Origin of the sequence: Halochromatium glycolicum (genome assembly GCF_016584085.1) — a bacterium.
GTDB lineage: Bacteria > Pseudomonadota > Gammaproteobacteria > Chromatiales > Chromatiaceae > Lamprobacter > Lamprobacter glycolicus.
The window spans coordinates 1-57,671 of sequence record NZ_NRSJ01000019.1 but is presented as its reverse complement, the minus strand read 5'-3'; the positions used below and the strand labels follow the sequence as shown (position 1 = coordinate 57,671).

45 protein-coding genes (1 of these 45 running past the window's edge) are annotated in these 57,671 nt (G+C 65.8%); 30 read left to right on the top strand and 15 right to left on the bottom strand.

Annotation, left to right across the window (positions count from 1 at the left end):
* The 4 genes from CKO40_RS11790 to CKO40_RS11775 all read left to right on the top strand — a co-directional run.
* On the top strand, positions 1-599 hold the 3' portion of the coding sequence (locus CKO40_RS11790; RefSeq protein ID WP_200346411.1) for a sodium:calcium antiporter. Its footprint begins 415 nt before the window's first position; only the last 599 of its 1,014 coding nucleotides appear in the window; the start codon falls outside the window, past its left edge; the stop codon is at positions 597-599.
* A 159-nt stretch (positions 600-758) separates the two neighbouring features.
* Entirely contained in the window at positions 759-1,109 is a 351-nt protein-coding gene (locus CKO40_RS11785; RefSeq protein ID WP_200346410.1) for a hypothetical protein, read from the top strand.
* Between the two features lie 228 nt (positions 1,110-1,337).
* A complete protein-coding gene (locus CKO40_RS11780) occupies positions 1,338-2,003 on the top strand; it encodes an FAD-binding oxidoreductase (protein WP_200346409.1) in 666 nt (221 codons plus the stop codon).
* 12 nt (positions 2,004-2,015) lie between these two features.
* On the top strand, positions 2,016-2,885 hold the full coding sequence (locus CKO40_RS11775; protein ID WP_200346408.1) for a hypothetical protein: 870 nt from the start codon (positions 2,016-2,018) through the stop codon (positions 2,883-2,885).
* 49 nt (positions 2,886-2,934) lie between these two features.
* On the opposite strand, the gene pstB is transcribed toward CKO40_RS11775, so the two are convergent.
* From pstB to CKO40_RS11760, 3 genes are all read right to left on the bottom strand, one after another.
* The gene (pstB, locus tag CKO40_RS11770; protein ID WP_242476994.1) at positions 2,935-3,723 is read right to left on the bottom strand and encodes a phosphate ABC transporter ATP-binding protein PstB; all 789 of its coding nucleotides are present in this window, start codon (positions 3,721-3,723) and stop codon (positions 2,935-2,937) included.
* 96 nt (positions 3,724-3,819) lie between these two features.
* Positions 3,820-4,878, bottom strand: a complete 1,059-nt coding sequence (locus CKO40_RS11765) for an AI-2E family transporter (RefSeq protein ID WP_200346407.1) — start codon at positions 4,876-4,878, stop codon at positions 3,820-3,822.
* 177 nt (positions 4,879-5,055) lie between these two features.
* Positions 5,056-5,244: a CsbD family protein gene (locus CKO40_RS11760; RefSeq protein WP_200346406.1), complete on the bottom strand. Its 189-nt coding sequence runs from the start codon at positions 5,242-5,244 to the stop codon at positions 5,056-5,058.
* Positions 5,245-5,659: 415 nt separating this feature from the next.
* On the opposite strand from CKO40_RS11760, the gene CKO40_RS11755 reads away from it, so the two are divergent.
* From CKO40_RS11755 to CKO40_RS11745, 3 genes are all read left to right on the top strand, one after another.
* Positions 5,660-5,824, top strand: coding sequence for a DUF1328 domain-containing protein (locus CKO40_RS11755; protein ID WP_200346428.1), 165 nt, complete (start codon positions 5,660-5,662; stop codon positions 5,822-5,824).
* A gap of 88 nt (positions 5,825-5,912) precedes the next feature.
* Complete coding sequence (locus CKO40_RS11750) at positions 5,913-6,299, top strand: DUF1523 family protein (protein WP_200346405.1); 387 nt, start codon at positions 5,913-5,915, stop codon at positions 6,297-6,299.
* 85 nt (positions 6,300-6,384) lie between these two features.
* Complete coding sequence (locus tag CKO40_RS11745; RefSeq protein WP_200346404.1) at positions 6,385-6,675, top strand: phospholipase D-like domain-containing protein; 291 nt, start codon at positions 6,385-6,387, stop codon at positions 6,673-6,675.
* A 49-nt stretch (positions 6,676-6,724) separates the two neighbouring features.
* Here the strand turns inward: CKO40_RS11745 and pstA are convergent, their stop codons facing one another.
* Together pstA and pstC are read right to left on the bottom strand one after the other, a co-directional pair.
* Positions 6,725-8,029: a phosphate ABC transporter permease PstA gene (gene pstA / locus CKO40_RS11740; RefSeq protein WP_200346403.1), complete on the bottom strand. Its 1,305-nt coding sequence runs from the start codon at positions 8,027-8,029 to the stop codon at positions 6,725-6,727.
* On the bottom strand, positions 8,022-9,395 hold the full coding sequence (gene pstC, locus CKO40_RS11735) for a phosphate ABC transporter permease subunit PstC (RefSeq protein WP_200346402.1): 1,374 nt from the start codon (positions 9,393-9,395) through the stop codon (positions 8,022-8,024). The genes pstA and pstC overlap by 8 nt, the downstream gene beginning before the upstream one ends.
* A 702-nt stretch (positions 9,396-10,097) precedes the next feature.
* On the opposite strand from pstC, the gene CKO40_RS11730 reads away from it, so the two are divergent.
* The 5 genes from CKO40_RS11730 (at position 10,098) to CKO40_RS11710 (ending at position 18,360) form a co-directional block, all read left to right on the top strand.
* Positions 10,098-13,586 (top strand): sensor domain-containing protein, encoded by a 3,489-nt coding sequence (locus CKO40_RS11730; RefSeq protein ID WP_200346401.1) that lies wholly within the window; start codon positions 10,098-10,100, stop codon positions 13,584-13,586.
* A 526-nt stretch (positions 13,587-14,112) separates the two neighbouring features.
* Positions 14,113-14,250 carry a DUF3096 domain-containing protein gene (locus tag CKO40_RS11725; RefSeq protein WP_200346400.1) on the top strand — a complete coding sequence of 46 codons (138 nt, stop codon included), beginning with the start codon at positions 14,113-14,115 and terminating at the stop codon, positions 14,248-14,250.
* A 194-nt stretch (positions 14,251-14,444) separates the two neighbouring features.
* Positions 14,445-14,882, top strand: coding sequence for a DUF1523 family protein (locus CKO40_RS11720; protein ID WP_200346399.1), 438 nt, complete (start codon positions 14,445-14,447; stop codon positions 14,880-14,882).
* 284 nt (positions 14,883-15,166) lie between these two features.
* A complete protein-coding gene (locus CKO40_RS11715) occupies positions 15,167-16,198 on the top strand; it encodes a YihY/virulence factor BrkB family protein (RefSeq protein WP_200346398.1) in 1,032 nt (343 codons plus the stop codon).
* Positions 16,199-16,446: 248 nt separating this feature from the next.
* On the top strand, positions 16,447-18,360 hold the full coding sequence (locus CKO40_RS11710) for a glycoside hydrolase family 15 protein (RefSeq protein ID WP_200346397.1): 1,914 nt from the start codon (positions 16,447-16,449) through the stop codon (positions 18,358-18,360).
* A gap of 149 nt (positions 18,361-18,509) precedes the next feature.
* On the opposite strand, the gene CKO40_RS11705 is transcribed toward CKO40_RS11710, so the two are convergent.
* Both CKO40_RS11705 and CKO40_RS11700 read right to left on the bottom strand, forming a co-directional pair.
* Positions 18,510-19,940 carry a sigma-54-dependent transcriptional regulator gene (locus tag CKO40_RS11705; RefSeq protein WP_200346396.1) on the bottom strand — a complete coding sequence of 477 codons (1,431 nt, stop codon included), beginning with the start codon at positions 19,938-19,940 and terminating at the stop codon, positions 18,510-18,512.
* A gap of 27 nt (positions 19,941-19,967) precedes the next feature.
* Positions 19,968-20,381: a CBS domain-containing protein gene (locus tag CKO40_RS11700; RefSeq protein ID WP_200346395.1), complete on the bottom strand. Its 414-nt coding sequence runs from the start codon at positions 20,379-20,381 to the stop codon at positions 19,968-19,970.
* A 398-nt stretch (positions 20,382-20,779) separates the two neighbouring features.
* On the opposite strand from CKO40_RS11700, the gene CKO40_RS11695 reads away from it, so the two are divergent.
* The 3 genes from CKO40_RS11695 (at position 20,780) to CKO40_RS11685 (ending at position 26,913) form a co-directional block, all read left to right on the top strand.
* Complete coding sequence (locus CKO40_RS11695) at positions 20,780-22,240, top strand: efflux RND transporter periplasmic adaptor subunit (RefSeq protein ID WP_200346394.1); 1,461 nt, start codon at positions 20,780-20,782, stop codon at positions 22,238-22,240.
* On the top strand, positions 22,237-25,356 hold the full coding sequence (locus CKO40_RS11690) for an efflux RND transporter permease subunit (protein WP_200346393.1): 3,120 nt from the start codon (positions 22,237-22,239) through the stop codon (positions 25,354-25,356). Before CKO40_RS11695 ends, CKO40_RS11690 begins: the two co-directional genes overlap by 4 nt.
* A gap of 717 nt (positions 25,357-26,073) precedes the next feature.
* Complete coding sequence (locus CKO40_RS11685) at positions 26,074-26,913, top strand: BON domain-containing protein (protein ID WP_200346392.1); 840 nt, start codon at positions 26,074-26,076, stop codon at positions 26,911-26,913.
* Positions 26,914-27,288: 375 nt separating this feature from the next.
* Here CKO40_RS11685 and CKO40_RS11680 read toward each other — a convergent pair whose 3' ends face one another.
* Positions 27,289-28,011: a HAMP domain-containing histidine kinase gene (locus CKO40_RS11680; protein WP_200346391.1), complete on the bottom strand. Its 723-nt coding sequence runs from the start codon at positions 28,009-28,011 to the stop codon at positions 27,289-27,291.
* A 433-nt stretch (positions 28,012-28,444) separates the two neighbouring features.
* Here CKO40_RS11680 and CKO40_RS11675 point away from each other — a divergent pair, with 433 nt between their 5' ends.
* The 4 genes from CKO40_RS11675 to CKO40_RS11660 all read left to right on the top strand — a co-directional run bounded on the left by CKO40_RS11675 (position 28,445) and on the right by CKO40_RS11660 (position 34,681).
* Positions 28,445-29,917 (top strand): TrkH family potassium uptake protein, encoded by a 1,473-nt coding sequence (locus CKO40_RS11675; RefSeq protein ID WP_200346390.1) that lies wholly within the window; start codon positions 28,445-28,447, stop codon positions 29,915-29,917.
* A 98-nt stretch (positions 29,918-30,015) separates the two neighbouring features.
* The gene (locus tag CKO40_RS11670) at positions 30,016-30,690 is read left to right on the top strand and encodes a potassium channel family protein (protein WP_200346389.1); all 675 of its coding nucleotides are present in this window, start codon (positions 30,016-30,018) and stop codon (positions 30,688-30,690) included.
* A gap of 164 nt (positions 30,691-30,854) precedes the next feature.
* The gene (locus CKO40_RS11665; protein WP_200346388.1) at positions 30,855-31,598 is read left to right on the top strand and encodes an EF-hand domain-containing protein; all 744 of its coding nucleotides are present in this window, start codon (positions 30,855-30,857) and stop codon (positions 31,596-31,598) included.
* 215 nt (positions 31,599-31,813) lie between these two features.
* Positions 31,814-34,681: a glycoside hydrolase family 31 protein gene (locus CKO40_RS11660; protein ID WP_200346387.1), complete on the top strand. Its 2,868-nt coding sequence runs from the start codon at positions 31,814-31,816 to the stop codon at positions 34,679-34,681.
* A 156-nt stretch (positions 34,682-34,837) separates the two neighbouring features.
* On the opposite strand, the gene CKO40_RS11655 is transcribed toward CKO40_RS11660, so the two are convergent.
* Positions 34,838-35,557 (bottom strand): hypothetical protein, encoded by a 720-nt coding sequence (locus CKO40_RS11655; RefSeq protein WP_200346386.1) that lies wholly within the window; start codon positions 35,555-35,557, stop codon positions 34,838-34,840.
* A gap of 292 nt (positions 35,558-35,849) precedes the next feature.
* On the opposite strand from CKO40_RS11655, the gene CKO40_RS11650 reads away from it, so the two are divergent.
* From CKO40_RS11650 to CKO40_RS11625, 6 genes are all read left to right on the top strand, one after another.
* On the top strand, positions 35,850-36,419 hold the full coding sequence (locus tag CKO40_RS11650; RefSeq protein ID WP_200346385.1) for a PAS domain-containing protein: 570 nt from the start codon (positions 35,850-35,852) through the stop codon (positions 36,417-36,419).
* Entirely contained in the window at positions 36,416-36,775 is a 360-nt protein-coding gene (locus CKO40_RS11645; RefSeq protein WP_200346384.1) for a response regulator, read from the top strand. Before CKO40_RS11650 ends, CKO40_RS11645 begins: the two co-directional genes overlap by 4 nt.
* A gap of 290 nt (positions 36,776-37,065) precedes the next feature.
* The gene (locus CKO40_RS11640) at positions 37,066-37,899 is read left to right on the top strand and encodes a TetR/AcrR family transcriptional regulator (protein WP_200346383.1); all 834 of its coding nucleotides are present in this window, start codon (positions 37,066-37,068) and stop codon (positions 37,897-37,899) included.
* A 263-nt stretch (positions 37,900-38,162) separates the two neighbouring features.
* Positions 38,163-39,122, top strand: a complete 960-nt coding sequence (locus CKO40_RS11635) for an efflux RND transporter periplasmic adaptor subunit (protein ID WP_200346382.1) — start codon at positions 38,163-38,165, stop codon at positions 39,120-39,122.
* A gap of 7 nt (positions 39,123-39,129) precedes the next feature.
* Positions 39,130-42,318 (top strand): efflux RND transporter permease subunit, encoded by a 3,189-nt coding sequence (locus tag CKO40_RS11630; RefSeq protein ID WP_200346381.1) that lies wholly within the window; start codon positions 39,130-39,132, stop codon positions 42,316-42,318.
* A gap of 370 nt (positions 42,319-42,688) precedes the next feature.
* Positions 42,689-43,393: a hypothetical protein gene (locus CKO40_RS11625; RefSeq protein ID WP_200346380.1), complete on the top strand. Its 705-nt coding sequence runs from the start codon at positions 42,689-42,691 to the stop codon at positions 43,391-43,393.
* Positions 43,394-43,401: 8 nt separating this feature from the next.
* On the opposite strand, the gene CKO40_RS11620 is transcribed toward CKO40_RS11625, so the two are convergent.
* The 6 genes from CKO40_RS11620 to htpG all read right to left on the bottom strand — a co-directional run bounded on the left by CKO40_RS11620 (position 43,402) and on the right by htpG (position 50,170).
* On the bottom strand, positions 43,402-43,923 hold the full coding sequence (locus CKO40_RS11620; RefSeq protein ID WP_200346379.1) for a hypothetical protein: 522 nt from the start codon (positions 43,921-43,923) through the stop codon (positions 43,402-43,404).
* 81 nt (positions 43,924-44,004) lie between these two features.
* Positions 44,005-44,550: a hypothetical protein gene (locus tag CKO40_RS11615; protein ID WP_200346378.1), complete on the bottom strand. Its 546-nt coding sequence runs from the start codon at positions 44,548-44,550 to the stop codon at positions 44,005-44,007.
* Between the two features lie 3 nt (positions 44,551-44,553).
* On the bottom strand, positions 44,554-46,740 hold the full coding sequence (locus tag CKO40_RS11610; RefSeq protein ID WP_200346377.1) for a cache domain-containing protein: 2,187 nt from the start codon (positions 46,738-46,740) through the stop codon (positions 44,554-44,556).
* A gap of 112 nt (positions 46,741-46,852) precedes the next feature.
* Positions 46,853-47,365 (bottom strand): ATP-dependent zinc protease family protein, encoded by a 513-nt coding sequence (locus tag CKO40_RS11605; RefSeq protein ID WP_200346376.1) that lies wholly within the window; start codon positions 47,363-47,365, stop codon positions 46,853-46,855.
* Positions 47,366-47,808: 443 nt separating this feature from the next.
* The gene (locus CKO40_RS11600) at positions 47,809-48,138 is read right to left on the bottom strand and encodes a hypothetical protein (RefSeq protein ID WP_200346375.1); all 330 of its coding nucleotides are present in this window, start codon (positions 48,136-48,138) and stop codon (positions 47,809-47,811) included.
* 67 nt (positions 48,139-48,205) lie between these two features.
* On the bottom strand, positions 48,206-50,170 hold the full coding sequence (gene htpG, locus CKO40_RS11595) for a molecular chaperone HtpG (RefSeq protein ID WP_200346374.1): 1,965 nt from the start codon (positions 50,168-50,170) through the stop codon (positions 48,206-48,208).
* Between the two features lie 178 nt (positions 50,171-50,348).
* On the opposite strand from htpG, the gene CKO40_RS11590 reads away from it, so the two are divergent.
* The 5 genes from CKO40_RS11590 (at position 50,349) to CKO40_RS11570 (ending at position 57,431) form a co-directional block, all read left to right on the top strand.
* Entirely contained in the window at positions 50,349-51,983 is a 1,635-nt protein-coding gene (locus CKO40_RS11590) for an alpha-D-glucose phosphate-specific phosphoglucomutase (protein ID WP_200346373.1), read from the top strand.
* A 357-nt stretch (positions 51,984-52,340) separates the two neighbouring features.
* Positions 52,341-52,499 (top strand): hypothetical protein, encoded by a 159-nt coding sequence (locus CKO40_RS11585; RefSeq protein ID WP_200346372.1) that lies wholly within the window; start codon positions 52,341-52,343, stop codon positions 52,497-52,499.
* A 321-nt stretch (positions 52,500-52,820) separates the two neighbouring features.
* Positions 52,821-53,555, top strand: a complete 735-nt coding sequence (locus CKO40_RS11580) for a glutathione peroxidase (RefSeq protein WP_200346371.1) — start codon at positions 52,821-52,823, stop codon at positions 53,553-53,555.
* A gap of 460 nt (positions 53,556-54,015) precedes the next feature.
* Entirely contained in the window at positions 54,016-55,377 is a 1,362-nt protein-coding gene (gorA, locus tag CKO40_RS11575) for a glutathione-disulfide reductase (protein ID WP_200346370.1), read from the top strand.
* Positions 55,378-55,379: 2 nt separating this feature from the next.
* Entirely contained in the window at positions 55,380-57,431 is a 2,052-nt protein-coding gene (locus CKO40_RS11570; RefSeq protein WP_338074166.1) for an NAD(+) synthase, read from the top strand.
* Positions 57,432-57,671 lie beyond the last annotated feature (240 nt).

Below are 57,671 nucleotides of genomic sequence, written 5' to 3'. Positions count from 1 at the left end.
GCGAGCTCACCCAAGCCATGGCACTGATCCCGATCGCGGTCTATGGGCTGTACCTGTTCCTGATGCAACAGGATGCCGCCGACCACCGGCTGGAACACAATGCGCCGCCGGCGAGCGGGCTCCGGCCGCAACGCGAATGGCTGCGGCTGGCGCTCAGCCTGGTGTTGATCCTCGTGGGCGTCGAGGCATTGGTGCGGGCGGTCATCGGCCTCGGTGACGCCTTCGACACGCCGAGCTTCCTTTGGGGGCTGACCGTGCTCGCCGCCGCGACCAGCATCCCGGACCTCTTCGTCAGCGTGCGCGCTGCACGCAAGTCCGAAGGCACGGTGAGCCTCGCCAACGTGCTCGGCAGCAACATCTTCGACCTGCTGGTCGCGGTCCCGATCGGTGTGCTGATCGCCGGCAGCACGACGATCGACTACGCCGCCGCCGCGCCGATGATGGCGGCGCTGACGCTGGCGACCATCGTGCTATTCGCGATGCTGCGCACTGGGATGACCCTGACCCGCAGCGAATGCTGGCTACTGCTCGCGCTCTACCTCGTCTTCGTGCTCTGGATCGGGCTCGAGACCGCCGGGGTCAGCTCGGCCTTGCATTAGCTCCGTGCTGCATCGAGCCCCCTCAGCGCCGATGCGGCCAGGCACGGAATCTGCTGTACGCTCTTGGCCCCAATGGCTCTAGCGGCCCCAGTGGCCCCAAGACGCGAGACCCAAGCTGTTCAGACCATGGCGCTGCAGGGCGCCGAGGAGAGAGACCGGATGAACTGGTTCCGCACCGCCTGGCTCGGGCGCCTGCCCCTGTGGCTGACCTACTGGGTCCTCGGGGTCGGCGGTAACATGAGCTTCGTTGCGCTCTTGTTGGCGACCTATGCAGTTGCCGGCGCCGGCGCTCAGCCGTTGCTCTGGGGCCTCTATCTGGCCTCGCTGATCTGGTTTGTCTTCATCTTCGGGGCGATCTGGCGCGCAGCGGGGGTCTATCCAGGTCGGCGCATCTGGCCGCTGCTCGCCAGGCTCGGGGTCTTGATCGGCATCGCTCGGATGAGTGCCGAGGCGCTGCTGATCGTGAATCTGCCAGGTATCACCCAGCATCTGGCTGCCCGCTGGGTCTGAGCATCGCGCCCCGCGGCAAACGGCGCCCGCAACGCGCGCAAGGCGGTTCACCGAGCCCCGATCAACAAGCCATTCAATCCAATCGGCTCAACTCCGCCAGTTCAATTCCAATCGGCTCAACTCCAGCCAGTTCAACTCCCAAACGGCTCAACTCCCAAACGGCTCAACTCCAGCCAGCTCAACTCAACCGGCTTCAGTCAGTCTACCCAAACCCCGGAGGAACCACCGATGTCCTACGATGCAACCCTATTGATGCGCGAGTTCGTCACCCATGATGTCCAGCGCCTGATCCTGACGCGCCCCCAGGGGCTCGCCTGGCAGCCCGGCCAGGGGATCGAGGTCGCAATCGACAGTGACGATTGGCGCGACCAAGGCCGCCCGTTCACCCCGACCTCCCGGACCAAGGATCAGGTGCTGGAATTCTCGATCAAGCGTTACGACGAGGATGATGCCGTCACCGTCGCCCTGCATGAACTGGAACCGGGCGCGACGCTCACGCTCAGCGACCCGTTCGGCACCATCACTTACCAAGGCCCCGGCACCTTCATTGGCGCCGGCACCGGGGTGACGCCCTTCCTTGCGATCCTGCGCCAGCTCGCGACCGACAACCGGCTCGACGGTCACCGGCTCCTGCTCAGCAACAAGGGCGAGCAGGACGTCATCTGCGAGAAGGAGCTCAAGCATTATCTCGGCGACGACTGCGTCCTGACCTTCACGCGCGAGCACCAGGCCGCCCAAGAAGGACGCCATATCGACGCCACCTTCCTGCAGGCCGAGATCGGCGACCATTCCGGCTACTTCTACGTCTGTGGGCCGGACGCCTTCGTCGCATCAGTCAACGACCACCTGCTGAGCCTCGGCATCCATCCCGAGCAGCTGGTCTACGAGCGCTGAGGGGTATTGAACATGGAACTACGACAGGTCTCCGGTCTCGCGCGGCCCATCGATCTGGACCATCCAACCAATCGTTGGATCGGCGCGCTCACCCTCGTCATCTTGATCAGCGGCACACTCATCGCTGCCCTCGCCGGCCAGGGCTGGCTGGCGGCAATCGGTTGGTCTGCGCTGGCCGCCCTCGCCTTCTTCCTGGCCTGGGCGCTGGCACGCGAGCTCGATCCGGACGCCGAGCTGGCCGCCTTCGTCGCCGCCGGCTTCACCCTGCCGGCGTTGGCCGCAGCCGGGCTGGGCTGGCTGCCCCTGCCCGATCTCGCGGCGCTGTTCCTGATCCTGCTCGCGCTCAGGGTCGTGAACCGCACGACCGGCCTCGCCGCGACCTTGCCGGACACCGTCGGTGTGCTGGGCCTGGGGCTCTGGCTGGGCTACGAGGCCAACCCGATCTATCTGGCGTTGGCCGTCGCGGCGCTGTTGATCGACGGGCTGCTCGGCCGCCCCGACATCCGCCGTCTGCTGCTCGCAGGCGGCGCTGCGCTGGTCGGTGTCCTGCTGCTGAGCTTCACCGACGCGCCGCTGTCCGACTCGCTCTTGGCGCGCGCGCTGGCGCCGGTCGCCCTGCTCGCGGGCCTCTTGATCGCTGCACTCTTCGCAACGGTCATCCGCGCCGCCGGTCAGATCCAGAGCCATACCGATGACACCGACGAGCCGTTGTCGTCTCGCCGTGTTCGCGCCGGCCAGGGCCTAGCACTGCTGACCGGATTGGGCCTCACCCTCTGGCACGGCTACGCCGGTCTCTTCGGGCTGCTGCCACTCTGGGCCGCGATGGCCGGGACCGGCGCCTCTCGGCTTGTCGCGAAGCGCAAGCCGCCCGCCACGGAATGATCACGGCCTCGCAGGGCTGGAAGCGGCAACCGTATGCGCATCAAGAACCCTAGCCGAACAGGCCGCCCAAGTAGCGCTGGGTGCGCTCCTCTTGAGGATTGTCGAACAGCGCATGGGTCTCGGCGACCTCGACCAGATCGCCGAGGTAGAAGAAGGCGGTGCGGTCGGCGATCCGCTTGGCCTGCTCCATGCTGTGGGTCACCAGCACGATCGCGTAACGCTCGGCAAGCTCGCCGATCAGCTCCTCGATCACCGCCGCGGACTTTGGGTCCAGCGACGAGACCGGCTCGTCCATCAGCAGCACATCGGGCTGGTTGGCGATCGCGCGGGCGATGCAGAGGCGCTGCTGCTGGCCGCCCGACAGGCTGGTGCCGGGCTGGTGCAGCAAGTCCTTGACCTCCTCCCAGAGCCCGGCGCGGCTGAGGCTGCCCTCGACCAGCTCGGTCAGCTCGTCGCGGGAATCGTGCAGCCCGTGCAGGCGCGGGCCGAAGGCGACATTGTCGAAGATCGGCTTCGGAAAGGGGTTGGGCACCTGGGCGACCATCCCGACCCGCGCCCGGATCTGGACCGGATCGATCTCGGGATCGTAGATGTCGCGGTCGTCGAGCGTGATCCGCCCCTCGATCCGGGCCTCGCCGATGTGATCGTTCATTCGGTTCAGGCAGCGCAAGAAGGTGCTCTTGCCGCAGCCGGACGGCCCCATCAGCGCCAGCACCTCACGGTCATTGATCTCCAGCGAGACGTCACGGATCGCGCGGGACTCGCCGTAGAAGACATCGACCGCATCTGCTTGCATCTTGGCCTTGCTCATCGGTCGCGGCCCTCGCATATCAGTCATCGGTTCAACCTCGTTGCTGGGTACGCATCCGTAGCCGGATGCCGGTCGCAGTGGTCAGGGACAGAAAGGCTGGCCGGCGCCTCCCCTGCGCCTCCGTCATGGAAGCTCGACAGCCTCACCGAGCCTGTCTTCGAGATACAACATCGAGGTGAGCACCATCAGCACCACCAGCACGGGCGTAGCAAGCAGCACCCCAAGCGCACCCGCCAACACGCCCATCACGAGTTGGAAGATCAGCAGCACTGCGGGCGGTAGCCGCACGGCGCGGCGCTCGATGAAAGGGGTGACTCCATAGCTCTCCACGAGTTGGATACCGAGGTAGAGGAATGCCACCCAGAGCGCTTGCTCAGGGCCGGTGGAGAGCCCCACCAGGATCGCGGGCACCGCGGATAGCAATGGGCCGAATGTGGGAACGAACGACAAGAGGCCAGCGATCAGCGCCAGCAGAAAGGCTAGGGGCAATCCAAGGAGCAGCAGCCCGATCCAAGTCAGCACGAACACCACGGCCATCGACACGAAACGCCCCAACAGCCACCAGCGCAACGCCCGCCCGATCGCTTCGAAGACATCCGCCGCGCGCGCCCGCCAACGCGGCAACAACAACCGCAACGCCCCCTGCTCATAGACCCGCGGCTCGCTCGCAATGAATAACCCGAGCACGATCATCACCAAGGTACCGGTCACAGCGCCGAGCACGGACGAGAAGAAGCCCAAAAACCGCCGCGCCGTCTGATGCAAGGTCCCCGATTCCTGGAGCGCGGATAGCTGGTCCACTGCCTCATGGCCCCAATCGATTCGTTGCAGCGTGTTGTCAAGCTGGGCCAATGCCTGAGGAATGCGCTCTCTCAACGCTTCCATATCCGTCATGACCTGCGGCGCCAACAGCAGACTGCCACTAGCCACCAGCGCCATGAGCGCTAGCCAAAGCAGCAGCAGCGCGCCCCAGCGGGCTATCGGTAGATAGGTGCGTAGGAAACGCACACCGCCGTCGAGCATGACGGCAAAGAGCACCGCAAGCATCGCCAGCAGTACAACGTCCTTGGCCGCGATCAGCAGGGATATGGCAAGGATCAACCCACCCAGGGTCACCGCGAGCAATAGGATGCGCGCAAAACTACAAGACCTGTCGGCGCCGATCGCCTCGCTGCCGCGCATTATAAGAACCCTATCCGTCGTTGCAGAGGCGCCCTAGGACCCATGGTCAGCTTGCATCGCCCTCGTCTTAGTCGGCACGAAAAGTCAGGCAGCGCAGCACCAGCGCCACAACAGGGCGCTAGTGCGATCCCAGCACTATGGACTGCGATCTACAGTGCTGCGCTTCCATGATTCGACCTACTCGGACTTGTCGACCCGTTCATTCGCCTCTTCCTTTGAGATTCCATACAGCTCCTGCAGTCGTCCTATCAGCTTATCGCGCTGACCGTCAATCATGGCGAGATCATCATCAGTCAGTTTGCTCCACTGCTCCTTCAGCGTGCCTTTGGCCTGATCCCAATTGCCACGAATCTGTTCCCAATTCATATCGCCTCCCAATCGGTTAGGTCATCGAATAACAGGTACACACCTGCTCTGACCATTCGAGCAGATACCATGCCAACATAGGCCTCACCGAGGGCTTCTCGGGGGCGTGCTCGAAGGATTAAGCGATCGACCGCTCGGATGGCCGTCACAAGCTCCAGCCCGGCGATGCGGCGCTACGAGCCGTTGGTGGTGCAATGGCACCAGTCGACCACCATTCCGGGTTATTTGAACCAAAACCCGTCTCGCCATCCGACACTAAGCTTACGGCCAATCGCCTTCAAACCAAAGGTGCGCATTGGCACAGACCTTGCTTTGGACTACAAGTACACCAACTTGCCGCCGCCCCAAATATCTGGGCATTGCCCAAGACGGTTCATTAGGGCGGGCGGAAAAACGACTCGTGAGGACTTTCATCATGTTCCAGTGGGCCCTAACCTTCCTAATTGTCGCAATCGTCGCCGGTCTCCTCGGCTTTTCCGGTATCGCCGGCGCAGCCACAAATATCGCTTGGCTGCTGTTTATCGTCGGTCTGGTGCTAGCGGTGATCTTCTTTATCCGCGGCCGACGCCCCACGCTATGACCATTTCGCTCTCGTTCGATTGAGAGCGAACCGCAGTACCGACCCTCTTGCCATTCGATCCACAAGAGATACTCAGGAGTCAGATATCATGAACAATAATATCAAGCTCGGGATTGTCATCGTGCTCGTCGTTGTCGTTGGTTTTCTTTATCTCCGTTGGGGACCGAAATCCTGGGACGTCCAGATTACCGGCGCCACAGGGGACGGGCGTGACGTCCAATACCGGATCGAAACGGTCGAGGCTGGCACTACGGATACCTTGATCTTCAAGAACTCGGATGCTGGCTTTACCCCGCCCTATTTCAAGTTCGACTCCGCCCGATTACAGTCCATCGCGCGCCGCGTCAGCCAGGCCTGTTCAAAGCAGTCGGTGGAGATCAACGGGTATGGCCTGCGCATCCCCTGGCTCAATATGTTCCCTAACGCCGTCTCGATCGACGCTCCAGAGGAATGCCGGGTCGCGCCCGATCAATGAGGATTACCCTTTCACCGGTGGCTTCGGTCTCGCCGATCCCTGGCAGGGCGACGGGCGCAATCCAGATGCATGGCGTGATACCAACGTGCGCATCGAGGGCCCAGCGGCGATGCGGCTTCAGGTCGCCTTCTCGACCAACTGGGCCGAAGCGACCGGTGATCTGCTCATCGACGACGCCATTACGGCCTACTCTGACCCTCCGCTGCCTACCGCGGAGGCAGCCGGCATCATGACCTGCTCGCCCTCGCTCGGCACCACCAATGCCGAGCGTTTCTTCTTCCTCGCCATCACTTCAGCCCGAGATCGCATCCACATTGCCAGCGCGTACTTTGCGCCCACCCGCGATATGCGCTGGCTGCTCACGCCGCTGCTCTAGCGGCCACGGGCTGATCATCTCGCTTTGCACGCCGGCCTTGGGCATCGAATCAACCTCGTTTTTGGGTACGCATGCGCAGCCACACGGCAAGCGCATTCATCACGAGCAGGAAGGCCAGCAGCACCAGGATGGCCGCGGCCGTCTTCTCGAAGAAGCCGCGCTCGGGACTGGTCGACCAGAGGTAGACCAGCACCGGCAGCGGCGCGGCCGGATCATTGAAATCAGTAGGCATCTCGGCGATGAAGGCGACCATGCCGATCATCAGCAACGGCGCGGTCTCGCCGAGCGCCTCAGCCATACTGATAATGGTCCCGGTGAGGATGCCCGGCAGCGCATTCGGCAGTACGGTCAGGAAGGTGGTCTGCATGCGTGAGGCGCCGAGTTCCTGCGCCGCCTCGCGCAACGACGGCGGCACCGCCTGGATCGCGGCCCGCGCGGCGATGATGATGGTCGGCAGCACCAGCAGCGCGAGCACCAGGCCGCCGACCAGCGGGGTCGAGCGCGGCATCCCGAACAGCCGCACGAACACGGCCAGGCCCAGCAGGCCGAACAGGATCGACGGCACCGCGGCCAGGTTGCGGATATTGACGTCGATGAGCTCGGTCCAGCGATTCTTGGGCGCGAACTCCTCGAGATAGACCGCGGCGGCGAGTCCGACCGGCAGCGCGGTCACCAAGGTCACCAACAGCATCAGCGCCGAGCCGACGATCGCGCCGCGGATGCCGGCCACCTCGGGCTCGCGGCTGTCGGTGCGGATGAAGAAGTCGGTGTTGAAGACGGTCTTCAGGTCTCCGGCCTCGCGCAGCTGGCCCATCCAGCCGAGTACCCGATCCGAGACCAGCCGGTCCGCCTCGGGCAGATCGCGTGGCACCACGCCCTTGGCGATCAGGTCCACCTCGCTCGCCGCCGGCATCCAGATCCGCTGCGTTTGCCCGATCAGATTCGGATCGTTCAGCACGCGGTCGCGCAGCCGATAGACGGCCTCATCGCTGACCATCGCGGTCAGCTGATCCCGCGCGGCGCGCGCCTCGGGCCGGCCGAAGCGGTCGTAGAGGGCCTGGTGCAGGAGCGTCCGGTAGCTCCCGTCCTCGAGCGCCTCGCGCTCGGCGCTGTCGACACCGAGCGTTTCGAGATCGAAGTCGACCTCGAGTGCGATCCGCGTCTGCAGGAAGGCGCTGTCGCCCTGGAGAACGATGCTCGTGAACAGCACCGCCAGCATGCCGATCGCGATCATGACCGCGCCGACACCGGCCGCACGTAGCAGATGCTCACGGCCGCGCCGGCGCCGCAGGCGCCGTGTGAAACGCTTGGACAGATAGACGCTGCCCGTGCTGTTTGGTGCGGATTCAGTCATAACGCTCCCGCCAGCGCTCCATCACGCGGAGCGCGAACAGATTCAGGGCCAGGGTGATAAAGAACAGGGTCAGCCCGAGCGCAAAGGCCGACAGGGTGGTCGGGCTGTCGAACGGCTGATCACCGGTGAGCGCAGTCGTGATCTGCACCGTCACCGTGGTCACGCTCTCGAGCGGGTTCAGGGTCAGATTGGCGAACAGTCCGGCCGCCATCACGACGATCATCGTCTCGCCGAGGGCGCGGCTGGCCGAGAGCACCACGGCGCTGAGCAGCCCAGGCAGCGCCGCCGGCAGCACCACCCGGAACAGGGTCTCGCCCTGGGTCGCGCCGAGCATCATCGCGCCGTCGCGCAGCCTCTGCGGGACCGACGCGATCACGTCGTCGGCCAGCGAACTCATGTACGGGATGATCATGATCCCCATCACACTACCGGCCGCGAGCGCCGACTCCGAGCTGACCTCGAGGCCGAGCGCCTGCCCGAGATCGCTGATCGCCGGGCCGACCGTCACCGCGGCGAAGAAGCCGTAGACGACGGTCGGCACACCGGCCAGCACCTCGATGATCGGCTTGGCGGTCGAGCGTATCCTTGAGGGTGCGAACTCGACCATCCAGATGGCCGACAGCAGCCCGATCGGCACCGCCACCAGCAGCGCGATCGACGCGATCAACAGGGTGCCAAGCAGCACCGGCACCACGCCGAAGGCCCCCTCGGCGCCGACCTGTCCGGCCCGGATCGCGGTCTGCGGGCTCCATTTGAGGCCGAAGAAGAAGTCGAGCGGATTCACCGCGGCGAAGAAGCGCAGCGCCTCCGACAGCAGCGAGAAGACCACGCCGGCGGTGGTCAGGATCGCGATGGTCGAAGCCAGCAGCAGCAGGGCGAGGATGATCCGCTCACTGCGATTGCGGGCGCGGAAGCGATGATTGATCCGCGGCAGCGCGAACAGCCCACCACCGAACGCCAGCGCGATCGCACCGCCGCCGATGAGCCAGTCCGACCAGCGATGCATCGCGCTCAGCCGATCGGCCGCGGCCTGTTCGGCCGCGCTCACATCACCGAAGACCTGACCGCCGGCGGCGATGTTGCCGAGCCGCGACAACAGCAGCGAGCGCTCCTCGCTCTCGCGCAGCGATTCGGGCAGGCCCTGGTAGAGCAGCCAATCGATCAGCGGACCCTCGACCGCCAGGCCGAGGACGGTGAACGCCAATGCCGGCAGCAGCATGCACAGCAGCACCCAGAGGCCGTGATCGCGCGGCAGCGAATGCAGCGGCTTGCGGCTGCCGGCCACGGACCAGGCCCGGCGATAGCCGGCGACGAAGCCGAGGCTGGCCAGCAGCAACGCGAGCAAGAGTGCGGTTTGCGGAGACATCGATTCGGAACGGACGCTCGGCTGTTCAGTCAGAGCAGCAACGGATGCTGCCGTTTCGGCGGCACGCTGGGCGGGCAAGCGAAACGCTTGTCCTGCGTCACGCCCCGCTGAGCGAATCACGTGCCACTCTGGACGAAAGGCACCAGAGACCGCCGAGCAAGAGGTCCCTGAGTGTCGATGTGTCCATCGCATGACAGCAAGGCGACGTCATTGTTTTCATTCGATGACGACAGGATGACGAGCGCGACGAGTCGGCCTGACGCGGCGGTGGATTTGCCGGATTAACTGGGGGATTTGAACCACGCTCCTGAGCTCGGAGCCTCATCAACCGCGATCCTGGGGCATCAAGCCCCGCCGATCTGGCTCGCCGAACGGGGGAAATCCCCCTGCACTCGCGAGAGCGGTCGAGCGGTTGCGCATCGACGGAGATCCGTTCGCCGCCCCTCACTGTGCGCTGGCATTGGATATGCCTGGTATGTCAGGCTCTCGCCGACACTGACCTCATCTCTGCCGCGTCCGCGAGCCCGCAGTATCCCGTCCAGACTCGGCCGAATCATGACGGCACCGGCGCACCGATCGCGCCCGCCCAGCCGAGTGTCGATCGTTCGGCGCCCGGCATCAGACCCGCATCAGACCCGTATCAGACCCGTATCAGACAGGCAGAGCGTCGCATCGCTTTCAACTCACGAGTGAGAACGCGACATGGACGAGAACGAACAAGCCGCTTTCCTGCGCCCTGAACAGGCCGCCGAACCTGACCCTGAGGACCTGGAACCTGAGGGCCTGGACCCTGAGGGCCTGGACAGAGAGGGCTTGGACCACAGCTGCCAGCGCACCCGACCGGCGCTCGCATCCAGTCGACCCGCTGAGGCCGAGGCCCACTTCGCGGCGCGTGACCAGGGGGCCAGGGCGCTGATCGATGCGCTGCGCACCCAACAAGCCGAGCTCAAGTCACAAAACGAGGACTTACGCAGCACACATCAGGCCCTTGAAGAGACCCTGAACCGCGTCACCGCGGTCTTCCAAGCACTGCCGGTTGCGGTGCTGAACCTCGACACCCGCGGATTGATCCGCGAGGCCAATCAAGCCGCCGCAACCCTACTCAATCTGCCCAGCGGAGATGATCGACGTCGGTTTTTGACCCCGTTTGTCGGCGAGGCCCACCGCGACGCGCTGTCGCGGGCGCTGCACGAATCGGCCGAGCGGCAGCCTGTCACCTTGGAGGAGGTCAAGCTCTACCCGCGCGACCATGAGCCACTTATCGGCGATCTCCATCTGGCAGCTCTACCAGGCGAGGTCGGGTCGCAACCAGAGCTCCTCTGCACGATCATCGACCGCTCCGAGAGCGCTCAGCAACGCCAGCGCCTGCAGGAACAGCAGGCGCAGCTGGAAGCGATCTTTCAGGCCGCACCGGTCGGCATCGTCTTCGTGCGCGCGCGCCAGATGCTGCAGTTCAACGCCGCCTGGTCCGAGCTGGTTGGCTATACGCCGGAGGAGCTCCATCGCCAGGATACGCGCATGCTGTACGCAGACGAGCAGGAATACGCCCGCGTGGGCCGAGAGCTCTACGCGCAGGTGAACCGCGAAGGGACGGGCCGGGTCCAGACACGCTTTCGCCATCAGACCGGCTATCCCCTCGATGTGGCGCTCTGTGCGTCACGGCTTGATCAGGGTGATGAATCGGGAGCGGCGGTGGTGACCATCCTGGACGTCACTGAGCGCAAGGCGGCCGAACGGGCCTTACAGGAGCGGGAAGAACGTCTGCGACTGACGGTCGCAGCGACCAATGACGGACTCTGGGACCTGGATGCGGTCTCGGGGCGCATGACCATCAATGAGCGCTATGGCGCAATGCTCGGCTACGCCCCCGGCGAGCTCGATCTTCGCCTGGATGCCGTGATCGCATTGGTCCATCCGGACGACCGGCCTGCGGTTCGGTCCCGATTCGAGCAGCACCTCCACGACGATACGCCCTATGCACTGGACATCCGGATGCGCTGCAAAGATGGCAGCTGGCGCTGGCTGCACACGCGGGGACAGGTCGTGGCGCGTAATGCCATAGGCCAGCCACTCCGGGTGGTGGGAACCCACACCGACATCCACGCGCGCAAGCTGGCCGAACAGGCGCTCTACGAAAGCAACGAGCGTCTTCGAGAGGCGGAACGCCTGGCCGCCCTGGGCCGCTGGGAGCTCGTTATCGAGTCGTCGGAACTGATCTGGTCCCATGAGCTGTATCGCATCGTCGGCCTCGATCCCGACGAGCCGCTGCCGGGGCTGAGCGCGCTCGCGCGTCTGTGCCATCCGGACGATGTCGACGAGCTCCGGCAACGGTTCGACTGCGCCCTCGAGACCGGGGAGCCCGACCGCTTCACACTCCGCATCTTCCGGCGCGACGGCGAGCTAAGGTGGCTCTTCATCGAGGGCCGCACCGAGCGCGGTCAAACGGGCCGGGTCCAGCGCTGCTTCGGCACCGCCCAGGATGTGACCGAGCGCGAACAGACCCGAGAGCGGCTGCGCGAGGCGGCCAAGGTGTTCGAAAGCACGGCTGATGGCATCGTCATCACCAACGGCGATCACCAGATCACCGCCGTGAACCCGGCATTCACCGAGATCACCGGCTACGCCGAGGAGCAGGTCTGTGGGCAGCCATTGGAAACGGTCCTCGCGAGCGCCAACGAGCCTACCTTCTGGGATCAGAGCCAGCAGACACCGTTTGTTGCTGGCGGACGCTGGCCGGGTGAGCGCTGGGAGCGCCGACAGGATGGGGCCAGGTACCGGGCGCGCCTGAGCGTCACCGCGATCAACGGTGAGCGGGGTCAGCTCGATCGATACCTGATCGTTCTCAGCGACACCACCCCGCTTCACCGCACCCAGCAACAGGTCGAGTTCCTGAGCCAATACGATCCGCTGACCGGCCTGCTCAACCGACGCGGCTTCCAAGCTCGCCTTGACCAGCTCCTGCTGCAGGCCGAGCAGAGGGCCGGCCGGACGGCGATCCTGATCGTCGATCTCGACCGGTTTCGCGTTGTCAATGAGTCGCTGGGCCCAGCCACCGCCGACGAATTGCTCAAGCAGGTGGCCAGCGCCCTGAGCCAGCTCGTGGGGTCCACCGATATCCTCTCGCGCTTGGGCAGTGACGAGTTCGGCTTGATCCTGCCCGCCATTGGCACAAACGAAGCGATCGCAACCGTCGTGAATCAACTGCAACAGTGTTGCGCTGAACGCAGGCTGGTCGGCGGCCAGTCCGTCGCCATCACGGCCAGCGTGGGCATTGCGCGCTATCCGCAGGACGGTGGCTCGAGCGACGTGCTGATGCGTCATGCCAATGTCGCCCTCAAGCAGGCGAAGGCGCGAGGTCGGCAGCGCGTGCAGCACTTCGAGCACCCGAGGATGCAAGGGGCACCGGATCGTCTCCAGTTGGAGGCCAGCCTGAGCCAGGCCTTGGCGCAGAATGAGCTGCAGCTGCACTACCAACCCCAGATTCAGCTCTGCGACGGACGGCTGATTGGCGCGGAGGCCCTATTGCGCTGGCACAGCACCGAGCTGGGGCCGATCGCTCCACAGCGATTCATCTCGGTCGCCGAGGACATGGGGCTGATCCACGAGATCGGCGCATGGCTGCTGCGACAAACCGCACAGCAGCTCGCGGCCTGGGACCAGGCCGGTCAGCGGCTGCCGCGTCTCGCCGTCAATCTGTCGATCCTGCAGCTCGAGGACCAGGATCTGGTCGACAGGATCACCGGGCTGCTTGAGCAATACCGACTTGCGCCGGAGCGCATCGAGCTCGAGCTGACCGAGTCGCTGCTGATGCAGCAAGCCGGCCAGTCGACCGCCACGCTCGACGCGCTGCGGCGGCTCGGCGTGCGCCTGGCGATCGACGACTTCGGGACCGGCTACTCTTCGCTGGCGTACCTGCACCGGCTGCCGCTGCATCAGCTCAAGATCGACCGCAGCTTTGTCGATCCGCTGCCCGGCGATCCGCACGCGCAGGCGATCGCCCAGGCCGTCATTGCGCTCGGCGACAGCCTGAGCCTGGAGGTCCTGGCCGAAGGGGTCGAGACCGCCGAGCAAGCCGCATGGCTTCGTGACGCCGGCTGCACGCTCGCCCAGGGGTATCGTTACAGTCGACCGCTGGCGCCGGATGCGTTCGCTGCGCAGTGGCTGCAGCATCGCGATGCAGACGCTTTTTAGCAATTGCGCCATTCACCTCCAGCGGTTTACCTCCAGCGGCTCACTTCCGGCAGCTCACCCCAAGCCACCAGTGGGATGACAGCGCTGCAGCGCACCCGAGCCTATCACCCTAGAAACCGCAGTTGACCGCTTAGCCCAGCATGCACCCCTTTGCAATGGCTCCAATTCTGGTGCTTCATGAAGCGCACCCCTGGGTGGCGGCCGTCCAACTGCGGTTTCTAGGATCACCAACCGAGCGCCCCACCCAGACGGAACGATCGCGCATTCGAAATCGGGCAACAGCGCTCGAATAGAGGCCGGACGCGGTCTGGCCAATGCCGTCAACGCCGACCGGTCGCATTCCACCAGCCCAATCGTGGATATCAACCCAGCGGCGGTTGATGTCCACCACCTATCGCATCGATTGGCTGGCCTCGAGAGCCGATTGGGGCGGGATGCCTGACCTGGACCGCCCATTGCAAGCTCCAAGACTCCAAGTCCAAGCACCGCTGCGCCCCGCGTGCGGCCTCAACATGGAGTCAAAGCCATGATTCAACTCTCGCTACAACCAATCCTTGCCCTGGTCGCCGGAATCCTGATCCTGGTGCAGCCCAGATTGCTGAACTATATCGTTGCGATCTATCTGATCGTCGTTGGCATCCTGGGATTGGTCGGAGGCGTTTAAGCATCCGATTCAGCGCATGTTCTCCATCCCGCAGTGCAATGGAGCGGAGAGGGGGAGTCATTAGCATTCAGAATTGGCGCAAGCCTTGCAGTTGACTTGGGTCGGGGCCTGAGCTGGGAATCGATCAGTCTGCCTGGCTCCCCAGGTTACTGGCCTCACTCGATTTGATCTAGAGTATTCAGGAGCCAAAGAGTATGAACAAGAACGTCAAACTCGGCATTGTCATCGTCCTCGTCGTCGTGGTCGGATTCCTCTATCTGCGCTGGGGACCGAAATCCTGGGAGGTCCAGATAACCGGTGCAACCGGTGATGGCCGCGATGTCCAATATCGGATCGAGACGGTTGAGGCCGGCACCTCCGATACCTTGATCTTCAAGAACTCAGATGCTGGCTTTGCCCCACCCTACTTCAAGTTCGACTCTGCCCGACTGCAATCCATCGCGCGTCGCGTCGGCCAGGAGTGCCCAAACGAATCCGTGCAGATCAACGGCTATGGCCTGCGCATCCCCTGGCTGAGCATGTTCCCGAATGCCACCTCGATCGACGCACCGGAGCGCTGTCGGATGGCCCCGACAGAAAGTGCCCGGTTGCATCAGTCCGCTGATGTGATGACAGCTCGAGGAATAAGCTAATTGGCGCAGGTCGGCGATGAGATTGGCCGAGTGTTGCAGCCGGCGGGCTGCCTCAAGCGCGTCCCGCTGGTCGGGACACCGCTTAGAAGCCCTAACAGAATGGCTCCCTTGGCCGTTAAATCAGGAGCTTGCGCAAGTCAAACGGCCGTTTCGATAGGATCTTTTAGGCAAGCCCCGAAACGCAATCGGCCGAGATCATCGACGGGCTCGCGCGCCGCACAGCGATCGACCACCTGATGCGACCGCCTGATGGGACCGACTAATGAGAAGGAGGAGAACAGCCGATGCAACGCGCCAACCCAACAGGCGCCGAGACCTCGACCAGCGCCACGGAGCCCGGCCGCAACGCCGAATCGCCACTGGTCATTCCGTTCCGGGGTTGGTGGCAGGTCACGCAGCGGGTGCTGCGCCGTTACATGCAGGAGAATCTCGGGCTCGTGGCCGCGGGCGTTGGCTTCTACAGCCTGCTCGGCCTGTTTCCGGCCATTGCCGCACTGGTAACGACCTATGACCTGGCCTTCGACGCCTCGCAGATCCAAAGCCAGTTCGATGCGCTGGGCGGCCTGCTGCCAGCGCAGGTCCACGAGCTGATCTCCGCCCGGCTCGAACGTGCCAGCGACAGACCCCAACAGGCGCTCAGCTTTGGCCTCGCCGGGGCGGTCTTGCTGTCACTCTGGGGAGCGACCCGAGGCACCAGGGCGCTGATCATCGCGCTCAACATCGCCTATGACGAGCAAGAGGCCCGCAATCTCTTCCTATTGAACCTGCTCGCCTTTGGCTTGACGCTCTTCCTGGTCGTCGTGCTGGCGGTGGCCATCGTCGCCACGGTTGCAGTGCCGATCGTGATCAATCTCCTGAGCCTTGGCAGGATGCCGGAAGTGCTGACCGCCTGGCTGCGCTGGCCCCTGCTGGCGGCCATGGGGCTATTCGCGTTGGCGATCCTCTACCGCTATGGACCATCGCGGCGGGCGCCACGCTGGCGCTGGCTGCCAGCCGGCTCGGTCGTCGCTGGAGTCCTTTGGCTGTCGGCGTCCGGACTGTTCTCGTTCTACGTGACCAATTTCGGCTCCTATAACGCGACCTACGGCTCGTTGGGCGCCGTGATCGTCCTACTGCTCTGGCTCTATCTATCGGCGTCAGCGGTGCTTCTAGGCGCCTGCATCAACGCCGAGGCCGAGCGTCAGACCCTGCTCGACAGCACCGTGGGCGAAGCCCGGCCGCGCGGGGAGCGCGGGGCCGAGGTCGCCGATCATCTGCCCGGCGAGCAATCGGGCCAGCAACCCGTTCAGCAACCCGGCGATGCCACTGCACGCTAACGGTCTCTACCCTAAACGTTCATGGCGCGGTGCCACCCAGACGATGAATTTCGCATGACGCACGGCAACCTTCATCGGAGGCACCACCCTGGAGAGTTGGCGTATCGTCCCAAGGTCACCGTCAGCCCGAAGCGCGCCGCCTTGAACTCGGTGCCGATCCCGGTGCCGCGATCTGCGAGCCGACGCCCGCACAGCCGCCCCTAATCATCCCCCGATCATCCCCCAGCAGTGCAGTTCGATTCCCGCTGATGAGCGACCGCCCGATTGCCGACTACGCCCTGATCTCCGACCGCCACGGCGCTGCGCTCGTCTCCCGCGACGGCAGCATCGACTGGCTCTGCCTGCCGCGCTTCGATGCGCCGGCGCAGCTGAGCGGCCTGCTCGGCGCCGATTGCGGGCACTTTCGGATCGGTCCGCGCGCGGACGGCCAGGTCGAGGTCAAGCGTCGCTACCTACCCGAGACCCTCGTATTGGAGACGGTCTTCGACTGCCCTGAGGGCCAACTGGTGCTGCGAGATGCACTGGCCACTGGCGAGGAGGACCAGGGCGACCAGCTCGGCCGCGGCGCTCCGCACATCGTCCTGCGCACGCTGCACTGCAGCGCGGGGCGCGTCGCGATCGAGGTCGACTATGCACCGCGTCCCGAGTACGGCCTGATCCGGCCGCTGCTCGAGCCGGTCGCAGGCGGCATCGCGACCCGCGGCGGGGCCTCGATCCTGCGGCTGAGCACCGATGTGCAGATGCAGGTCGAGGATTGCAGCGCCCGCGCCCGCTTCGAGCTGCGCGCCGGGGACGGCGTCGGGTTCGCGCTCCAGCATGGCAGCACCGCAACCGGCCTGCCGGAACGGATCATGCCCGCGATGATACCGGCCCGGCTCGAGCGGACCATCGACGACTGGCGCGCCTGGTCGGGTGCTCATCAGGCCTACGAGGGCCCGTGGTCCGAGCTCGTCCGGCACAGCGGGCGTGTCCTCTACGGCCTCAGCTACGAGCCGACCGGCGCCATCATCGCCGCCCCGACCACCTCCTTGGCCACCTGTATCGGCGGCAGCCGGAACTGGGACTACCGCTATAGCTGGGTCCGCGACGCCAGCCTGACCCTCGACGCGCTCTGGGTCGCGGCCTGCCCCACCGAGGCCCATCGCTTCTTCGACTTTCTCGGCGCCACCGCGCTGATCCAGGTGCGCGAATACGGCAACCTGCAGGTGCTGTTCGGGATCGAGGGCGAGCACGACCTCAGCGAGCGCGAGCTCCCCCATCTATCCGGTTGGCGCGACAGTGCCCCGGTGCGCGTCGGCAACGCCGCCTGGAGCCAGCGCCAGCTCGATGTCTACGGCGAGGTGATGACCGCCGCCTACCGGGTACGCGAGCAGCTTCAGGGTCTCGGCGACGCCGGCCGGCGCTTCCTGATCGAGATCGCCGATGCGGCGGCCGCGCGTTGGCAGGAACAGGACCATGGCATCTGGGAGATGCGCACACCGCCCCGGCATTACCTGCACTCGAAGCTGATGTGCTGGGCCGCATTGGACCGCGCGATCCTGATGGCCCCAGACCTCGGCGCCGAGGCTCGGAGCAGCGCCTGGCGGGCCGCGCAGACCGAGATCCGCAACGCGATCCTCGAGCGCGGCTGGAGCGACGCGGTCGGCGCCTATACCCAGACCTTCGGCGGCGAGGACCTCGATGCGGCGGCGCTGATGATGCCGATCGTGGGCTTCCTGCCCGCCGACGACCCGCGCATGCTGGCGACGATGGACGCGATCGAGGCGCACCTGACCGACGAGCAGGGCTTCGTCTATCGCTACCTCGCCGATGACGGACTCACCGGCGGCGAGGGGCCGTTCCTGGTCTGCACCTTTTGGCTGGCCCAGGCGCGTGCGCAGGCCGGTCAGATCGATCGCGCTCGAGCCTTGTTCGAGCGCGCTGCCGGCTGCGCCAATGACGTCGGCCTGCTCTCGGAGCAGGTCGCGCCGAACGGCGGCGAGCTGCTCGGCAACTTTCCGCAGGCGTTCAGCCATATCGGGCTCGTCAATGCCGCGCACGCGATCGCGCAGGCCGAACGAACCAACGGGGCGTCTAAAGCCATTCCGCCTGATCGCCGGACAGAAAGCGCCGGAACAGTCAGCACCGATGGGCTCAGCCTGTCCGGAAACCAGGGCGGGTGACCATATCACCGATTGAGCGACCGGCGCGGGCGATCGTCCCGCTCGCTCTTCGCGCGATCGGGCGGGCATGCTAGAGGTCATCCGCCGCGGGCTGCGGCGCTGCGGCTTCATCGACACGCCGGCACGGCCGCCGCCGCGCCGCAACGCCATCAATGACCGGCCGTGGCGGCGGACGAAGGCGCATCCGCAGTCTCGGCCACGAGCCCGTACTTGTGGATGCGGTAGCGCAGCGTCTCGCGGGTGGTGCCGAGCGCACGCGCCGCAGCGGTGACGTTATAACCGCTGCGCTCGAGCGCGGTCCGGATGATGTAGCTGTCCATCTCATCGAGCGCCATGCTGCCATCGAGCGGGATGGTCAGCCGATCGCCCTCGACGCTCGGACCAGCGCCAGGCGCTGTCGCGACGCCCTGGCCGAGCTGCAGCCACTCGATGGGGAAGACGCTGTCTCGAGCCAGCAGCACGGCGCGCTCGATCACGTTGCGTAGCTCGCGCACATTGCCCGGCCAGTGGTAACGGCGCATCTGCTCATAGACTGCATCGGGCACCTCGCGCACCTGACGGCCGGACCGGGCGTTGTACTCATCGATCAAGACCGGGACCAGCTGCTCAAGGTCGTCGAGACGCTCGCGCAGCGGCGGCAGGTCGAGTCGGAACACGGACAGCCGGTGAAACAGATCGCTGCGGAACTCACCGGTGCGCACGCGCTCCTCGAGGCTCTGGTTGCTTGCCGCGATGATCTGTACATCGACCTCGATCGAGCGCTCGCCGCCGAGCCGGCGCAGGTGACGATCCTCGAGCACGGTCAGCAGCTTGGTCTGCAGATCCAGGTCCATCTCAGCGATCTCATCAAGGAACAGGGTGCCTTCGTGCGCCTGCTCCAGGTAGCCGCGGTGACGCCCCTTAGCGCCGGTGAAGGCGCCGGCCTCATGCCCGAACAGCTCCGACTCGAGCAGCTCGCGCGGTAGCGCGGCGCAGTTGACCTCGACGAGCGGGCCGTCGGCGCGCGGGCCGCCATGATGGAGGATGCGCGCGACCAGCCCCTTGCCGGTGCCGGTCTCGCCGCCGATGATCAGCGCGCTGAACGGCACCTCGGCCAGCCGCGCAATCAGCCGTCGGGTCTCCTCGGTGGTCTTGCTGGCGCCGATATAGGAGGTCGGCGCGTAACGCCGACGGCGATCGCGGGTCTGGGTCTGCAACCGCCGCTGCGCCAGCGCGCTGCGCCGCGCACCGGCGACCACGATCTCCAGGCGCGCAAGCGGGCAGGGCTTCTCGAGAAAATCGTAGGCGCCGAGGCGCAGTGCCCGCACCGAATCCGGCACGCTCCCATAGCCGGTGAGCAGGATCCATTCGCCCGGGATCTTCTGCTCGCGGATCGTCTCCATCAGATCGAGCGCACTGCCGTCCGGCAGACTCATGTCGGCCAGGATCACCAGGGGCTCGAGCTTCTGACCGGTCAGGATCTCCCGCGCCTTGGCCAAATTGTGAGCGACCTCGACATCCCAACCCTTATTGGCGAAATGGCGCTCGAGCTCGCGTGCCAGCGCGTCCTCGTCTTCGATGATCAGTAGGGAGTCGGCCATAGAAGCTTGGTTTCAACCGGAAAGTATCTAGATCGCGTCACCGCGCACCCGCTTATCCCATTCAGGCTCGGGCCCGGCGCTCGACGCTGCCTCGTCCGCTGCCAGCAGCGTCACCAGATCGATGATGCCGACCAGTCTGGCATCAGGCTCGGTCACGAACAGCGTATTCGCGCGGGTGCGCAGCATCAACTGCCGCGCCTCTGCAAGCGTGGTCTCAGGCGCGCAGCTCGCGGTCTCCCGCCGCATCAGCATCCGCACATTCGCGCGGGCCGGATCAAGGTCGCCGCTCGCGGCCCGGGCCGCGACATCGAGCGAGTCGAGCGCACCGACGAAGCGCCCGCGTTCGACAACCGGCAGGCTGCAACAGCCGGTCTCTGCGAATCGACTCGCCGCTGCAGCCACCGTGCTCTCCGGGTCGACAACGGGGAAATCGGTACGCATTGCGTTGATTAATGTCATCAATCAGCCCCAAGCACGTCAATCATGAATCCTCGGTCCCGTAATGCGCACGCAACTTCGATGCCGTGCCCGCTGCACGGCGAATGCGGGGGCGGGCGCCGCTCCGCCAGGGCCTAACTGGTTGCTATGCCCCACCCTACGGCTGAAATACACCACTGATTCAGCGGACTGATCCGCAGCAGAGCCCCCGTTGCGGCATCGCCGCCCACCCGCGATCCGCTGTCATTCGGCAGCCAAACAGCAGCGTTACCGTGAATCACGCGACATGCATTGTCCGGGCTGGCACGCCGTGCCACAAACGTTGGCGGTGCAACGGCATACGAGTTGCGTTGCTTGGCGTTCTCAAGCGTGGAGCGATCTGATGAGGGGGGAGCTCAGAGGTGGCAAATCGCAAAGGACGCCGAGTCGTCCTGTCGGCGCTATTGCTCACGGTCCTGGTCGTTGTCGCCTTGGGGTGGTGGAATCGGTCGGCCTTGCTCGCGCTGGTGCAGGACGGTCCGCCTGCGGACCGAGGACGACCACCCCCGTTGGTCGAGGTCGCCCCGGTCGAACAGCGCGAGATCGAGGCGCGCCTTCAGGCCACTGGCACGCTCAAGCCCGATGAGACGGTGACGATCACCGCGCGCTCGCGCGGGCGCGTCGATGCGGTCCTGTTCGACGAGGGCGACCCGGTCACCCGGCACCAGGCGCTGGTGCTGCTCGAGCGCAGACGCGATCAGGCCCGCGTCAAGGAGGCAGCTGCACAGGTCGCGCAGACGGCCCGCGAGCTGGCGCGCCTCGAAGCGCTCGCCGACGATTCCTTCGTCTCCGAGACCGAGCTCGAGCAGGCGCGCGCGGGCGCCAGCGCGGCGCGCGCCGAGCTGCGGATCAGCAGCGAGGACCTCGCCGACCGGATCATCGACGCGCCGTTCGAGGGTCTGATCGGACGGCGCCAGGTCAGCCCGGGGGCGCTGCTCGAGCCCGGCACGCCGGTCGCATCGCTCAGCCGCATCCAGCCACTGGACCTGCTGCTCGACGTGCCTGGCACCGAGCTGCCTCGAATCCAAACAGGCCGATCGGTGGTCGCCACCACCCCGGCCTATCCGCAGCGAACGTTTCACGGCCGTATCACCTTCGTCGCGCCGGAAGTGGCCGAAGACACCCGGACCTTGGCGCTCGAGGCGACCTTCGCCAACGCCGATCAGCGGCTCCAGCCGGGCATGTTCATGACCGCGGAGCTGATCACCTCTCGCCGCGAGGTCCTGCAGGTGCCGGAGGCAGCGGTGATCGCCGAGGGGCCGTCGAAGCACCTGTTCGTGGTCGAGCAAGAGGCCGCCAGCCGCGATTCTGCCGAGAGCAGTCCCACGAAACCTGAGCAGAATGAGGCTGAACCACCACCAGAGCCGCGCAAGCAGGACAGCGCCGCAGCGGTTTCGCGTGCCCGCCCAGACACCGCCGAGAATGCGAGTGCCAGTGCGGGTGCGGGAGCGGGTGCGGGTGCGGGTGAGCAGGATGGTGCCGGGACCAAGAGTCGGGAGGGCTCAGCAGGGCGCCCACCGAACAGCTCGGCGCGGGTCGAGCGCCGGGCGGTCCAGACCGGCATCCGGCGCGGCGGCTGGGTCGAGATCACCAGCGGGGTCAGCGCCGGCGAGCAGGTCGTGGTCTCCGGCCTGCAGGGTCTGCGCGACGCAATGCGGGTCCGGATCGCTGACGATCAGAACGCCCCCGGCGAGCAGTCCGCGTCCAGCCCCGGCATCGCGGATGATGAGGCCGGATCATCCGGGTCGGCGGGGCCGGCTGACGAGCACAAGTCAGGCGCAGATCGACTGGACGGAAAGAGACCGGACGGAGAGAAGCGGTGAAGCTCACGACCCTCGCCGTCACCCGGCCCGTGTTGGCGACCGTGCTGTCGCTGCTGATCATCGTCGTCGGCATCACTGCCGTGCTCAACCTGCCGGTGCGCGAATACCCGGATGTCGATGAGCCCACCATCACCGCAACCGTGATCTATCCCGGCGCCGCCGCCGAGGTGGTCGAGCGCGAGATCACCGAGCCGATCGAGGAGGCGGTGAGCGGGATCGACGGCGTGCGTCAGATCCGCGCCAGCTCGCGGGATGGCCGCGCACAGATCGAGGTGGAGTTCTCGCTCGAGCGCGATCTCGATCTCGCCGCTGCCGATGTGCGCGACCGCATCTCGACCGTGCGCAACGAGCTGCCCGACGAGGCCGAAGACCCCGAGATCACCCAGCAATCGCTACAGGCCCAGGTCGTGATGTGGGTCGCACTGACCAGCGACGAGCTGGACCGGCTCGCCCTCTCTGACCTTGCTGATCGCGTGCTGGTCGACCCGCTCTCGACCGTGCCGGGTGTTGCCCAGGTCCTGTTCGGCGGCGAGCGGCGCTACGCGATGCGTATCCATCTGGACCTGCAGCGCCTAGCGGCGCATCAGCTCACCGTGCTGGATATCGAGCAGGCCTTGCGCGCGCGCAATCTCGAGCTTCCGGCCGGGCGGCTGATCAGCGACAGCCGCGAGCTGACCTTGCGGACCATGACCGAGCTCGAGCGCCCACAGGCCTATCGCGAGCTGATCATCGCCGAGCGCGACGGCGCCGAGATCCGGCTCGCCGATGTTGCCGAGGTCGAGTACGGCCCGGAGAGCGACCGCACCGCGGCGCGGCTCGATGGCGAGAAGGTGATCGGGCTCGGTGTCGTGCGCCAGTCGGGCTCCAATCTGGTCGCGGTCTCGGCCGACGTCCGCACCCAGCTCGAGGCCCTCTCCGCGCGCATTCCCGACAACGTCTCGGTCACCATCCCCTATGATGCCGCGACCTTCGTCGAGGCCTCGATCCGTCAGATCCTGATCACGCTGCTGCTAACCATCGCCCTGGTCGTGCTGGTGGTCTTCATCGCGCTCGGCTCCTGGCGCGCGACCCTGGTGCCGACCGCGACGATCCCGGCCTCGGTGATCGGCGCCTTCATTCTGCTCTGGATGCTCGGCTATTCGATCAACGTACTGACCTTGCTGGCGTTGATCCTCGCCATCGGGATGCTGGTCGACGACGCCATCGTCGTCGGCGAGAACGTGTTCCGCTTCTCGGAGCAGGGCAAGCCCCGGTTGCTCGCAGCCGATCTCGGCGCTGGCGAGGTTGCGTTCGCGGTGATCGCAACCACTTTGGTGCTGCTCGCGGTCATCACCCCGTTGGGCTTCCTGACCGGCGATACCGGCCGTCTATTCAGCGAGTTCGCCGCCGGACTCGGCGGTGCGCTCGCCCTCTCGAGCCTGCTGGCGCTGACCATCGGCGTCACCGTGGCCTCCAAGCTCATCGACGCCAAGCGCATCCAGGCCGACCCGCTGCGCCAACGTGTCGGCGGCCTGTTCGAGCGACTCAGCCACGGCTATCTGCGGCTGCTGAAGGGGGTGCTCGCAGCGCGCTGGCTGGTGCTGCTGCTGGGGCTGCTGCTGGTGGCGGGTACCGCCTGGCTCTATCGCGATCTGCCGCGTGAGCTGTCGCCGCGTGAGGACCGCGGCACCGTCTTCATCCCGGTCGCCGGTCCGGAAGGCGCCACGCTCGACGAGATGCTCAAGGTGCTCCAGCAGATCGAAGCGGTGCTGCTGCCGTTGATCGACGACGAGGGGCCAGGCAAGCACGTGATCTCGCTGGTGGCGCCGCGCAGCGCCGGTGAAGGCCCGGTCAACAGCGCCATCGTGATCCTGAGGCTCAAGCACTGGAGCCAACGCGAGCAGAGCCAGTTCGCGGTGACGCGGCAATTGCTGCCCAAGCTCGCCCAGATCACCGGCGCCCAGGCGTTCGCGGTCAACCCGCCCAGCCTCGGCGGCGAAGGCCTCCAGCAGCCGGTGCAGATGGCCATCACCGCGCCCAGCCTCGACGAGGCCCACCGGCTGGCGCAGGAGGTCCTGCAGGAGGCCCGCAAGATTGCTGGCATCGCGCAGGCGCGGCTCGACTTCCAGCCCACCAATCCGCAGCTGCGCATCCAGATCGACCGCGACCGCGCCGCGGCGCTCGGCATCTCCCCGGCCGATATCGGGCGCACGCTGCAGATCCTGATGGGCGGCGAGGACATCACCGATTTCTCGCTCGATGCCGAGACCTACGAGGTGATGGTGCGCGCGCGGCGCAGTGACCGAACCGCGCCGGAGGACCTCGGCAACGTCTATGTGCGCGCGGAAGACGGCTCGCTGGTGGCCCTCTCCGGCCTGATCGAGACCGAGCTGGTCGGCCGCGCCGCCGAGCGCCTACGGGTCGACCGGCTGCCAGCGGTGACGATCAAGGGCTCGCTCGCCGGCGGCGCTGCGCTCGGCGATGTGCTGGACCAGCTCGCCGAGCGCGCCCGCCCGCTGCTGCCCGAGGATGTCCAGATCAAGTGGCTCGCGGTGAGTCAAGAGTATCAGCGCACCGGCCGCGCCTTCCAGCTCGCCTTTCTCCTCGCGCTGACCATCGTCTTCCTGGTGCTGGCCGCACAGTTCGAGAGCTTCGTGCAGCCGATCGTCCTGCTCGCCGGGGTGCCACTGGCGCTATTCGGTTCCCTGCTGACGCTGCTCATCGGGGGCGGCTCGATCAACCTCTACAGCCAGATCGGCTTCATCCTGGTCATCGGCATCATGGCCAAGAACGCGATCCTGCTGGTCGAGTTCATCAATCAGCTGCGCGATCGTGGCGAGGCCCTCAGACCAGCGGTCGAGGGTGCGGCGCGGGTGCGCTTTCGACCCATCCTGATGACCTCGATCGCCACCCTGTTCGGCGCCCTGCCATTGGCACTGGCCTTCGGCCCCGGCGCCGAGACCCGGCGCATCATCGGGCTGACGATCCTCGGCGGCGTGATCGCCGCGACGGTGCTGACGCTGTTCCTGGTACCGGCGCTCTATCTGGTGATGGCGAAGCGCACCCGCGCCCGTTCAGCGCTGGCCGACGAACTGGCCGAGCAGCACGCCGAGGCGCATCGCCAACAGCGGTCGTGAGCGACCGCCGCCGCGGTCCCGGCTCCCAGGTCTTTGGCCGCTGCCCGGCGAAACCCGGCATCCCGCTCCCAGCCTCCTCCATTGGCGCGTTACTCCATCATCGCCCCGTGCGCTCCGCCCTCCTCGTCAGGGCCGCGGCCGGATCGATCCGATCGCCGGGGTTCGCCCCTAGTGCATCGCGTCAGAAGTACCGACACCCTTTTCCTGCCACTGGCCCTCAGCGCCGTAGGAGCCCGCTTGCGGGCGATCTCTCAGCTCGCAGCGCTGTGGGCACTTGCAGGCGACCACGCCGCGCTCGCAGCCGCGAAGATCGCCCGCAAGCGGGCTCCTACCTCACGACCAGTGCGGGCAGCGACAATCGGTCTCGGGATTTCCGCTGTTTTGCACTCGCCGGGTCAGAAGGCACAAGGCGGCGGGGCATTACCACCATGCCGAGCGGCCGTACTCAATGCTCGCCCACGCAACGCTCAGCCTCTCGCGGAAGGACCTGGCTCATGGGAATCGCCTCAACTCGCAGAGGTCATCACAGCTGTGTTGGCACAACGGCTGCTTCTAGGCAACCGAGACGCGTTCGCCGTTTCAGCGCGCCGACCGAGAGCCCAGCCCCGGTCGCAGCCGGCTCGAGCCACGACCGATCCGGAGCACGCAGGGCTCGGCGCTCGATGGGCGACACAATAGCGCGCGGCGATGAGACCAACCGACCCACGGAGCCTGATGATGCATCACAGCAAGCAAACCACTCTGGCCCTGATCCTGGCCACCCTCCCGATGGCGCAGCTTCCAGCCGCCGAAGCCGAGCTACCGGATGCCGCCAAGCGCATGCCGGGATCGGACCTCTGGATCGAGTCGCGGCTGATCACGGCCTATAGCCTCAACGAGCATCTGAATCCGTTCGATATCCAGGTCGACTCCGAGAACGGTGTCGTGACCATCGATGGGACGGTGCCAAGCGAGAGTCAGCAGCAGCTCGCATTACAGCTCGCACGCGACTTGGGCTCGGTCCGCACGGTCGAAGACAGGCTCAAGGTGGACCCGAATCAGGGACCCGAGCAGGAAGGCGAGCTGTTCCGGACGATCCAGGACGCCAACATTACCACCCGGGTCCAGCTGCAGCTGCTTTGGAACAGCCAGACAGGCGGGCTCGATATCGATGTCGATTCCAGCAACGGGACGGTGACACTCCAGGGTACCGCGGCGACCGCCGCCGAACGGCGCGCCGCTGAGCAGATCGCGTTGCATACCCAAGGCGTGCGCGGCGTCGAGAACCGGATCGAGATCGAGCCCGAAGCATCACCCTCGGATCAGCCGTCCGACCTACTCTCGCAGACCCTGGATCAGATCAGCGACGGTTGGATCACCACCCGCGTCACCGCTTCACTTCGGTTCGACAGCGCGATCAAGGACGGCGACATCAACGTCAGCACCAATGACGGCGTGGTCTCGCTCGAGGGGCAGATTCGCAGCGCCGAGCAGAAGAAGCTGGCAGGCGACAAGGCACGCAGCATCTACGGCGTCAAGCAGGTGAACAACCAGCTCGAGGTGAAAGGGTCCGCCTGACCGGGGGCCTATAGCCATTCCGCCTCATGGCCGGACAGAAAGCCCCGGAACAGTCAGCACCGATGGGCTCAGCCTGTCCGGAAACCAGGGCGGGTGGCTATAACGCTCATGGCGCGGTGCCTTCCCGGACGATGAATCCCGCGGGATTCACGGTCACTGCATGGCCTTCTCGGCGCTCGAGATCAGCAGCCTGCAGCGGCGATGGGGTCGAGTTGTCGCGGGGCGATCGCTCCGCGACGATCTAAGACGATCTAAACGGTATCGTTCCGCCGGGACCAATCCAGACGGAGGAGCCACCTATTTCCAGTATCTGGCGGCTTCTTGATGTCCGGATCACATCAGTCGAGACAATATTTTCTCGGGGCTGGGCAGCTGTCAGTCGTGCGCCAACGGCAACTCGAAGGTCGCGTGATCGAGCCCTACGACCAACAGGCCATCATTCTCGCGCGCAACGCGCTCAGCGGCCTTTAACATCAGCCAGTAGTCGGCACGCTCGGTTGGGACCGGGTCGTCCGAGCGGCCTTCGCTCGTCAACCGTAGCCGGAGTCGCTGGCCATCCTGGTCCCGCTCGACCTCGAGCAGCGGCTGCTGCGCGCACACCCCGTTGCAGGCATGCCCGACGCCGATCAGTCGCAGCAGGTGGACGAGGGCAGCCTGGAACCCCTGCTCGTCGACCCAGACCGCGGAGCCATCCCCATCCGCTTGCTGACCCTGCGACGGCACCCCGTCAGCAACACGTCCGCCGAACGCCAACACCACCTCAGCAGCCATCCCGGCCGCATCCACTGGGCGCTTGGGACCGTCCGCGAATCGATTCGAGCGCACGGTCTGGATCAGGTTGGTCGAGAGGGTCGAGACCGCATCGAGCACACGCTGTATCCGCTGAGCGCGTTCTCTGTCTTCGCCGAGCTCGAGCTGAAGCGTTTCCGTGATCAGCTCGATCACGCTCAGCGGCGAGCGCAGGCTGTGAGCATGCTGACGCGCCTGCTCGGCCAGCAGCGATCGACGCTCCAATTCAGTCAGGCGCTCGCGCGTCGGGTCGAGATCGACCGCCGCGGCCTTCCCATGACTGTTGTGAGGGCTGGAGGTCGCACTCATAGACTCGGTTCTCCTCCATCTACACTGCGTCCAGTTTGGGATGTGCAATTTTGACCGCGCCTGCTGCGGAAAAATTACGTTTCTGTCTCTGGACGCGGTTTAGACCATTCGCCCGCGAAAACACCTGCGGGCTGGTCGTGTTACAAGGCTCTGAAGCCGGAGCACCCCGCTCTCGCGCTCGGCTGTCGACGCTGTCGCGTGAGACTCATACTGCATGCGGACCTGCGCACCGTGCTCTTGCCTTACCCTATAAGCATCCGCCGGGCCAAGTCCATACGGATTCATTGCATGGGGTTGCGACCGCGCCGAGCAGGCGAGCGTTCAACGAGCGTCCAGCGCGTCGCAGCGAGCAGACGGGTTATTTCGCACCGACCTGGTGTTTTTGCCCCTATGTTACAAAGCGCAACCGACCACGCAATCGCCGGGGATCATGATGACCGAGCGCGCGGCGAGCACCCTGATACACGCGGCGCGGCTGCGCGTCGTCTTGGGCACGTTGGGACGGCTGCTCGTCGTCCTGGCGGCCCTTTCGGTTCCCCCGGCGCTCGCGGCCTTGGTCTCTGGGAGCGGCGAGCTGGCGCTGCGACTCACCGCCACCGCCGGGGCATTGCTCCTCGTTGGATGGCCGGTCTCGCGGCTGCGCCCGCTGCGCGGGGGCGAACGCGACATCCAATGGAACGAGGCGCTCGCGGTCACCGGCCTGGCGTTCGTCATCGCAGCGCTGGTGATGGTTTGGCCCTTGACCGCGGCCGGCCTGGGCGGCATCGATGCGTTACTCGAGGCGACGTCCGGGATCACCACCACCGGGCTCACGGTGCTGCGCGGGCTGGACCAGAGCGATCCGGCCGTGCTCTTCCTCCGTGCCTGGATGCAGTGGTACGGCGGGTTGGGCATCGCCGTGCTCACGGTCGCGCTGATCATGCGTCATCACGCCAGCGCGCGGCGGCTGTTGGAGACCACCGGCGAGCAGCTCACCGACGCCGGCGCACGGGCGCATGCGCGTCGCGTCTTCGCGGTCTACTGCGCTTTGACGCTGGTTGCGATCGCAGCGGTCTGGGGAACCGGCCTCGGGCCATTCGAGGCCTTGCTCTACGCGCTTCCGGCTGTCGCAACGGGCGGCTTCGCCCCCTCCGATCAGAGCCTCGCCGGCCTATCGGGCGCCACGGTCACCGCGATCTCGCTGACCACCGTCGCCGCTGCGATCAGCCTGCCGCTCTATGCGAGACTTCCGCACCGCGGTCTGCGCTCGCTCAAGCATGAGCCGGAGCTGTTCGCTCTGGTCGGGGCCATCCTGATCACGGCGCTGCTGCTCGCTGCTGAGTCCTGGCTGACAGGGGCCCAACCCTGGCCGCAGGCACTCGCGCAGGGCCTCGCGCTTGGGGCCTCCGCACAGACCGATACCGGGTTCAGCACGCTCGATGTCGCCGAGCTGCCCGCGGCCTCGCAGGTGGTGCTGATGATCTCGATGAGCATCGGCGGCTGCACCGGCTCCACCGCGGGCGGGATCAAGCTCATCCGGCTGCTGATCATCATCCGGCTGATTCAGCTGGCGCTGCGCCGCACCGCGATCGCCGAGCGCGCGGTGCTGCAGGCGCAGGTCGGCGGTGGCCGCATCGAGCCGCCGATGGTCGCCTCGACCCTGCAGCTGCTCGCGCTCTGGATGCTGGTGCTGCTAATCTCCTGGCTGATCTTCCTGGCCTATGGGCAAGCGCCGCTCGCGAGCCTGTTCGAGGTGGTCTCGGCAACCGCGAACGCCGGGCTCTCGGCCGGGCTGACCAGCACCGAGCTCCCTGCAGCGCTGAAGCTCGTGCTCTGCGCCGACATGCTGTTCGGCCGTGTGGAGGTGCTCGCCCTGCTCGTCGTGCTCTACCCGCCGACTTGGCTCGCGCGCCGACGCAAGGTCTGAGCCCAGTCGCAACCCCATTTGGGCCGTCATCCCATTTGGGCCGTCATCCCATGAGGGCCGCCCCATGAGGGCCGCCATGCCATGAGGGCCGCCATGCCATGAGAGCCGCATTCATCGGCAGCAACTCGCAGACCCTGTCCACGGCCGAGCTTCTGCTCGAGGATGGACACGAGGTGATCATCATCGAGCGCGATCGGGCGCGCATCGACGAGCTGTCCGAGCGCTTCGACGCAGGATTCGTGCACGGCGACGGCACCCTCCCCGATGTGCTGCGCGACGCCGAACCCGAGAACACCGATGTGCTCTTCTGCCTGATGGAGAGCGATCAGACCAATATCCTCGCCGGTCTGATCGGACGCTCACTCGGCTTCGCCCGGGTGGTCCCACGGGTCAATGATCCGCAGTTCCAACGGATCGCCGCGGAGCTCGGCCTCGAGGACAGCGTGATGCCCAACCGGGCGGTCGCCGCCCATCTGAAGCAACTGCTTTCGGGCGCTAAATCGCTGGAGCTGTCATCGGTTATCCGCGGCGAGGCAGCGATCTTCAGCCTGACCGCGTCGGAGACCGAGAAGGGGCCGATCGGTGAGCTCGATCTGCCGGACCGCACCCATGTGGTCTGCCTCTACCGCAACGAACAGTTCTACCTGCCGCAGGAGGTCAGGACGATCAAGGCGGGCGATGAGATCATCCTGATCACCAGCCACCAGCAGCTTTCCAAGCTCGAGCAACGGTTCGAGCGCAGCGAGGCAGGCGACCAGCTGAATGCCGACTGAGCAGCTCACCTGGTCGCACCTGAGACGACCTGGGCACACCGAGTCGCACCGGGGCCAACCTGGCTTCAAATTTGCTGCACAAAATCGTCTACAGATAGACCACAATGAAGCGATCAGGGCTGCAACCGCAGCCTATCACCCGAGCCCAAGTGAAGGAGGCAGCAATGAGACAGCTCCCAGCAATCCCGTTCACGATGACGTTGCTCCTGAGCCTGAGCCTGGCTGCGCCAGTGCTCGGCCAGGACCCAGCTTCCGCTGGCGCCGGTATGCCGGGCCCCACGCCCTTCACCCAGTTCGACCGCGATGGCGACGGCATCGTCACCGAGGCCGAGTTCAACGAGATGCGCGCCGAGCGCATCGGAGCCCGTTCGGGCGCCGGTGCACCGATGCGCGGAGCCCAGAGCGCGCCGGCGTTCAGTGAGATCGACCAGAACAGCGACGGCAAGCTGACCCCGGACGAGCTCGCGCGCTTCCGCGCGGAACGCATGAACAACCGTCGCGGCATGGCGCCCGGCGCTGGGATGGAACCGGGCGGTATGGGACCCGGCGCTGGCATGGGTTCGGGCGCTGGCATGGGCCCCGGTGGTACGGGACCGGACGGCATGGGGCCGGGCCGTATGGGCGGTCCCGGACAGGGTCCCGGGATGGGGCGGATGGCCGGACAGATGCCGTCGTTCTCATCCTTCGACGCCAATGGTGACGGCTTCATCAGCGAGGATGAGCTCGCCCAGGGCCGGGCCGAGCGCATCAAGGAACGCTCGCAGCAAGGGCACCGGATGCGGAACCTCGCCGATGCCCCGTCCTTCGAGACGATCGATCGAAACGATGACGGCCAGCTCGATCGGCAGGAATTCGCGACCGCCCAGCGCCAGCATATGCTTCAGCAGCAGCAGATGAGGCAGCGCTAACGCGCATGGCACGCTGCCGCCCCGGACGATGAATACCGCGTCATTCACGGTAACGCTCATGGCACGCCGCCACAGGTTGATGGCCGCCAGCGCAGCCAGGCCGGTGCAGCGCAAACGCCCATCACACGCTGGCACTCCACGCGCTGGCACTCGACGCGCTGGCACTCCACACGCTGGCACCGCGGGCGACGAATCCCGGGAGATCTGCGGTAACGATGCAGGATGAGGCCGTTTCGACCCCCGGTCCCGTTCGCCGCTGGCGGACGGAGCCGGAGGCAAGCCCAAGGGCGATCATCGCCGAGCACGGACAGGCGCTGACACGCGTCGAGGCGATCGCCGACGACATCCTGCGCGTTCGCGTTGCACCGACCGGACAGCTCGCGGCTGAGGCGAGCTGCCAGAAGGGCCACCAGCAGGGCCGCCAGCAGGGCTACCAGCAGGGCTGCCAGCAGGGCTGGGAGCAGGCGCCGGCGCTGAGCGCCGGCCGGCTAACGGCCGAGGAGCGAGACGGCTTGGTCCATCTGAAGACCGACCGGCTGCAGGCGGGACTCGATCTCGAATCCGGCGCGATCTCGCCTGTCAGCCCGGAGGGCTTAGCCTATGCGAGCGATCTCGGCGCAGTGCGCTGGCGCCAGCTGGAGCGGGATGAGGTCCCGGCCATCGCCCCAGCGCTTGCTGCTGCGCTGGCCCAGCAAGCCGACTCAACCTGGCCGGCCGGCCCGGCCCGCACCGGCGTCTGGCTGCAGAAGACATTGGACCCCGAGGAGGGCCTGTTCGGCTGCGGGCAACGCCTCGGGCCGCTGAACCGCCGCGGTCAGCGACTGGCGCACTGGACCACCGACATCAACTCGCCAGGGCTGGGTCTGATCGACGGCTGCCTCTACCAATCGCATCCGGTGCTGCTCGGATTGCGGCCCGGCCTCGCCTGGGGGCTAATGCTCGGCTCGAGCTGGTACAGCCACTTCGATCTCGGCGCCGAGCAGCCCGACCGGCTCGGCCTGTTCACCCTTGGCGGCGAGCTCGACTACTACCTGTTCGCCGGCCCGACCCCCGCGGCGGTCGTCGAGCAGCTCACAAGGCTCACCGGCCGGCCCGCCCTGCCGCCGCTGTGGGCGCTCGGCTATCACCAGTCGCGCTGGGGCTACCGCAGCGCCGCTGAGATCCAAGCAATCGCCGACGGCTTCCGCTCGCGGCGCATCCCGATCGATGCGATCCATCTCGATATCGACTACATGGACGGCTTTCGCGTCTTCAGCTGGGATCGCGAGCGCTTCCCGAGGCCGCACGAGGCGATCAATGCCTTGCATGAGCGGGACATCCGCGCGGTCACCATCGTCGACCCGGGCGTCAAGCGTGAGTCCGAGACCGAACGCACGCACCTCAGCGACCCTGGCGTCTCCCGCCATTCGGCTGATCCCGCTGATCCCGCTGATCCCGCTGATCCCGCTGATCCCGCTGATCCCGCTGATCCCGCTGATCCCGCTGATCCCGCTGATCCCGCTGATCCCGCTGATCCTCGAATAGGCTGTCCCGGCAGACCGGGCAACGGCAAGCCCCGCGATCCGCAATTGGCGGCCAAAGGCAGCTCGAGCCTGACCGGGGAGGCCGACGCGGCCAGTCAGCGCCGGGTCGGCACGGGCTATCCAGTCTATGCGACCGGCCTGCAGGGTGACCATTTCATCCGCCGGCCGAATGGCGCCCTCTTCACTGGCTACGTCTGGCCCGGTGAATCAGTCTTCCCGGATTTCTGCCGAACGGAGACGCGCCGCTGGTGGGGCGACCTGCACGCCGGCCTGCTCGACGTCGGTGTCGACGGCGTCTGGTGCGATATGAACGAGCCCGCGATCGTCGATCGGCCATTCGAGGTGTCGGGGGCCGCGGCACTCACGATCCCATTGGATGCGGCACAGGGCGACGAGGCCGAGACGAGCCACGCCGAGGCCCACAACCTCTATGGGCTGCTGATGGCACGCGCGACCCATGAGGGCCTGCGACGGCTGCGTCCGCAACGCCGGCCTTGGGTGCTGACGCGCTCGGCCACGATCGGCGCGCAGCGCTGGGCGGTCAATTGGATGGGTGACAATGCCTCCAGCTGGGCCGACCTTCGCGCAAGCCTCCCGCAGCTCGCGAGCATGGGCCTCAGCGGCTCGCCGCATGTCGGCGTCGATATCGGCGGCTTCTATGGCGCCTGCGACAGTGAGCTCTTCGCGCGCTGGATCGAGGTCGGGACCTTCTATCCATTCATGCGCGCACACGCCTACTACGGGAGCCCGCCGCAAGAGCCCTGGGCATTCGGGGAGAATACCGAGGCCGTCGCGCGGACCGCGCTCGAGCGGCGTTACCGATTCCTGCCCTATCTCTACACCCTGGCACATCGCGCGCACCGGACCGGCGAGCCGATCCTGCGCCCGCTGCTCTATGACTTCCCAGACGAGCTCGGCCTGCACGCGATCGACGACCAACTGATGGTCGGCCCGCTGCTGATGATCGCGCCGGTCTGTGAGCCCGGGGTCAGCGAGCGCAGTGTCCAGCTCCCGCCCGGCATCTGGTATGACTTCCATACCGGCAGACGGCTCGACCCCGAGGGTCAGACGCAGGTAGACGATAACGACGCAGATCGCAATGCGAGAGATCGGCGCTGCCGGTTGCCAGCGCCACCCGGGCGCATGCCCATCCTGGTACGCGGCGGCAGTTGTCTGACGCTCGGGCCGGTGCGGCAATCGACCCGCGACCCGCTGACCGAGCTGACCCTGGATGTTTATCCGGGGAACGGAGCTGCCGGCTCTTGGACCCTGATCGAAGACGCCGGCGACGGCTGGGGCTATGCCAGTGGCGATCTCGCGGAGACGCCGGTGGGTGTCGCAGTCGACCGTACCAGAGCTGCAATAACGCTCGGCCCGCGCAGGGGCGGTTGGCGGCCTCAGCCGCGCCAGCTCTTGCTCCGGCTGCACTTGACGCAATGCCCCGAGCAAGTTCTGCTCGACGGTGTCACATGGTTCGACTGGAGGTGGGATCAGGTGAGCAGCGAGGCGGTGCTTGCCATCGTCGATGATGGCAAGCCGCATGAGCTGAGCCTCGAATAAACAGCGCCGGCCGCCCCAACCCGAAGACCCACGATATGCCGGTTCGGTGCCTGTCGTCACGCTGGGCTGTGGCTTGCCGTGAATCACGCGAGATTCGTCGTCCGGGGTGGCATCGTGCCATGAGCGTTAGCGCGGAACATCCGCACCCTCAGGTAGTCATCCGTCGCCTCGAACTCCGGGGGCAGGCCGTTGTGCGCCTGCAGCAGCGGGATGATCTTGGTCCGCACGCCCATGCCGCGAGCGGAGCTTCGCGAACTCCGCCTCTAGGCCCCGCTCGGCGGCGTCCAGCCCCTGCTCCAGATCCCTGGTCAACGCAGCAACATCGTCTTTCGCACGGTCGAGCTGGCCGCGCAACTGCTCCACCGCGTTCGCAGCCCCGGTCCTAATGCCGTCCAGTAGAGCCCGCCCGCGGCGCAGTACCTCTGCATGGGGGAGACCGTCGAGCGCGGTATCGCTTAGAAAGGTCAGATCCGGCAGCTCCGCCTCAAAGGTTTGCAGTGCGCTCTCAACCCGCTCCCATTCCTCGGCGAGCTGCGGCTTGAGCTGACGCTCTTTCTCCACTAAAAGCACCTGTTTCAACTTCGCTTCGATGCCAAGGGCCTTGAACTGCGCGACCTGCTCGTTGAGCTTCGGCAACCGCGTCAAATCCTGCTCGAGCTCATCCTGCCTGGACAGCGTCCGCGCCAACCGCTCCGCATTGTCTGCCAGCGCCTTGCGTACCTGGCTCACCTGGCGCGTCGACTCTGCATCGTCGGGCATGAAGCGGGCGAGCACTCCCACCAAGGCGGTATCGTCCCGCGCCAATTCGAAGATCTCGTTCTGGCCGTAGCATTCGAGGCCCGGCAGCAAGTCCCGGGTGGGATGCAGCTCTGACACATTTCCCTCGGCATCGATTACGCGTGGCGGTTCTCCAACGCAGCTGGGCTACCAACGCGCTCGACTATACCAAGATCCGAGCCGGCCTCGGCTGGCGAGATGCTGAGGCTCTGCTACGCTTATTGAAGAGGAAGACGCTGTTTTGCGGCCGTTCCCAGCCGCGCTCCCGCGCACTGCAACAAACTGGTGTCTGCCCACGCCCCTCAGGGACTCAGGAGCCTCCAGGGCTGGCAGGGCACCTTGTTTACCCCGATAACCAGCCACCCAGCGCCTGCCGAGAGGACCCTAAGCGATGACTGAGCAGGCCGATCGCCCCCGCTGCGTGCACCGGATCAATGCGGACGGACGGATCAGCTTCGTCAATGACCATTGGCTCGCCTTTGCATCGAACAACGGCTACGAGACGAGCCGGACGCTGGTGCTCGGACAAGCGCTGATCGACGCCATCAGCGACGAGGAGACCCAGCACATCTATGCGCAGCTGATCGAGCGCGTCTGCGCGTCCGGCCGTGCGATTCGGTTCGGCTACCGCTGCGATGCACCCGACAGGCGACGCTGGATGCAGATGCGCATGCATCGGCTGCCGGCAAGCGAGGAGATCGAGTTCGCGAGCGAGCTGCTCCATGAGGAGCCGCGACCACCCGTCGCACTGATCCACCCTCCGCGACCGCCCTCGCCGCCTGAGGATGTCCTGTCGATGTGCAGCTGGTGCAAAGCGGTGCTCGCCGAGCAGAGCTGGGTCGAGATCGAGCAAGCCGTCATCAAGCTCCGTCTCTTCGTCGCCGACGGCATGCCACGTATCAGTCACGGAATCTGTCCTGATTGTAAAGACCGGCTGCTGGCCGGAGAGAGTACCTCATGAAAATCCTTGTCGTGGACGACAACCGGCTGCTCGCGACCATCCTTGCGGACCATCTGATCGAACGCGGGCATCAGGCTGTTGCCGCCTTCGACGGGCGTCTGGCGGAGATCTTCTGTGATCGCGACGCGTATGACCTAGTCGTGATGGACATGGTGCTGCCTGAGCGAGATGGGATGGATGTGCTCGAGCGGCTGCGCGAGAAGCAGCACCGGTTTGGCGCACTGGTCATCACCGGCTTTCCTGAGCTGCGCGAGAAGGAGAGCGAACGGCTCGCGCGACTCGATGTGACCGCGGTCCTCGAGAAACCCTTCTCGTTCGCCGATGTCGATACGCTCATCGAGCGGGCCTGCGCCTGAAGGGGATGCGGAGCGTCTTCGATGCGCAGTCACTCAGGGTCAGAACCTTAAACCGGCACACTCCCGGAGCATTGCTTCTGCCCTGACTCTCGGTCATTACCGCGGCCCTGACACGCTCGTTGAGCATCCACTGAACCCGCTGACGCGCACAAAGGTGCCGCGCCGAGCCCGTCCCTGCCTGCCGCTGACCCGCTTCCTTCGCCGTCGATCAAACAGCCGCTTGAATTGTTTGTGACCAATAGTCATAATTTGACCGTAGGTCATGAATCTCGAGTCGAGTGGGATATCCGATGCCGTTGCAGGATCGAAAACAGCGTCAGTTCGTGAACCGTGAGCGCGAGATCCTGGCGGCCGCCCTTGAGCTTTGCTCGACCCCGGACTGGGAGACCGTGACCGTCAGCGAGATCGCGCGCCGTGCGGAAGTCGGCAAAGGCACCCTGTACAAGCATTTCGCCAGCAAGGACGAGCTGCTGTTCCGACTGATGATGGATTTCTATCGCGGCCTGCTGGACATCCTGCGCACTGAGCGACCGGCTGAGTACGCGCCCATCAGCCTACCGGAGCGCTTGTCCGGCGGCCCGTCAACGGGTCTCCAGCTCCCAGAAAGCCCCGTCGAAGGCGCTTCAGGGAGGCAGTCCACGAGTCCGCCAACGAGCCCGCCAACGAGCCCACCAGGAAGCCCTCCAGCGAGCCCGTTGGAACAGCTCCGCACCGCGGTCGAGCGTGCGCTCCGGTATCACGCGGACCACCGCGAGTACCGCTATGTCGTCGCCTATTGCGATCGCATCGATTTCAAGGAGCGTGCCGACCAGCGCTGGCAACAGGACTTCCTTGAGCTGGATCACGCCTTCATGGCCTGGGCCTCGCCGATCCTGGAGTCTGGGATGGAGCAGGGCCTGATCGAGCCGAGGCCAGTCGATCACCTGATGCTCGGGATCAGCGCCGCGTTCAAGGGTGCGATCGCGATGATCTGGTCATCCGAGGACTGGTGCCCGCTCGGCGATAAGGAGACCGTGATCGTGGCCGTGAGGGACTTCGTGATCGCAGCGCTCGTGGGCCGTTACGCTGAACCCAAACGCTTCTCAAGCACTTGTGAACAAGGACAGGAGACTGGACAGCGATGAAACGCATCTTGAACCCGGCATCCCGGCAGGCTCAGCAGTCAGATCCCCTGCCAGAGCAAAGGCCAGAGCAAAGGCCAGACCAAGGACCAGACCAAGGGCCAGAACGGCGGCCAACGAACCGGCGGACACGGCGCTCGTGGGCGCTGTCGCTCGGGCTCACCCTTGCGGTGGTGCTCTGGATGCTGAGTGGGACCTTCGTCGGCGCCTCCCGCAGCACTCAGCCCACCCCGCCCTCTTCCGCTGCAAGCGAGCCGGAGCGGCGGATGTCGGTCTTGGTCACCGAGAGCCAGGCGTCGCGTATCGACCGCGAGATCGTCGTCCAAGGCGAGATCGAGCCCGAGCGGAGGGTGACGCTGCGCGCCGAGACCGAGGGTCAGGTGATCGGGCTACCCGTCGAGAAGGGGGCGCTGGTCGAGGCTGGCGAGCTGCTAGTGGAGCTGGCGGAGGACGACCGGCCGGAGCAATTGGCCCGCGCCGAGGCCGAGGTGGCCGCGCGCCGACTCGAGCTGACCGCCTCCGAGAAGCTCGGCAGCCAGGGTATGCAGGCGCGCACCCAGATCAAATCCACGCAAGCCGCACTGGCGACGGCCGAGGCCGAGCTGGCGCGGCTGCGGGTCGATCTCGACCGGCTGCAGATCCGGGCACCCTTCGGCGGTGTGGTCGAGACGCGTGAGGTCGAGCTCGGAAGTCTGCTCCAACGCGGCGACCCGGTGCTGGAGCTGGTCGACAACAGCCGTCTCAAGGCGGTCGGCCATGTACCGCAGCAGAGCGCGAGCGCCCTGCAACTCGGGCAAGCAGTGGTCGTCAAGCTGCTCGACGGCTCCCGCGCCGAAGGCAAGCTCACCTATGTCGCGCGTGTCGCCGACCCGCAAACACGCAGCTTCCGGGTCGAGGCCGAGATCCCGAATCCCGACCGGGCGTTGGGAAGCGGTGTCAGTGCCGAGCTCAGCATCAAGGTCGGCGAAGAGCGCGGGCACTTCGTCTCCCCGGCAGTGCTCACGCTGGACGACCAAGGCCGGATTGGCGTGCGCACGGTCGATACCGACGATCGGGTCCATTTCCATCCGATCTCACTGGTCCGCACTCAGATCGACGGGGTCTGGGTCTCTGGTCTGCCGATGACCGCAAGGATCATCACCCAGGGACAGGGGTTCGTCACCGAGGGCGAGCGGGTCGACCCGGTGACTGCTGCCCCAGGATCAACGCTCCAGGACCAAACCTAGACCGCGCATGAGCCGTCTGATCGATCTCGCCTTCTCCCGCAGCCGCACGGTCCTGCTGATCCTGGTCTTCGTGCTGGCGGCCGGTGTCGGCGCCTATCAGGCGATCCCGAAGGAGGCCGAGCCCGACGTCAAGGTGCCGATCATCTATGTCTCGATGACCCACGACGGGATCTCGCCCGAGGACGCCGAGCGGCTGCTCGTGCGGCCGATGGAGAAGGAGCTGCAGTCGATCGAGGGCGTCAAAGAGATGACGAGCACCGCGCGCGAAGGACAGGCGTCGGTGCAGCTCGAGTTCGCGGCCGGCTTCGATAGCAAGCAGGCACTGGCCGATGTGCGCGAGCGGGTCGATATCGCCCGCAGCGAGCTCCCGGCAACGACCGACGAGCCGAGTGTCCATGAGATCAACATCGCGCTGTTCCCGGTGCTGACCGTCGCCCTGTCCGGACCGGTGCCGGAGCGTGGGCTGGTCCAGATGGCCCGCGACCTCAAGGATCGGATCGAGGCGCTGAGCGGCGTGCTCGAGGTCGATATCGGCGGCGACCGGGAGGCGTTGATGGAGGTCATCGTCGACCCGGCGGTGATGCAGACCTATGGTATCCGCTATGCGGAGCTGTTCGATCTGATCAGCAGCAACAACCGGCTGGTCGCCGCGGGTGCGATGGACACCGGGGCCGGCCGGCTGGTGCTCAAGGTCCCGGGGGTGATCGAGGACCTCAACGATATGCTGTCGATGCCGGTCAAGGTTGCCGACGATCGGGTCGTGACCTTCGGCGACGTCGCCAGCGTCCGGCGCGGCTTCAAGGACCCGCAGGGCTTCGCGCGGGTCGGCGGCCAGCCGGCCGTCACGCTCGAGGTCAAGAAGCGCGTCGGCGCCAACATCATCGAGACCATCGCCCAGGTGCGCGAGGTCGTCGAGGCCGAGCGCGCGCAATGGCCGGCGAGCCTCCAGGTCGCCTACATGCAAGACAAGTCGGACCAGATCCGGGAGATGCTCGGCGACCTGCAGAACAATGTGATCTCGGCGATCCTGCTGGTGATGATCGTGATCATCGCCGCACTCGGACCGCGCTCGGCCATGCTAGTCGGGATCGCGATCCCCGGCTCATTCCTGGCGACCATCCTGGTGCTGCACGCGCTCGGCTTCACGATCAATATCGTCGTCCTATTCAGTCTGATCCTGGTCGTCGGGATGCTGGTCGATGGTGCCATCGTCGTCACCGAGCTCGCCGATCGGCGCTTGGCCGATGGCCAGCCGCCTGCAGCCGCCTATGCCGGCGCCGCCAAGCGCATGGCCTGGCCCGTCACCGCATCCACGCTGACGACGCTGGCGGTATTCTTTCCGCTTCTATTCTGGCCCGGGCTGGTCGGCGAGTTCATGAAGTACCTCCCGATCACGGTGCTGATCGCACTCTCGGCCTCGCTGACGATGGCCTTGATCTTCGTGCCAGTGCTGGGGCAAGCGCTCGGGCAGGCCATCAGCGGCCGCCGTGCCTCAGAGCCGATCCCGTCCGACGACGACGGCCTGATCACCCGCCTCTATCTGGCGCTGCTCAGCCGCCTGCTGCGACACCCGGCCAAGACCCTGGGGGTGGCGGTGCTGGTGCTGATCGGCTCCTACGCAGCCTATTTCCAGTTCGGCAAGGGCGTCGAGTTCTTCCCCGAGGTCGAGCCCGAGCTGGCGCTGGTGCAGGTGCATGCGCGCGGCGACCTCTCGATCCGCGAGAAGGACCGCATCGTGCGCCAGGTCGAGGCGCGTATCCTGGACATGCCGGAGCTCGCCGCGGTCTATGCCCGCTCGTATAACAGCGCCGCCGGCCAAGGCGGCGGCACCGAGGACGTCATCGGAACCATCCAGCTCGAATTCGTCGACTGGGATCAGCGCCGCCCAGCAGACCTGATCCTTGAGGAGATCCGTCGGCGCACCGCCGATATCCCCGGTATCCGGGTCGAGACCCGCGAGGCCGAAGGGGGTCCATCCGAAGGCAAGCCGATCCAGATCGAGCTCAGCGCACGCGATACGACGCGGATCACGCCGGCGGTGGAGCGGGTGCGCAGGATCATCGAGCAGCTCGGCGGCTTCGCTGACGTCGAGGATGATCGCCCGCTGCCCGGCATCGAGTGGCGGCTCGAGGTCGACCGTGAGCGCGCTGCCCGCTACGGCGCCAATGTCGCCGTCTTGGGCAACGCCGTGCAGATGGTCACTCAGGGGATTCAGGTCTCCGAGTACCGGCCGGACGACAGCGACGACGAGGTCGACATCCGGGTGCGCTTCCCGTTTGATCAGCGCAATCTCGGCCAGCTCGACAGCCTCACCGTGCCGACCGCGAACGGCATGGTCCCGATCAGCAACTTCGTCGAGGTGACGCCGGCACCCAAGGTCGGGACCCTGCATCGGGTCGACGGCCGCCGGGCGATCACGATCCAGGCCGACGTCGAGGAGGGACAGCTCGTCGACAGCCAGTTGAAACGGCTGCGTCAGGCCCTCGCCAAAACCGAGCTCGACCCGGCGGTCGAGCTCCGTTTCAAGGGCGAGGATGCGGACCAGCGCGAGGCAGCGCGCTTTTTGAGTCAGGCCTTCGGCGGCGCGATCTTTCTGATGGCGCTGGTGCTGGTGACCCAGTTCAACAGCCTCTATCAGGCGCTGCTGGTGCTCTCTGCGATCGTCTTCTCGACGGCTGGGGTCTTGATAGGGCTATTGATCACCGGCCAGCCGTTTGGGATCGTGATGGTCGGCCTCGGGATCATCGCACTGGCCGGCATCGTCGTGAACAACAACATCGTGCTGATCGACACCTATAACCGGATTCGCGGCCAAGGCCGCCTCGGCGATGACGAGGGCAGCGGCGAAGGCAAAGATCGTCCTGATAGCCGCGCAAAGGGGGCGGTCGATGCCGCTCTCGAGACCGGTCGCCGCCGGTTGCGGCCGGTCTTCCTAACCGCGCTGACGACAGTGCTCGGACTCATGCCAATGGTCCTGTCGATGAACATCGACCTACTCGGTCGAACGATCAGCTTCGGCGCCCCCTCGACGCAGTGGTGGACGCAGCTGGCCAGCGCCATCGTCGGCGGCCTGAGCGTTGCGACCCTGTTGACCCTGGTGCTGACGCCCTGTTTGCTGGTGCTCGGAGAGCAACTCCAGCGCGGCTGGCAACGCCTGTTTCGCCGGTCAACCGGCGATGCACTGGCTCGTCCATGAGCCGAGGAGAGCTGATTCGCGATCAGCGCCCAAAGGATCTGAGACGGCCGTCACACCCAGACGATGAACCCCTGCTGCAGATGCTGAAGATCGATGCGCCAATCTTGACAGCCGCAGCAGGCGGTCGATACTTTACCAGCGGCAGACGCTATGCCGTTGATGCACGCATTCTATTACAGCGAATGGTCAAAGCCGGCCCGATCGGAAGCATGAACTGCTGCGCTGGTGCATCGCAAGACCCGCCTCATCGCCTCTTCGTCCACCCCTTTGAGCATTCGATGGTCCAGTGTCCGCCCATTGGACAGAGGAACGCCGCGTGACACCTTCTCAACAACGAATCACCCCACTATTCGCCTTTTTGGAACCGACCATGACGCTACGAGACAGGAGTGAGCGGGAAGCACGCGAGCACATCGAGGGGCGCCTGCATGGGATCTTCGCCGAGCCCTATCAGGCCTTTACCAACGATTGCATCGAACGTCTGCTGCACATCCATATCATGTTGCATGTGCTCGTGGTTCGGCCGATGAATCGCGGGCATCTGGTGCTGCGCGTCATTCATGGCTGGGAGAACGGCGGTTTCGCGCCCGAGGACCTTCAGCATATCGACTATCCACTGACTAGCTTTGCCGACTACAAGCGCGTCTGCGAGACGTTCGAGGCGGCTCGGGAGAAGCAGGAGCCGCTACCGACGAATGGCAACTCGCTGCTGATCGAGCCGCTCAATGCCGCGATCGCTGCCGCCGAGGCGACGGGTCAGCACATCGATGAGGAGACCCGCTCAACCCCTGCCCGTTGGCCCGACTTTCCCGGAGGCCTGAGCCTGTATACGCTGTTCAAGGTCTACAATCGGCTCATCTATGGCGAAGACGACGCGTACCGATCAAGCCAATTGACCGCGAGCGATGGCTATCGCGAGATCCACGAGTTCCATTTGGAGGAGGGCGAATTCGCGATCGTCATCCCGCCCGGACCGCAGCATCAGACCGAGAACACGTTGATGGTGATGCACGAGAGCGAACTCTCTCCGTTTGCGAGCATCTTCGAGCTCAGCATCCCGTTGTTCGAGTGTTAGACCGCCACCTAGGGCAGCGGCCGTCCCATCTGGTTGACGTCCACCCCCATCGCACCGACGCTGCGATTCAGGCCGTGAAAACGGGCCGAGATGTCCCGCAGGTTGCGCTCCATCACCCTAGCCGAATCGCTCAGGCCTTCGGTCGATCCATGCATCGCTGAGACCGCGTGCTCCATCGCGAGCACGTGCGCGGCCATCTCGCGCATCTGCTCGGACACCACCGGCATCAGCAGGACATTGTGCTCGATCGCGGCCACCTCCGCCTGCATCCCGTCCATGCGCTTGGAGACGCGCGAGAACAGCGCATTCATCTCCTGCATCCGGGTGATCACGACCCGGACCTCATCGGTGAGGTCGTTGACGAAGTAGAGATTCGAGAGCGCAAGCCCAGCCACCAGCAACGCGATGATCCGCACCCAGACCGTCACACCGCGCCGCTGTCGCCCACGCACCTCCTCACTGCGTTCGAGGTCATGCTCGAGGGTGGTCAGCAGGTTGGTCAGGGAATCGATTCGATCACGCTCGATCATGGCAGCCTCGATTACGGGGGCGACCCGCCGGCGCCGGACCCGGCCGCGCACACAGCTTCAGCGAGTGCTGGCCAGCCCGACTCAGCGGAACGGATTCATCCAGTTGAACATGCGCATCGGCTGGGAGAGGTGGTTCACATCCTGGCCCATTCGCTGCACCGTTTGCTCCATCACCTGAAACGACTGGCGCATATCGGCTAGGCTCGTGGTCATCGTCCCCATGCTGGCATCGATCGTACCGATGGCACCGGCGATCTCGGTGACGTCCTGGGACATGAACGCGACCCCGCCGTGCATCTGGTCGACATGGCGGATGACCTCAGGCAGTTCGCTGACCCCCTGATCGATCACCCGGACCGAGCGCTCCATCGCGTCCATGTGGTCGGCAACCTGCGCGAAGTGCTCATTGAGCCCGGTCACGGCAGCGGTGGCATCCGGGATCTGCCTCGACAGGATGATGGTCAGGAACGACAGGGACGCGACCAGCACGATCACGGCCCCGAACAGCAGCTGGTAGAGCAGCGCAACTCGCGCCTCGATCCGGCTTTGACGCGCATCGATGCGTTTGATCAGACCAGCGAACCGTTCCATGGCCTGGTCGAGCGCTTGCTCGTCATTGGCATTCACGAATCAGGCTCCGGGCTCGGTTTTGTCGTCGTCCTCTGCATGCCCGACGCTCAGCCCCGGCGAGGCCACGGCCCGTGCCGCGAAGGGTCCGGCGAGCATATCGTCCCGCGGACCGGCGAGCCCCGGCCAGAAGCAGGCATCGCGCGTCCCACAGCGCGAGAGCATCAATGCAACCGCGGCATCGTCCGGGTGGCGCTCGGCAAGCGGTGTCAGGATCGACTCGGCGCGATCCCATGCCCCTTCGAGCAGCGCCTCGAGCCCCTCCTCATAGGCCCTGATCGCCTCCAGTTGCGCCGGCGGCAGCGGATGCTCCCGCGTATCGATCAGCTCGAACACCTCGAGCTTGCGCTCGCCACTGTCCAGCGGCAGCACGTCGAGTCGGCGCGTCCAGTAGCGGTCCGCGACCTCGCGCTGCACCGCGCCGCTGATAATGATCCGGGTCCCATAGCGCCTGTTGAGCTGATGCAGATCCCAGCCGAGCGCGACGTTGTCTCCGATCGCGGTCCAGCTCATACGCTGCCGCGAGCCGATGGCACCGACAATCGCCCGCCCATGATGCACCGAGTACAGATTCGGCGGCGGTGCCATCTCGCCGGCCGGCAGCGTCTTCGCCCACTCGGCCTGGAGCGCGGCTTCGGCATCGCGGCAGGCCAGCGCGGCGCGGCAGGCGCGATCCACACCGTCCTCGATCTCGACCGGCGCGCCCCAGAACGCAAAGATACTCTCACCGAGGAAATTATCGATGGTCCCTTTGTGGCGCAGGATCACCACGGTAAAGACGTCGAGCTGACGTCCCAACAGCTCGATGATCCGCTCCGCGGGCAGCGCCTCGCAGAGGTTCGCGAGGTTCGAGGCCCCGGTGAAGAGCAGCGAGAGCTCACGCACCTCGGCGGCCGGCTCGACCCGCTTACCGGACTGGATCAGCTTGCGACCGACATCGACCGGGACGAACTTCTCGAGCGAGCGCAGCCCCTGACTCATCTTCCAGATCGCCTCGTCCATGGCCTTGATCTCGGCGAACTGCGACGGCACCCGCTCGACCTCGGCGAAGCGGAATTCCCGGATCAGTTCGGTATTGTTGACCAGCCGGCGCAGCGGCTGGAACAGCCGCGATGCGAGATAGGCGACGGCGATCGCCGCGACGACGACCAGGATGAAGGTGATCGCCGCAGACTTGCTGAACACCCGCCGCGCGGCCTCGAGCAACGACGCCTCGGGCACCACCATCAGCAACCGCCAGTCGTCTGCGACCGCGGACGGGAACAGGTGCTGATGGCTGAGATAGGTCTTTCCAGCGGTGCGTGTCAGCTGGTACGAGGCCTGATTGATTCCGGAGCGCCTCGCCTGACCCGCCTGATCCCGGTGATAGGCCTCCGCGATCCAGCGTTCACGCAGGTCATCGATGCTCGGCAGACCATCCTGCTGGGGGCGATCCGCCTCGAGCTCGACGTCGTGCGGATAGGCGATCAGCTTGCCGTCAGGGCCGACGATCAACGCCACGCCGCCGCGGGCGATATGCTGCTTGGTCAGGAAGCTCGACAGACTGCCGAGCGAGATATCGACGCCGACCACCCCCAGCAGGGAACCGTCGCTGTGCCGAACCGCGATTGAGGCGCTGATGCCATGCTGCTCGCTCGACGCGAAACGATACACCGGTGACCACTGCAGCCCCGTCTGCTCGACCGCCTGCTTGTACCAGACCCGCACGCGCGGATCGTAGTCGGCCTCACCGTTGATATGGGCAATCGGCTCGAAGGCCTGATTCCGATAGACCCACCGCTCGCTCGGCTCCCCCGCAGTCTTGCCACCGGGACGGCGGATCACCCGGCTCGCCAGCTGCGGGGCGACGCGGACCTGGATGAAATCACCGTCCGCACCGCCCACGTAGATCGACTCTATCTCGGGCATCACCTTGAGCTGCCGTCCGAACAGCCCGAGGAGCGACTGTTCGTCGGCGAGACCCTGCTCGCTGACGACCGCGGCGTTGATCTCGGCCAGGTCACGCGCCGCCTCGAACAGGTCCGAGGCCCTTGCGACCACGTTCGCCGACATCTCCGCGACGATGTCGGCGGACAGGTCCAGCGAGACCCGGGTCGCCTGACTGTAACCGTTGACCGAGACCGCCAGGATCGTGGCCACCAGCAGGCCCACGAACAACACCACGAAGGCGACCTTATAGCTTCGGATCATCAAGGCTCCTCCGCCCGTTGATGGCTCTGGCGCGCGAGCGGACGCCGATCCAAGCGGTCGCGAACGCTGCCGGCGATGATGGGTCGATCGCCCCTCACCCAGACCCAGACCGTCAGCGCAGCTCGCCGCGGCCGTCTGGCGCGTCCGCAGACTCGCCCGACCGCTCATTCATATAGGCACCCGCCGGATCATGGCGGCGGCCGGTCAGGAAAGATTGGCGCACATCGACCAGCGCGCGGCCGGTAAGCGCGGTCCGGCCGACCAGCATCCGAAAGCGCAACGTGTCGCGATCGGTCAGGGTCAACTCGACCGGCCAACGCTCGGCACCGAGCGCAAGCGTCGCGGTGATCACGGGGCGCTCCTCGCGATGCCCGCCCGAGTCGGTCACAGGGCGCTGATCGAGCAGTGGCGCGGCGCAGCGCACGATCAGATCATCCCGGCCCTGCAACGGATGCACCGAAAAGCGCACCCAGTCGTTACCGTCCTGGACAAACCGCTCCAACTCGAACGCATGCAACGCCGAGGTGCGCGCACCGGTATCGACCTTGGCCTTGATCAGCGGAAGGCCAAGCCCCGGCAGGCCCACCCATTCGCGCCAGCCAACGATCAGCGGTGCGTCCGTCATCTGCTTACTGCCCGATCAGCGGGGCCAAACCGCGCATCGTGCCACGCGTCGGGACGCAGTTCATGCCGGAAAACAACGTCAGCGCGGCCCGCTATCAGCCCTGGCCGAGGCCTGTTGCAGAAGAGACGATGAGCGATGTTGGCACCCCCTCGGCAGAGACCCGGTCGCAGCGGCGCCGGCACGGAAGCAATCGTGCTCGAAGTCTAGCAGTTCAGGCGCGATCAACGTCGTACCGCATTTGCTCGGCCGTCGCGTGACACGGCCACTCCCAAAGACTTCTTCACGGTGGAAGGGGCCTCGATCAGGACAAACCACGCCGCAGCGTAGCGGGTTACCGTGAATCACGCGGGATTCATCGTCCGGGGTGGCGCCGTGCCATGAACGTTAGCGCCAATCAGTTCGCAATCAGGCATGTGGACCACACAGCTCCATTCAGGAGGGGCTCAGCCGGGCGCATGAAAAAGATTGCTGAAACCGCGCCGATCCTGCATCCGGTAGACAGTGAAGTCGGAATCGACGCTGGCAACTCGAGTGATCCGTCGCCGCTCGCACAGCGCGACCAGGGACGCATCGGCGAAATCCGCCGGCAGGTCGCTCACCGTCTCGGTCTCCAGCACCAGCGCGGATTCCGCCCAGAGCAGGAAGTCCCGCTGCGCCTGAGCGGCGAAATCCAGCACGTAGACCACCTCGGTGATCACCGCGAGGTTGGTGATCAGCGGCCCGGGCAGCCCGGCACGAGCCTGCACCGGCAGCGGGAAGCACCGCGCTTGCACGGCGCTTCCCCGCGGGAGGTCATCCCTGATCAGGCATCAAGCGGCAAATCCCACAGGCGTACCAGCCTCAGGCCCCGCTCATGAACATATTGAGCATCAGCTTGTTCAGCCGCCCGACGAAGGCCGAGGGATCATCGAGCTGGCCGCCCTCGGCCAGGATCGCCTGATCGAGCACGATCATGCCGAGGTCATCGAAGCGGCCCTGATCGGACTCGGCCTCGAGCCGGCGCACCAGCGGATGGTCCAGGTTGACCTCCAATGTCGGCTTCATGCTCGGCGCTTCCTGGCCGACCGCCTTCAGCACCCGCGCTAGGTTGGCGCTCATATCGTGCTCGCCGACGACGATGCAGGCCGGCGAGTCGACCAGCCGGGTCGAGACCCGCACCGCCTCGACGCGCTCGCCGAGCGAGTCCTTGAGCCGCTTGAGCAGGTCCTCGTGCTCCTTCTCGGCCTGCTCGGTCTTCTCCTGCTCTTCCTTGTCGGCGAGGTCACCGAGGTCGAGCTTGCCCTTGGTGACCGACTGCAGGTGCTTGCCCTTGTACTCATGCAGGTTGGTGACCAGCCACTCGTCGACCCGATCCGAGAGCAGCAGCACCTCGACGCCCTTCTTCCGGAACACCTCGAGATGCGGGCTGTGGCGCGCCGCGGCCGGGCTGTCGGCGGTGATGTAGTAGATGTCCTTCTGGCCTTCCTTCATGCGCTCGATGTAGGCGTCGAGCGAGACGGTCTGATCGTCGTTGTCGTTGTGGGTGGTCGCGAAGCGCAGCAGCCCGCCGATGCGCTCGCGGTTGCCGTAGTCCTCGGCCGGGCCCTCCTTGAGCACGCGCCCGAACTCGTTCCAGAACGCCTGGTACTTCTCCGGGTCGTCCTTGGCCATGCCCTCGAGCAGACTCAGGATGCGCTTGGTGTTGGCGCCGCGGATGGTGTCGATCTTGCGGTTGTGCTGCAGGATCTCGCGCGAGACGTTGAGCGGCAGGTCATCGGAGTCGACCACGCCCTTGACGAAGCGCAGCCAGTGCGGCATCAGCTTGTCGGCCTCATCCATGATGAAGACGCGGCGCACATAGAGCTTGACGCCGTGCTTCTGGTCGCGGTCCCACATGTCCCAGGGGGCGCGCTTGGGGATGTAGAGCAGCGCGGTGTACTCGTTGGTGCCCTCGACCCGGTTGTGCGCCCAGGTCAGCGGCTCGTCGAAGTCGTGCGAGATGTGCTTGTAGAACGCCTTGTAGTCGTCGTCCGAGATCTCGGCCTTGTTGCGCATCCAAAGCGCGGTGCCGCGGTTGACCTGCTCGAACTCGGGCTCGGCGTCCTTGTCCTTCTTCTCCTCGTCCTCGTCGCCGCCGAAGTCCTCCTTGACCATCTCCACCGGCATCGCAAGGTGGTCCGAGAACTTGCTGATGATGGTGCGCAGCCGCCAGGGCTCGAGGAACTCTTGCTCTTCCTCCCTCAGGTGCAGGATGACATCGGTGCCACGGCCCGGCTTCTCGACGTTCTCGAGCGTGTAGCTGCCGTGGCCATCGGACTGCCAGCGCACGCCATGCTCGGCGGTGAGCCCGGCGCGGCGGGAGACCACGGTCACCTGGTCGGCGACGATGAAGCTGGAATAGAAGCCGACACCGAACTGGCCGATCAGCTCCTCGCCGGCGGCCTGCCCCTGCTCGGCCTCACCTTGCTCGGCGGCACCCTGCGCGGCCTTGAGCGCATCGGCGAACTGCCGGGTGCCGGAGCTGGCGATGCTGCCGATGGTGTCGATCATCTCCTGGCGGCTGATGCCGATGCCGTTATCGGAAACGGTCACGGTGCCGGCATCCTTGTCCACCAGCACGCGCACACGCAGGTTCGGGTCGTCCTCCAGCAGCTGTTCATCGGTCAGCGACTCGAAACGCAGCTTCTCAGCGGCGTCGGAGGCATTCGAGATCAGCTCGCGCAGGAAGATCTCTTTGTTGGAGTAGAGCGAGCGGATGACGAGGTCGAGCACCTGGCTCACCTCGGCCTTAAACTCGAGTGTTTCCTTATGGGCGTCAACGGTCATGGGTGATGATCACCTGTCGTTAGCGGGTTGAATTCGGGGCATGTGAGGCGGCCGAGCGCTGCTCGGGCGCAAATTCGATCGGTCGTGGCGCGGTCGCTCTCGCTACAATCGCGGCGACCAGCACGCGCCGGCGCCGCAGTGGTAGAGGCAAACCAGCTCAAAATCAAGGGTTATGCAGATGGAAGCACAAGTGATCAGCACGACACCGTTCGACGGCCAGAAGCCCGGAACCTCGGGGCTGCGCAAGAAGGTCACCACCTTCCAGCAGCCGCACTATCTCGAGAACTTCGTCCAGGCGATCTTCGACACCCAGACCAAGCTCAACGGCGGCACCCTGGTGGTCGGCGGTGATGGCCGGTTCTACAACCGCGAGGCGGTGCAGACCATCCTGCGCATGGCCGCAGCGAACGGGGTCGCCCGCGTGCTCGTCGGCCAGGGCGGCATCCTATCGACCCCGGCCGCATCCTGCATCATCCGTAAGCATCAGACCCAGGGCGGGATCGTGCTCTCGGCCAGTCATAACCCCGGCGGCCCAGACGAGGACTTCGGCATCAAGTTCAACATCGACGCCGGCGGGCCAGCCCCGGAGTCGGTGACCAACGCGATCTATGCGCGCACCTGCAGCATCGATCAGTATCGCATCGTCGATGCCCCGGCCATCGACCTCGACCAGCTCGGCGAGCGCCAGCTCGGCGCGACCCGGATCGAGGTGATCGACCCGGTCGCCGACTATGCCGAGCTGATGGCGAGCCTGTTCGATTTCGACGCGATCCGCAAGCTGTTCCAGTCGGGTGATTTCCGGATGCGCTTCGATGCGATGCACGCGGTGACCGGTCCCTACGCGATCGAGATCCTCGAGCACCGGCTCGGGGCCGAAGGCGGCACGGTCATGAACGGCGTCCCGCTCGAGGACTTCGGCGGTGGCCATCCGGACCCGAATCTGGTCCATGCGCACGAGCTGGTCGCCATGACCGAGGGTCCGCAGGGGCTCGACTTCGGCGCCGCCTCCGACGGCGATGGCGACCGCAACATGGTGCTCGGCAAGGACTGCTTCGTGACCCCGAGCGACAGCCTCGCGGTGCTCGCGGCGAATGCCGAGGTCGCGCCGGGCTATAAGCACGGCATTGCCGGCGTCGCGCGCTCGATGCCGACCAGCCAGGCCGCCGACCGCGTCGCCGAGGCGCTCGGCCTGAACTGCTTCGAGACGCCGACCGGCTGGAAGTTCTTCGGCAACCTGCTCGACGCCGGCAGGATCACCCTCTGCGGCGAGGAGAGCTTCGGTACCGGCTCCGACCATGTGCGCGAGAAGGACGGGCTCTGGGCGGTGCTGTTCTGGCTCAACCTGCTCGCCGTCAAGCGCCAATCGGTCGCCGAGATCGTTCGCGATCACTGGCGCCAGTTCGGCCGCAACTACTACACCCGCCACGACTACGAGGGCATCGACAGCGCGGCCGCTCAGGGGCTGGTCGATCATCTGCGCATCCTGCTGCCGTCGCTACCGGGCCAGCAGCTCGGCGCGTTCAAGGTCGCCTATGCCGATGACTTCGCCTACACCGATCCGATCGACGGCAGCGTCGCCGAGCAGCAGGGCATCCGCATCGGCTTCGAGGACGGCTCGCGCATCGTGATGCGGCTCTCCGGGACCGGCACCCAGGGCGCCACCTTGCGGGTCTATATCGAGCGCTACGAGCCCGACGCCGAGCGCCACGATCAGCTCGTTCAGGAGGCGCTGGCGCCGCTGATCCTGATCGCGCGCGAGCTGGCGCAGATCGAGCCGCGCACCGGCCGCGAAGAGCCGGATGTGATCACCTAACGGTCATCGCACGGCGTGCCACCCCGGACGATGAATGTCGCGTGATTCACGGCAACCTTCTCCAGAGTGGAGCATGCGACTCCCGTGAGACCGCTGCCGGGCCGAATGGCGCATCCTAGCTCGATGCGGTCTGGAAGATCGGTCTCAACCAACCGGACACTGGACAGCCGCATCAACTCCCAGCCGGAGCCGCATCACAAGATTCGATTCTGCGCGCATCGATAGGGAGCTTGCCTCCCGCATCCGATCCGGGGTTGTGACGCGGCGGCGTGCACTCATCTAGAGAGCGTGCCGGGGTCCGTTGGCCCCCGCTACCCCAGAAAGAAACCGACGTCGACCGCGAATGAGGTGATCCCAATGAAGCTGCGTATCCTGAGCCTAAGCACTGCACTGCTGTTCGGTTTGACCTTGGCCGCTGGTGCCGGTAGCGCTCTGGCCGGCGACGGCAAGAGCTGCGACGGCAAGAAGAAGGGCGATACTGCCGCAGTCATGGTCCCCGCACAGCCGATGGCCTAAGTCTTCCGCATCGATGCCTGACGGCCCCGGCCTTGGTGATGAGGCCGCCTCGTGATCGGCCCTGCCGGAAAGCTTTTCGGCGGGGCCGTTTCGTTTTCGACACTCAACCCGGGGCAGCTTACGATCCGGCCGACGATCGGACTCAAGGCTGCCACCGATCGACAGCGGTCTTCCGACCCAGACCGCTCGATCGGCCAAATCGATCGCAATGATCCAAATAATCCATTTGGATGCTCGCGGTTTTTACCCCATTCTGTGCGGCGAGCGAGGCGTTCGCCCGCTTCCCTCAAGATTTTGACAACCATCCACGGAGTCTCGACCATGCTGCAAGACCGTACCGGCCAAAAGGTCCCGAACGTTACCTTCCGCACCCGTACCGACCGCGATTGGGAAGACGTCACCACCGACGACATCTTCAAGGGCAAGACGGTCATTGTCTTCTCGCTGCCTGGCGCCTTCACGCCGACCTGCTCGTCGACCCACGTACCACGGTTCAATCAGCTGGCGCCCGTGTTCAAGCAGCACGGTGTCGATGAGATCGTCTGCATGTCGGTCAACGACGGCTTCGTGATGAAGGCCTGGCAGGAAGACGAGAACGCCCACAACCTGCGCTTCATTCCGGACGGTAACGGCGAGTTCACCGAGGGCATGGGCCTGCTGGTCGACAAGGACGATCTTGGCTTCGGCAAGCGCTCCTGGCGCTACTCGATGCTGGTCAAGGACGGCACCATCGAGAAGATGTTCATCGAGCCGGAGGAGCCGGGTGACCCCTTCCACGTCTCCGACGCCGACACCATGCTCGAGTATATCGCGCCGAATGCACCGAAGCCGGCTGACGTCACTGTCTTCACCCGCGTCGGCTGCCCATTCTGTGCGAAGGCCAAGGACATGCTGAAGGACGCCGGCATGCAATTCGAAGAGCTGGTGCTGAACAAGGACTACACCGAAGAGACCCTGCGCGCTGTCGCGGCCTCGACCATGGTGCCCCAGGTCTTCATCAACGGAGAGAAGGTCGGCGGCTCCGACGATCTCGAGAAGTGGCTGGCGAGCCGCTGAGCGAGACGGCCGGACGTAGGTCTCGATAGGGGTGGACGGAGCACCCGGTCCATCCCGGCCCTGTCCGCCACCCGCGCTGGGCCACCACCCGCGATGGGCGCGGCGACCGCGCCCGCTGGAGTGCCCGCAAGGCCCAGCGCGCATAGGACCTGCTGAAACACCCGGCACCACCGCTGCCGGGCCAACCGACGGCTGGCGAGGGCGTCGATGACGCCCCGCCGCCGTCCCGAATACTAACGTCGATGATGCCGAATCGGGCTTGCAGCGCTCCCCGCGACGCGGGTCTTCTGAGCAGCGCAGCCCGGCCGCGCATCCGCCGATTGCTCGATCGCATGGCGACCGGAACCGGCGGCGACCTCTCATTGCAGCGCATCGGCGCCCGCCGCTGGCATCATCGCGGGCGTCAGGCATCATCATCCCGACCCCTCTAGAATCCGAACCAGCATCCGAGGAGCAGGTAATGGACAAGCATTTCGATCTCATCGCCATTGGCGGTGGCAGCGGCGGACTCGCGGTCGCAGAGAAGGCCGCCGCCTATGGCAAGCGCACCGCCGTTATCGAGCCTAAGGCCCTCGGCGGGACCTGCGTCAACGTCGGTTGCGTGCCGAAGAAGATCATGTGGTATGCCGCCGAGCTGGCCCAGGCGGTCAAGAAGGCACCGGATTTCGGTGTCGATGCCGAGCTCAAGGGCATCGACTGGAAGCACCTGGTCAGCGGCCGCGAGCAGACCATCGACGGCATCCGCAATTACTGGAACGGCTATGCCGAATCGCTCGGCCTCAGCGTGATCCGCGGCCATGCCCGGTTCGTTGACGCCAAGACCGTCGAGGTCGATGGCGAGCGCTACAGCGCCGAGCACATCGTGATCGCGACCGGCGGCCGGCCGATGGTGCCGCCGGTGCCGGGGCACGAGCTCGGCATCACCTCGGACGGCTTCTTCGCGCTCGAGGAGGCGCCGAAGAAGGTCTGCGTGGTCGGCGGCGGCTACATCGGCGTTGAGCTCGCCGGCGTGATGCGATCACTCGGCGCCGAGGTCACCATCGTCGCGCTGGAGTCGCGCGTGCTCGAGGTGTTCGATCCGATCATCAGCGAGACCGCCTCGCACAACCTCGCCGAGGATGGGGTTGCGATGCACCTGCCGTTCGCGGTCGGTTCGCTCGAGCAGCGCGATGACGGCATCGCCGTGCTCGACAAGGACGGCAACGCCCTGACCGGTTTCGACACCGTGCTCTGGGCCATCGGCCGCCGGCCGAACACCGATGATCTGAACCTGGAGGCCGCCGGCATCGAGGTCGAGCGTAACGGCGTGATCCCGACCGACGCCTATCAGAACACCAATGTCGCCGGCATCTACGCGCTCGGCGACATCACCGGCCGCTACCCGCTGACCCCGGTCGCGATCGCCGCCGGCCGGCGCCTGGCCGAGCGGCTGTTCAACGATCAGCCCGAGCGCAGGCTGGTCTACGAAGACATCCCGACTGTGGTATTCGCGCATCCGCCGGTCGGCGCGGTCGGCCTGACCGAGGCGCAGGCGCGCGAGACCGGCGAGAAGATGACCATCTACCAGACCACCTTTACGCCGATGAAGTACGCGCTGAACGACAAGGGCCCGCGCACCGCGATGAAGCTGGTCTGCACCGGCGACGAGGAGCGGGTGGTCGGCGTCCACATGGTCGGCGACGGCGTCGACGAGATGCTGCAGGGCTTCGCGGTCGCGGTGAAGATGGGCGCGACCAAGGCGGACTTCGACAACACGGTCGCGATCCATCCGGTCAGCGCCGAGGAGCTGGTGACGCTGAAGGAGCCCTACACCGGCGACTGACGGTGCGCTTCTTCAATCTCTATCACCAGGGCCTGGTCCGGGCGGCGGTCTGTGTGCCGCCGGTCCGGATCGCCCATCCCGCCGCCAATGCGGAGGCGACCCTGGCCCTGGCGCAGCGTGCCGATGACGAAGGCGCGCTGATCGCGCTCTTCCCGGAGCTTGGGCTCACCGCCTACACCAACGACGACCTCTTCCATCAACAGCCTCTGCTCGACGCCGCGCTCGCGGCGCTTGAGCAGGTCGTCGCGGCCAGCGCGTCGCTGCGACCGCTGCTCGCGGTCGGCCTGCCGCTTCGGATCGACGGCCGGCTGTTCAATTGCGCGGTCGCCGTCCATGCCGGGCGGGTGCTCGGCGTCACGCCGAAGTCTTACCTGCCGAGCTATCGCGAGTTCTATGAGAAGCGCCAGTTCGCGGCCGCCGATGCGCTGATCTCAACGGAGACCGAGCTGCTCGGCCAACAGGTCCCGGTCGGGACCGATCTGCTGTTCGAGGCCAGCAATCTGCCCGGGCTGACGCTGCACATGGAGCTCTGTGAGGACCTCTGGGCGCCGATCCCGCCGAGCACCTACGCCGCGCTGGCCGGCGCGACCGTGCTGCTCAACCTATCCGCGAGCAACATCACGATCGGCAAGGCCGAATACCGCAACGACCTGTGCGCGGCGCAGTCCGGCAAGTGCATTGCCGCCTACCTCTACTCGGCCGCGGGACCCGGTGAATCGACCACCGACCTGGCCTGGGACGGCCACGCGGTCATCTTCGAGCAGGACCGCCTGCTTGCGCAGTCCGAGCGCTTCGCACCAGCCGAGCAGCTCATCAGCGCCGACATCGACCTGGAGCGTATCCAGCAAGAGCGGCTGCGCACGACCAGCTTCAATGACAGTGCCCAGCGCTATCGCGAGCAGCTGCGGCCGATGCGACGGGTCCGCTTCGCCCCCGAGCTTCCGGGCGGCGATCTTGGCCTGCGGCGCGCGGTCGCCCGCTTCCCGCAGATCCCGGCTGCCAGCGGCGCGCGCGATGAGCGCTGCTTCGAGGCCTACAACATCCAGGTGCAGGGCCTCGCCCAGCGGCTTCGCGCGACTGGTATCGAGCGCCTCATCATCGGCGTATCGGGCGGCCTCGACTCGACCCAGGCCCTGCTGGTCGCTGCGCGCACGATGGACCGGCTCGGCCTGCCGCGGACCAATATCTTCGCCTACACGATGCCCGGCTTCGCGACCAGCAGCGAGACGCACGCCAACGCGCTGGCGCTGATGCAGGCACTCGGCACCAATGCCAGCGAGCTCGACATCCGCCCTTCGTGCCGGCAGATGCTCGCCGATCTCGCGCACCCGTTCGCTGAGGGCGAGCCGGTCTACGACGTCACCTTCGAGAACGTCCAGGCCGGCGAGCGCACCTCACACCTGTTTCGGCTCGCGAACCACCATCACGGACTGGTGCTCGGCACCGGCGACCTCTCCGAGATCGCGCTCGGCTGGTCCACCTACGGCGTCGGCGATCAGATGTCGCATTACAACGTCAACGCCTCGGTGCCGAAGACGCTGATCCAATACTTGATCCGCTGGGTCATCGCGAGCCGGCAGTTCGACACCTCGACCAACCAGACCCTGCAGGCGATCCTCGACACCGAGATCTCGCCCGAGCTGGTGCCGGCCGATGCCGCCGAAGCGGGCGGATTGCAGAGCACCGAGGCCAAGATCGGCCCCTACGAGCTGCAGGACTTCAACAGCTACTGGATCACCCGCTACGGCCTGCGGCCGAGCAAGGTCGCCTTCCTCGCCTGGCATGCCTGGCATGACAAGAGACAGGGCGAATGGCCCGACGACCTGCCCCCCGAGCGCCGCAATCAGTACGACCTCGCCGAGATCAAGCACTGGCTCGATGTGTTCCTGCTGCGCTTCTTCCAGTTCAGTCAATTCAAGCGCAGCTGTATGCCGAACGGCCCCAAGGTCGGCTCCGGCGGCTCGCTCTCACCGCGCGGCGACTGGCGCGCGCCGAGCGATGCCGAGGCGACGATCTGGTTGCAGGAGCTGCGCGAGAACGTGCCCGACCGCTGAGTCGGACGCCCGGCAGATGGGCAGATGGCTTCGTCCATTGCTTCAGGCATTAAGCCAGCAATTCCCGCCGCAAAAATATCTGCTTTAGAAACAATAAGTTGGCTTTGAGCCGAAAAAAATCTTTCGTAAACTTTTGAAGCCGAATCAGTATACTGCCACGACCTTCTCAAGCTGCGAGGCAGGTATTGATGAGTGGTCCGTTCTCACGCCAGCACCTCAGCGTCGCGGGACTGCTGCGCG

Excerpts from the sequence above, each read along its gene's own strand:
- CKO40_RS11785 (WP_200346410.1), top strand. The coding sequence starts at position 759 with ATGAACTGGTTCCGCACCGCCTGGCTCGGGCGCCTGCCCCTGTGGCTG.
- CKO40_RS11780 (WP_200346409.1), top strand. The coding sequence starts at position 1,338 with ATGTCCTACGATGCAACCCTATTGATGCGCGAGTTCGTCACCCATGAT.
- CKO40_RS11775 (WP_200346408.1), top strand. The coding sequence starts at position 2,016 with ATGGAACTACGACAGGTCTCCGGTCTCGCGCGGCCCATCGATCTGGAC.
- pstB (WP_242476994.1), bottom strand. The coding sequence starts at position 3,723 with ATGACTGATATGCGAGGGCCGCGACCGATGAGCAAGGCCAAGATGCAA.
- CKO40_RS11765 (WP_200346407.1), bottom strand. The coding sequence starts at position 4,878 with ATGCGCGGCAGCGAGGCGATCGGCGCCGACAGGTCTTGTAGTTTTGCG.
- CKO40_RS11760 (WP_200346406.1), bottom strand. The coding sequence starts at position 5,244 with ATGAATTGGGAACAGATTCGTGGCAATTGGGATCAGGCCAAAGGCACG.
- CKO40_RS11755 (WP_200346428.1), top strand. The coding sequence starts at position 5,660 with ATGTTCCAGTGGGCCCTAACCTTCCTAATTGTCGCAATCGTCGCCGGT.
- CKO40_RS11750 (WP_200346405.1), top strand. The coding sequence starts at position 5,913 with ATGAACAATAATATCAAGCTCGGGATTGTCATCGTGCTCGTCGTTGTC.
- pstA (WP_200346403.1), bottom strand. The coding sequence starts at position 8,029 with ATGACTGAATCCGCACCAAACAGCACGGGCAGCGTCTATCTGTCCAAG.
- pstC (WP_200346402.1), bottom strand. The coding sequence starts at position 9,395 with ATGTCTCCGCAAACCGCACTCTTGCTCGCGTTGCTGCTGGCCAGCCTC.
- CKO40_RS11730 (WP_200346401.1), top strand. The coding sequence starts at position 10,098 with ATGGACGAGAACGAACAAGCCGCTTTCCTGCGCCCTGAACAGGCCGCC.
- CKO40_RS11725 (WP_200346400.1), top strand. The coding sequence starts at position 14,113 with ATGATTCAACTCTCGCTACAACCAATCCTTGCCCTGGTCGCCGGAATC.
- CKO40_RS11720 (WP_200346399.1), top strand. The coding sequence starts at position 14,445 with ATGAACAAGAACGTCAAACTCGGCATTGTCATCGTCCTCGTCGTCGTG.
- CKO40_RS11715 (WP_200346398.1), top strand. The coding sequence starts at position 15,167 with ATGCAACGCGCCAACCCAACAGGCGCCGAGACCTCGACCAGCGCCACG.
- CKO40_RS11710 (WP_200346397.1), top strand. The coding sequence starts at position 16,447 with ATGAGCGACCGCCCGATTGCCGACTACGCCCTGATCTCCGACCGCCAC.
- CKO40_RS11705 (WP_200346396.1), bottom strand. The coding sequence starts at position 19,940 with ATGGCCGACTCCCTACTGATCATCGAAGACGAGGACGCGCTGGCACGC.
- CKO40_RS11700 (WP_200346395.1), bottom strand. The coding sequence starts at position 20,381 with ATGCGTACCGATTTCCCCGTTGTCGACCCGGAGAGCACGGTGGCTGCA.
- CKO40_RS11685 (WP_200346392.1), top strand. The coding sequence starts at position 26,074 with ATGCATCACAGCAAGCAAACCACTCTGGCCCTGATCCTGGCCACCCTC.
- CKO40_RS11680 (WP_200346391.1), bottom strand. The coding sequence starts at position 28,011 with ATGAGTGCGACCTCCAGCCCTCACAACAGTCATGGGAAGGCCGCGGCG.
- CKO40_RS11675 (WP_200346390.1), top strand. The coding sequence starts at position 28,445 with ATGACCGAGCGCGCGGCGAGCACCCTGATACACGCGGCGCGGCTGCGC.
- CKO40_RS11670 (WP_200346389.1), top strand. The coding sequence starts at position 30,016 with ATGAGAGCCGCATTCATCGGCAGCAACTCGCAGACCCTGTCCACGGCC.
- CKO40_RS11665 (WP_200346388.1), top strand. The coding sequence starts at position 30,855 with ATGAGACAGCTCCCAGCAATCCCGTTCACGATGACGTTGCTCCTGAGC.
- CKO40_RS11660 (WP_200346387.1), top strand. The coding sequence starts at position 31,814 with ATGCAGGATGAGGCCGTTTCGACCCCCGGTCCCGTTCGCCGCTGGCGG.
- CKO40_RS11650 (WP_200346385.1), top strand. The coding sequence starts at position 35,850 with ATGACTGAGCAGGCCGATCGCCCCCGCTGCGTGCACCGGATCAATGCG.
- CKO40_RS11645 (WP_200346384.1), top strand. The coding sequence starts at position 36,416 with ATGAAAATCCTTGTCGTGGACGACAACCGGCTGCTCGCGACCATCCTT.
- CKO40_RS11640 (WP_200346383.1), top strand. The coding sequence starts at position 37,066 with ATGCCGTTGCAGGATCGAAAACAGCGTCAGTTCGTGAACCGTGAGCGC.
- CKO40_RS11635 (WP_200346382.1), top strand. The coding sequence starts at position 38,163 with ATGTCGGTCTTGGTCACCGAGAGCCAGGCGTCGCGTATCGACCGCGAG.
- CKO40_RS11630 (WP_200346381.1), top strand. The coding sequence starts at position 39,130 with ATGAGCCGTCTGATCGATCTCGCCTTCTCCCGCAGCCGCACGGTCCTG.
- CKO40_RS11625 (WP_200346380.1), top strand. The coding sequence starts at position 42,689 with ATGACGCTACGAGACAGGAGTGAGCGGGAAGCACGCGAGCACATCGAG.
- CKO40_RS11620 (WP_200346379.1), bottom strand. The coding sequence starts at position 43,923 with ATGATCGAGCGTGATCGAATCGATTCCCTGACCAACCTGCTGACCACC.
- CKO40_RS11610 (WP_200346377.1), bottom strand. The coding sequence starts at position 46,740 with ATGATCCGAAGCTATAAGGTCGCCTTCGTGGTGTTGTTCGTGGGCCTG.
- CKO40_RS11605 (WP_200346376.1), bottom strand. The coding sequence starts at position 47,365 with ATGACGGACGCACCGCTGATCGTTGGCTGGCGCGAATGGGTGGGCCTG.
- htpG (WP_200346374.1), bottom strand. The coding sequence starts at position 50,170 with ATGACCGTTGACGCCCATAAGGAAACACTCGAGTTTAAGGCCGAGGTG.
- CKO40_RS11590 (WP_200346373.1), top strand. The coding sequence starts at position 50,349 with ATGGAAGCACAAGTGATCAGCACGACACCGTTCGACGGCCAGAAGCCC.
- CKO40_RS11585 (WP_200346372.1), top strand. The coding sequence starts at position 52,341 with ATGAAGCTGCGTATCCTGAGCCTAAGCACTGCACTGCTGTTCGGTTTG.
- CKO40_RS11580 (WP_200346371.1), top strand. The coding sequence starts at position 52,821 with ATGCTGCAAGACCGTACCGGCCAAAAGGTCCCGAACGTTACCTTCCGC.
- gorA (WP_200346370.1), top strand. The coding sequence starts at position 54,016 with ATGGACAAGCATTTCGATCTCATCGCCATTGGCGGTGGCAGCGGCGGA.